This window comes from Streptomyces sp. NPDC006368, assembly GCF_040612535.1.
In the GTDB taxonomy this organism is placed as follows: Bacteria; Actinomycetota; Actinomycetes; order Streptomycetales; family Streptomycetaceae; genus Streptomyces.
In genome coordinates, this window is the sequence record NZ_JBEXQK010000002.1 from 281,772 (window position 1) to 337,277 (window position 55,506).

The following is a 55,506-nucleotide window of genomic DNA, read 5'->3' on the forward strand; positions in this document are numbered from 1 at the left end:
GCCACGATCGCGATCAGCGCGAAGGCGACGAACAGCCACAGCTTGCCGCGGCCGGCGCCGGCACCACCGCGCCCGCCGTCGTACGCGTACGCGCCGTCGTCCGGGTTCAGCGGCGGCAGGATCGGACCCTGCGACGTCTCACCGTGCACGGGGTGACCGAGCGCGGTCGTCGCGGCCATGCCGCCGACCGGGGTGTGGGCGCCCTCGTGCATCTCGACGGGCCCGGTGTTCCAGGTGCCGGTGTGGCTGCCCTGCTGCTGCAGCATCTGCAGCCCGTACTGCACCAGCCCGCGCATCTCCTCGGCGCTCTGGAACCGGTCGTCCGGGTCCTTGGCGAGCGCGCGCATGGCGAGCCCGTCGAGCTCGGGCGGGGCGACGTCGGCGACCTCCGACGGCGGGATCGGCATGTCCTGGACGTGCTGGTACACGACGGACAGCGGGGTCTCGCCGGTGAAGGGGGGCCGCAGGGCGAGCAGCTCGTAGAGCAGACAGCCCGTGGCGTACAGGTCGGAGCGGTGGTCGACGGCCTTGCCGAGCGCCTGCTCCGGCGAGAGGTACTGCGGCGTGCCCATGACCATGCCGGTCTGGGTCATCGTCGTGGACGCCCCGTGCAGGGCGCGGGCGATGCCGAAGTCCATCACCTTGACCGCGCCACCGTGGGTGATGATGACGTTCGCGGGCTTGATGTCGCGGTGCACGATGCCGTGCTGGTGCGAGTAGGCGAGCGCCTCCAGGACACCGGAGACGATGATCAGCGCCTGCTCGGGCGGCGGCGCCTCGGCGTTGAGCAGCAGGTCGCGGATGGTGCGGCCCTCGACCAGCTCCATCACGATGTACGGCACGGACTGGCCGTTCACGACGTCCTCGCCGGAGTCGTACACGGCGACGATGGCGTGGTGGTTCAGCCCGGCGACCGACTGGGCCTCGCGGGTGAAGCGGGCCTTGGAGACGGGGTCCTCGGCGAGGTCGGCGCGCAGCAGCTTGACGGCGACGGTGCGCCCGAGGCGTACGTCCTCGGCGGCGAACACCTCGGCCATGCCGCCGCGGCCGAGACGGTGGGTCAGCCGGTAGCGGCCGTCCCCGACGAGCCCGCCGACGCCCCAGTCGGCGGCTTCCGCGGCGTCCTGGGCGGCGCGGTCGCGAGATCCGGCGCCGTTGCGCGACTCGGCGCCGTTGCCCGGCTCGGCGTCGTCGCGCGACTCGGCGTTCCGGGCTCCGCCGCCGTCCGACACTCCTCCGCCGCCGCCTGCTTCGGATCCGGGTGCCATCAGTCCTCGCCGTCGTTTCTGTGCCACGTGCCGCGCTCCGCGTGCCGGTGTGTGCCTGCGGTGTGACGCCGTGTCTTAGCCGTGTCTCAAGGGGTACTACGCCCAGTCACGCTACAGCCTCCACGCGCCGGGCCGGTCAGGGATGGACCGGCCATCCAACAGGTTTCGCGTACACCTGTGCAAATTCCATCCCTGCCGCGTGCCGTCCTTGTAACGCTTCCGAGACGCTTCTTGTGCGTACGGTCACGGAACGGGCACCAGGCTTGACGTGTCAGTGGCCTCGGGCAGACTTGGGCCGTAAATCCGGATCATCGCGGCCACGCGCGCACGGGGGAGCAAGAAATGAGCCAGGACGGCGCACGGGGCCGCTATGCGGGGGGCTCGGTAGCCGGCGGGCGGTACCAGCTTCGTGACCTGCTCGGCGAGGGCGGCATGGCGTCCGTGTACCTGGCGTACGACAGCGCGCTGGACCGGCAGGTCGCCATCAAGACGCTCCACACCGAGCTGGGGCGCGAGCAGTCGTTCCGTGAGCGGTTCCGGCGCGAGGCCCAGGCCGTCGCCAAGCTCCAGCACACCAACATCGTGTCCGTGTTCGACACCGGCGAGGACGACCTCGGCGGGGCGCTCATGCCGTACATCGTCATGGAGTACGTGGAGGGCCGGCCCCTCGGGTCCGTCCTGCAGGCGGACATCCAGCAGTACGGCGCGATGCCGGCCGACAAGGCGCTCAAGGTGACCGCCGACGTGCTGGCCGCCCTGGAGACCAGCCACGAGATGGGCCTGGTCCACCGGGACATCAAGCCGGGCAACGTGATGATGACCAAGCGCGGGATCGTCAAGGTCATGGACTTCGGCATCGCGCGCGCCATGCAGTCGGGCGTCACGTCGATGACGCAGACCGGCATGGTGGTCGGCACGCCGCAGTACCTGTCGCCCGAGCAGGCGCTGGGGCGCGGCGTCGACGCGCGCTCCGACCTGTACTCGGTCGGCATCATGCTCTTCCAGCTGCTGACGGGCCGCATCCCGTTCGACGCGGACTCGCCGCTGGCCATCGCGTACGCCCATGTGCAGGAGGAGCCGGTCGCGCCGTCCTCCATCAACCGGTCGGTCACGCCCGCCATGGACGCGCTCGTCGCCCGGGCGCTCAAGAAGAACCCGAACGAGCGCTTCCCGAGCGCGGCGGCGATGCGGGACGAGTGCCTGCGGCTGCTGTCCGCCGGGCAGACGGGCGCGCCGGTGATCGTGGCGGGCGGCGCACCGGCGAACAGCGGGGCGGGCGTGGGCTCGGCGGTCTTCCCGCCGGTCGACCACACGACCCCGGCGCCGGGTCCGCACAGCGTCCAGACCCCGTACCACCCGGCTCCCGGCCCCTACGGCGCCCCGACCCCGCCCCCGGTGGCCACGCCGGCACCGGCTCCCGCGCCGAGCTACGGCTACCCGCACGGCCCGGCCCCGACCCCGGCGCCCGGGATGTACCAGCCGACCCCTCCCCCGTACACGATCTCCCCCCGGACCACCGCGCCCTCGGGCGGCGGCTCGCGGAACATGCCGGTGATCGTCGGCGCCATCGTCGTCGCGCTCCTCGCGATCGGCGGCGTCGTCACGGCGGTCGCGCTCAACAACGAGGACGACCCGAGCAACGTGCCGACCGCCGGAGACGGCACGAGCGCCTCCCCCCAGCAGGGCGAACACAGGCCGCCGGAGCGGAACCGGAAGATCGACCCGGAGAAGTGCTCCGACGCGACCGAGGACAGCGACGACCCGAAGAAGGTCCAGGCTCCCGACTTCACCTACAAGGACCTGATTTCGGTCAAGACGTGTCTGCAGGCAGCGGGCTGGCAGGTCAAGGAGACGCGGGTCGACCATCCTCAGTACGCCGAGGACCAGGTCATTGAGCAGTTTCCCACGTCGGGCACCGCAGTCGTCCCCGGCGACCAGACGTTCGAACTCAAGATCGCGACAGGCAACCCGGGTCAGTAGTGTCCGGTTCTCCCTCGTCACGGGCCGGGTTGCCACACCACCCGCCTGCAGCATGCGCACGTCAATTTGGTGCGTAGGAGGGGGAACCATGCGCACGCGTTCTCGTGTGTCCATAGCGATGACCGTCGCCGCTGCCGCCGTATTGCCGATCACAGTCGCCACTCCCGCCGCAGCTGCCTCTTCGGGATGCTCCGTCACAGGTGCGTCGGGCAGCGCGAGCTGGACCTGGAACGGCAGGTACCGGATGGATTCCCGTGGACCACGTCGCTCAATGACACGACCGGCGTAAAGCCGGCGCTCGTCGAGGTGGCCAACATGGAGGGGAGCAGCGTTCTCACGCTGTGCGGCTCCGCTTCCGTCAGCAACCCCAACTGGTAGGGGAACCACACACCCTTCACCTGGCCCGGTACGTGTGACGTACCGGGCCATTTGGCCGCTCCGGGTGCCGGGACAACCGCCGCGTGTGACGCTGAGTGCGTCATCACGGTTGTGACCGTGACGACGAGTACTCCAGCGGCTCGGCACGGGAGGGGGTCACACGGTGACTCCGAAACTCGGCTCGCGGTGGGCGATCGGCCTCACCCTGGCGGCACTGCTGCTCGCCACGCCACCTGTCGCGTACGCGGACGGGACCGCCGCGGCGCCCGAGCCGTCGTCGCCGAAGCCCAGCGGGAGCGCCGGCGGTGGGTCGGTGTCGGCCGTACCGACCGTGGTGCCCCTGCCCAGCGGGTCCGGTGGGGCCGAGGGGGCCCTCATCCCGTCGCGCGGGCCCAGCCCGGCGGACGCATCGGTCAAGCCGACGCGGGGGTCGGGCAAACCGGCGCCCCAGGCGAGCAAGCCGACGCGGGGGTCGGGCAAACCGGCGCCCCAGGCGAGCAAGCCGACGCGTGTGCCGGGCAAGCCGGCGGCGCCGTCGCTGGCCGGACGGCCGGCCGGGGAGGGACGCGAGCGGCCCGGGCGGCCCCGACCGCCGTCGCCCCCGCCGAGCCCGTCGCCCTCGGAACCCGACCCGGAGACGGCCGCGCCGGACGACTGGGACGACCCCTCAGGTACCAAAACCGCAACAGCGCCGGACGCCTCCGACGCGTCCGGCGAGGAGGAGTCGTCGCCGGAAGCGGTACCGGAGACGGACTCCCCCGCGGCGGTCGTGCCGTCCCGTACACCGCCGGCCGCCGCGTACGAGCCCGCCGCCCGGGCCGCCGACACCATCCCTGACCGGCAGATTCCCGTACTGACCCTGGGCGTGGGCCTCGCCATGATGGGCCTCGGGCTGGGCTTCCTCGGTCTGCGGATGCGGCGCCGCTGACCCTCCCGGATCGTCCGGGTCCCCCTTGAGTCGGATCTCCAGGGTCCCTCCGAGGTCGCTTGTCCGGGCGGACATACTCGGTATACATACTGAGTATGTCGATCCGCCACGGGCTTCTCGCCCTCCTTGAACGCGGCCCCCGTTACGGCTCCCAGCTCCGCACGGAGTTCGAGTCCCGTACGGGCTCCACCTGGCCGCTCAACGTCGGACAGGTCTACACGACCCTGAGCCGGCTCGAGCGCGACGGCATGGTCACGCAGGGCGGTGAGGACCAGGCCGGTCACGCGCTCTACGCGATCACGGATGCCGGTCGGGAGGAGCTCCGGAACTGGTTCGAGAAGCCCGTCGACCGCACCAGCCCGGCGCGCGACGAGCTGGCCATCAAGCTCGCCATGGCGGTCGGCGCACCCGGCGTCGACCTCCGTGCCGTCATCCAGTCGCAGCGCCGCCACACCATCAAGGCGATGCAGGACTACACCCGGCTCAAGGCCCAGGCGCTCACGGCCCTGGAGAGCGGGGCGGCGCACGAGCGGGACGACGTGGCCTGGCTGCTCGTGCTGGAACAGCTGATCTTCCAGACGGAGGCGGAGGCGCGCTGGCTCGACCACTGCGAGGCCCGGCTGATCCGGCTCTCCACCGCTGCCGCGGGTCCGTCCGCGCAAACGGCGACCGGAGCGGCGGCCGGAACGGCCGGAGTGGCCGGAGTGGCCGGAGGCTCTGACGCGGCTGCGGCGAGCGGTGCGACCGCCGACCGGACCGCAGCACCACCGCACGCTCCGGGACAGGCGCCCGACGTGTCGAGCCCAGGCCGCGCCTCACGGCGCTGACCGGCCCTTCGTCCCGCCATCCGCAACCCGTATCCCGGTATCCCGTTCACCTGATCCCGTACACCCACTCTCGTACGTCCGACCGATCCGCTCCGTACGCCCGCACTCGTACGCGTACGTCCAAGGGGGACCCTTCTCCATGTCATCACCGTCGTCATCACCGTCGTCATCCGCGGCTTCATCCGCGGCATCGCCCGCGTCCCGGCAGCAGCCGGTGCTCCGGCTGGAGCAGTTGACCCGCGTCCACGGCACCGGCGCCACCGAGGTCCACGCCCTGCGCGGCATCGACCTGGATGTCTTCCCCGGCGAGCTGGTCGCCGTCATGGGCCCGTCCGGCTCCGGAAAGTCGACGCTCCTGACCATCGCGGGCGGCCTCGACAGCCCCACCTCCGGCCGGGTGATCGTCGAGAACACCGACATCACCACCGCCGACCGCAAGACCCTCGCCGCGCTGCGCCGCCGCAGCATCGGCTACGTCTTCCAGGACTACAACCTCATCCCGGCCCTCACGGCGGCCGAGAACGTCGCCCTGCCCCGGGAGCTCGACGGCACCTCGGCCCGCAAGGCGCGCGGCGAGGCCCTGGCCGCGCTGGAGGAGATGGGCCTCGGCCACCTCGCCGACCGGTTCCCCGACGAGATGTCCGGTGGCCAGCAGCAGCGCGTGGCGATCGCCCGCGCCCTGGTCGGTGACCGGCGGCTCGTCCTCGCCGACGAGCCGACCGGCGCCCTGGACTCCGAGACCGGCGAGTCCGTGCTCGCGCTGCTGCGCTCCCGCTGCGACGCGGGGGCGGCCGGTGTCCTCGTGACGCACGAGCCGCGCTTCGCCGCCTGGGCGGACCGCGTGGTGTTCCTGCGCGACGGCGCGGTCGTCGACCAGACGCTGCGCAGCGAGGCCGACTCCCTGCTCACGGGTCCGGCGGCCGAGCGGTGAACAACTGGTTCCACTCGTGGCGCGCGGCGGTGCGCATCGCCCGCCGTGACGCCTGGCGCTTCAAGGGGCGCAGCTTCCTCGTCCTCGCGATGATCGCCCTGCCGATCCTCGGGGTGAGCGCCGCCGACCTGACCGTGCGCTCCTCCGAGCTCTCCGCCGAGGAGCAGATGGCCCGTACCCTGGGCGCCGCCGACGCGCGTATATCCGACGCCGGCTACGGCGGGGTGCCGATCCACCAGGATCCGGCGGGCGAGGTGACCACGCCGGCGGAGGAGTTCGACGACAAGCCCTTGCCGGAGGGCAAGGCGGACGCCACCAAGGTCGCCCCGGCGAACGCCAGGCTCCTGGAGGACTCCCTCGGCTTCGGCAAGCTGCGCACCACCCACGGGCTGCTCCAGGCGGAGATCCGTGAGTTCACGGCGTCCGACCCGATGGCCAGGGGCGTGATGACCCTGAAGGACGGGCGGTTCCCGAAGAAGGCCGACGAGGTCGCCGCGACCACGCGTTTCCTGGAGGCCAGCGGGCTGAAGGTCGGCTCGGCGCTCGCCGCGCGCGGTCTGGACCGCGAGTACCGCATCGTCGGCTCGTACGAACTCCCCGACTCCCTCGACAGCATCCAGGTGAACGCCCTGCCGGGCAGCTTCCTCGACCCGCTGGGCAAGGCGCTCACGGCGGCCGGGATGTCGGGCACGGACAAGTCGACCACGCATCTGCTGGCCCTGCCCGAGTCCGCATCCGCCGGTTTCACGTGGAACATGGTCAAGGAGGCCAACGCCAAGGGCGTACAGGTCGTGTCGAGGGCCGTCGCACTCGACCCGCCCGCGCGGTCCGAGGTACCCCTCTACCAGCAGGACGGCTGGGGTTCGTACGGCAACAGCCGGAGCGCCGAGGTCGCCGCGCTGGCCGCCGTCGGCACGGTCGTCGGCCTCGCGATGCTGGAGATCTGTCTGCTGGCCGGGCCCGCTTTCGCGGTGGGTGCCCGCCGTTCGCGTCGCCAGCTGGGTCTGGTCGGTGCCAACGGCGGCGACCGCCGCCACATCCGGGCGATCGTCCTCGCCGGTGGCCTGGTGATCGGCGCCGCCGCGGCCGTCGTCGGCACACTGCTCGGCATCGTCCTCACCTTCGCACTCCAGCCGGTGCTGGAGGACTACATCGGCCGCCGCTTCGGCAGCTTCGACGTCCGGCCGCTGGAACTGCTGGGCATCGCACTGCTCGCCGTACTCACCGGCCTGCTCGCCGCGATCGTCCCGGCCGTCACCGCGTCGCGCCAGACCGTGCTGGCCTCGCTCACGGGCCGGCGCGGGGTGCGCCGCAGCAGTCGCGTCCTGCCGCTGATCGGGCTGGTCGCCGTGGTGCTGGGGGCCGCCATCGCGCTGTACGGGTCGGTCTTCTCCGACCAGTTCGCCATCGTCGCCGGTGGCAGCGCCCTCGCCGAGCTCGGCGCGGTCGCGTTGACCCCGGCGCTGGTGGGCCTGTTCGGGCGCCTCGGCCGCTGGCTGCCGCTGTCGCCGCGGCTGGCGCTGCGCGACGCCGTGCGCAACCGGGGCCGTACGGCTCCGGCGGTCGCCGCGGTGCTGGCCGCGGTCGCCGGAACGGTCGCCGTCGCGACGTACACGGCGAGCAGCGACGCCCAGCAGCGGGCCGAGTACGAGGCACGTCTGCCGTACGGGGCGGTCTCGGCCATCGTCACGGAGGGCGGGGGCCGGGACGTGCCGGTGGTCCGCGAGGCGGTGCGGAAGAACCTCCCCGTCGATGTCCGGGCCGATGTGGACCGGATCGTCGTCGGCAGGGCCACCTGCGAGGTCTACGGCACCGCGGAGGGCTGTGGCCGCCACGAGGTCGTCATCCCCAAGGCGAACGAGTGCCCGCTGTGGGTGCACACTCCGGACGGCTCCGACCCCGCGGAGAAGTTCAGCAAGGCCGAGCGCCGCAAGCTGGCGGCGGACTGGCGCTGCAAGACCTCGACGGGCGGCACGTCCTACACCGAGAGCGGGCTGATCGTCGGCGACGCGAAGCTGCTGAAGGTGCTCGGCGTCAACGACGCCGCGGCCGAGAAGGCACTGGCCGACGGCAGGATCGTGTCGTTCTCCCGTGCGCTGGTCGACAAGAACGGCAGGATCGGCATCCGGCTGGTCACCGACGTCCAGGCGGCGGACCGCGCCTCCGAGCAGGGCAAGGAACCGCCGGGCGAAGTGAAGTCGTTCGTTGCCCATCAGATGGCGGAGGGCACCGAGTCGTACGGACTCTCGGGCATCGTGCCGCCGGCCGCGGCCAAGGCGGCGGGCCTGCGGACGGTGCCGCTCGGCTCGTACTTCTCGACCGACCGCATGCCGACCGGCGAGCAGCGCCAGAAGCTGGACGACGACCTCGCCAAGACGGGCGCCGGGGTGGATCTCCACCTGGAGGAGGGCTTCGTCAGCGAGACGAGCATCGTCCTGCTGACGCTGACCGTGTTCGCGGGGCTCATCACCATCGGGGCGGCCGGAATCGCGACCGGTCTCGCCCAGGCCGACGCCGAGGCGGACCTCAAGACGCTGGCCGCCGTCGGGGCGCCGCCGCGGGTCCGCAGGACCCTGAGCGGTTTCCAGTGCGGGGTGGTCGCCGTGATGGGTGTGGTGCTCGGCTCGGCGGCGGGCGTCCTGCCCGCGATGGGGCTGCGGCTGACCGAGCAGCGCCAGCAGGCACAGTGGTACCAGGAGTCCCTGGACCAGGGCTGGACCGTATCCGACCACGCCCCGCACGTGCCCATCATCATCCCCTGGGAGACGCTGGGCGCCCTCCTGGTCGCCGTCCCGCTGGGCGCCGCGCTCCTCGCGGCGCTGGTCACCCGCTCCCGCGGGGCGGTGGCCCGCCGCGCGGCGACCTGATGAAGTGAGAGCCGGCTGTGCCCCCGTACGAGGGTGGATCATCCTCGTACGGGGGCACACCGTATGGCAACGCAGCTGTGCGAGAGAATGGGCCGCATGGAGATGCCGAGGAATGAACGGTCGCAGGAGAGCAGCCCCCACATCCTCGTAGTGGGACAGGACGGGATGGCACTCGGCCGCGGTGACGGTGACGACGAGTCGCGTGAGGTCCCGGTGACGGAGATGGTCGAACAGCCCGCGAAGGTCATGCGCATCGGCAGCATGATCAAGCAGCTTCTGGAGGAAGTCCGCGCGGCACCTCTCGACGAGGCCAGCCGGGTACGCCTCAAGGACATCCACGCCAGCTCGGTCAAGGAGCTGGAGGACGGCCTGGCGCCGGAGCTCGTCGAGGAGCTCGAACGCCTCTCGCTGCCCTTCACGGACGAGGCCATCCCGTCCGAGGCGGAACTGCGCATCGCGCAGGCGCAGTTGGTGGGCTGGCTGGAGGGCCTGTTCCACGGCATCCAGACGGCGCTGTTCGCCCAGCAGATGGCGGCCCGCGCCCAGCTGGAACAGATGCGACGCGCCCTCCCGGCCGCCGCGTCCCACGATGACGACGACCACCCCCACGGCGCCATCCGTTCGGGCCCGTACCTCTGACCCCCCTACCGCCTCCGCCAACCCGGGCCCCTTCTCTCCGAGCGGGGCCCGCGGCGTGCGGCGGGGGCGGGGGCCGGGGCGGGGGAGAACACCCGCCCCGACCGGGAGCGCCTACGGCCTGACCAGCAGTACCTTGCCCACGTGCGCGCTGGACTCCAGCGTGCGGTGCGCCTCCGCCGCCTCCGGGAACGGGAACGTCCGGTCCACCACCGGCCGCACCGTGCCCGCCTCGACCAGCGGCCACACGTGGTCCCGTACCGCCGCCATGATCGCCGCCTTCTCCTCCAGCGGCCGCATCCGCAGTGACGTCGCCGTCACCGCCGCGCGCTTGGCCAGCAGCGCGCCCAGGTTCAACTCACCTTTGGCGCCGCCCTGCAGGCCGATCACGGCCAGCCGGCCGTTCACCGCGAGCGCCTTCACGTTCCGGTCGAGGTACTTCGCGCCCATGATGTCGAGGATGACGTCCGCGCCCGCCCCGTCCGTCGCCTTCTTCACCTCCTCGACGAAGTCCTGCTCCCGGTAGTCGATGAGGATGTCCGCGCCGAGCTCGGCGCAGCGCGCCAGCTTCTCGGGGCTGCCCGCCGTCACGGCGACCCGCGCGCCGACCGCCTTGGCGAGCTGGATCGCCATGGTGCCGATACCGCTGGACCCGCCGTGGACGAGCAGCGTCTCGCCCGGCCGCAGGTGCGCCACCATGAAGACGTTGGACCACACCGTCGCGGTCACCTCGGGCAGCGCCGCCGCCGTCACCAGGTCCACCCCGTCCGGTACGGGCAGCAGCTGCCCCGCCGGCACGGCGACCTTCTCCGCGTACCCGCCGCCGCCGAGGAGCGCGCACACCTCGTCACCGACGGACCAGCCGGCGACGCCGGGGCCCAGCGCCACGACACGGCCGGAGCATTCGAGTCCGGGGTACGGGGACGCCCCGGGCGGCGGGTCGTAGAAGCCCTGCCGCTGCAACAGGTCGGCACGGTTGACGGCGCTGGCCGCCACCTCGACGAGGACCTCGCCCTCGCCCGCCACGGGATCGGGTACCTCGGCCCAGACGAGCGCCTCGGGTCCACCTGGTTCCGGAATCGTGATCGCATGCATGGCGGCGAGGCTACTCCCGCTGGTCCGCCGGTGTGCTGAGCGGTGTCCTCGGCTTGGCGCGCACGATGGTGATCACCCGGTCCGTCAGCTGGAGCGGGCTGGCAACCGGATCGTCGTAGCTGAGCAGCCGGTGGCCTCGCAACACGCTCACCACCAGGTCGCCGGTCTCGCGCACGTTCTTGCCGACCTCACCCTTTATGACCGGCCGTTCCACCAGATCGAGCCCGCTGCCGGACTGGATCAGGTCCTCCATCACCCTGCCCGCGCTCGGGCTGAGCACGGACAGTCCGAGCAGCCTGCCCGCCGCGCTCGCGCTCGTGATCACCGCGTCGGCGCCCGACTGCCGCAGCAGCGGCGCGTTCTCCTCTTCCCGGACCGCCGCCACGATCTTCGCGCCGCGGTTGAGCTGCCTCGCGGTCAGGGTCACCAGCACGGCCGTGTCGTCGCGCTGTGTCGCCACGACGATCTGCCGGGCCCGCTGCAACTCGGCGCGCAACAGCACATCGCTGCGTGTCGCGTCACCGACGACGCCGACGAATCCATCGGCGTTCGCCGCCTCGATCACCTTGCTGCTCGGGTCGACGATGACGACCTGTTCTCTCTTCAGACCGGTCGCACACAGCGTCTGCACCGCAGACCTGCCCTTCGTACCGAATCCGACGACGACGGTGTGGTCGCGCAACGTGGACCTCCAGCGGTTCAGCCGCCACTCCTCCCGAGTGCGCTCGGTGAGCACCTCGAGAGTGGTACCGACAAGAATGATCAGGAACAGCACGCGCAGCGGCGTCACCAGCAGGACGTTGATGAGGCGCGCGCTGTCGCTGTGCGGCACGATGTCGCCGTATCCGGTCGTGGACAGGGTCACGGTGGCGTAGTAGACGGCGTCGAGCAGATCGACGCTGCCGTCGGCGTTGTCGTGGTAACCGCGCCTGTCGATCGCGACGATGAAAACGGTCAGCCCCAGCACGACCAGAGCCATCAGCAGCCGTTTCGCCACCTGCCGCAGCGGGCGTTCGACGACCGGGCGGGGAAGCCGAACCCGGGAGATGACCAGCTGCTCCTCGGCTTGGCGAGCCATCGCGTCATGGCCGGGAAGTTTCACGTGAAACACCCTTCGGTGGGCGACGGCCAGGGCAGATCGAGGATGTCGAGGAGGTCACCGGGCCCGGCGCCACCGGGCGGGACGACCGCCAGCCCGTCGGCGGCGGCGATGCCGCGCAGCATCGCGGGCCCGTTGTAGTGCAGCGGCACGGCGTGCCCGGCCCGGCGCACGAACGGCACGAGCCGGGTGTCATACGGGTGCCCGTGCACCTCGTCGCGTACGGGCAGCCGGTACGGCTCCGGCGCCGGCCGGCCGGACAGCCCGCGCAGCAGCGGCTCGGCGAGGGTGAGGAGACCGGATACAGCGGCCAGCGGATTGCCGGGCAGCCCCACCAGATGCCTGTCCGGGGCGAGGCGGGCGAGCAGCATCGGGTGGCCGGGGCGCACCTTGACCCCGTCCACCAGGAGCTCGGCACCCGCTTTGCGCAACACGGGGTGGACGTGGTCGACGGGGCCGGCCGCGGTGCCGCCGGTCGTGATCACCACGTCCGCCTGGGAGCCCGTGACCGCGGCATACAGTGCGTCCGCGTCGTCCCCGATGCGCCGGGTGGTGACGACATGCCCGCCGAGCGCTCCCAGCCAGGGCCCGAGCATGGGGCCGAGGGCGTCCCGGATGAGCCCCTCGTGGGGGAGCCCGGCAGTCAGCAGCTCGTCACCGAGGACGAGCACCTCCACCAGCGGGCGCTGCACGACCGGCAGCTCGTCGTAACCGGCGGCTGCGGCGAGGCCGAGCAGGGCGGGCGTCACGGGGACGCCGGCGGGCAGCAACTCGTCGCCCGCGCGGCACTCCTGGCCGCGCGGCCGGATGTCCTGCCCGGGCAGTACGTCACGGTCGGCGTGCAACCGGGCGCCGTCCGCTCCCGTACGGGAGTGCTCGGAGCGGATCACGGCGGTGGCGCCCGGCGGAACAGGGGCTCCCGTGGCGATCCGTACCGCCGTGCCGTCGGGCAGTTCGCTCCCCGCCGCATGACCGGCCAGCACGGAACCGCCCTCGGCGACCGCCCAGGGGCCCGGCCCGGCGACGGCCCAGCCGTCCATCGCGGAGGTGTCGAACGACGGCAGGTCGGTGAGCGCGACGAGCGGCTCGGCGAGCACGCTGCCCAGGGCGTCCGGCAGGGCCGGTCGCCGCGAGCGCACGGGCCCCGACCGCCCCACCCGCGCGGCGATGGCGCGTGCCTCGCCCCAGGCCGTGGCCCGGTGTCTTTCCTCGCCTTGCGGACCGGTCATTCCTGGCCGGCCTCGTTCGCCCAGCGGTCGGCGAGGGCGGCGGCCTTGCGCGCCGCCTCGGCGACGGCTTGGGGGCCGTCGCCGCCGGCCCGGGCGGCGGCGTAACCGACCAGGAAGGTGGTGAGCGGCGCGGCGGGGCGGGCGACGCCGTGCGCGGCATCGCGGGCCAGGTCGAGCAGGACGCCGGTGTCGACGTCCAGTTCGATGCCGAGTTCGGCCTTGACTGCGGTGATCCATTCGTCCAGCACGGTCCCATGCTCCCTGATCCGCGCCCGGGCCGTGGCGATGTCTTCCCAGGTGTCGCAGTCGAAGGCCGCGAGGGGCTCCGCGGGACGCCGCACAAGGTCCAGTTCCTGGGTGAGCAGCCGGAGCGGCAGACCGGACAGGGTGCCGTATTCCGCTGCCAGCAGGCCGAGTTCACGCATCAGCGGCTCGGTGCGGTATGCCGCGACGAGCGGTTGGTCACGGCCCTCGGGGTCGACGGACAGCACGCCTTCGGCGCTTCCGTCGCCCAGCGCGTCGACCAGCTTCCTCACGTCGCGCACCTCGAGGAACGGCAGGTCTCCACTGAGTACGAGGACGGTGTCGGCCTCGACGTGCCGCATCCCGGCCGCGAGCGCGGCCAGCGGCCCGCCACCGGGCGGCTCCTCCCGCGCCCACACCACGGGACGCACGGTGGCCCGACGTCCGCCGACGACCACGGTACGCCCGGCCTCCCGGCAGGCGCCCAGCACCCGGTCGAGCAGGCTGCGCCCCCCTACGCTCACCCCGGGCTTGTCCGCCCCACCGAGCCGCTTGGCGGCCCCTCCGGCAAGAACGACGACGTCGAATCGGGTCACCGCACCAGTATCGCCACGTCCTCGGCAGCGGGGTCCCCCGGGTCGGTTCCGGGGGGCTCGGGTCGGCTCCGGGGGTTCGGGTCGGCTCCGGGGGTTCGGGCCGGGGGGCGGCCCGGGGCCGGAGCCCGGGCCGTCCGGGGGCAGGGCGTCCTACAGCGTGCGCAGCAGAACCGCCGGTTGCTCCACGCAGTCCGCCACGTACCGCAGGAAGCCCCCCGCCGTGCCGCCGTCGCACACCCGGTGATCGAAGGTCAGCGACAGCTGAACGACCTGGCGGACGGCCAGCTCACCCCGGTGCACCCATGGCTTGGGCACGATCCGTCCGACACCGAGCATCGCCGCCTCGGGGTGGTTGATGATCGGAGTGGAGCCGTCGACCCCGAACACCCCGTAGTTGTTCAGGGTGAACGTCCCGCCCGTCAGGTCCGCCGGGGTCAGCTTTCCCTGCCGTGCCGCCTCCGTCAGCCGGGCGAACTCCGCGGACAGCGACTCCGCCGTGCGGGTGTGCGCCTCGCGTACGACGGGGACGACCAGGCCCCGGTCGGTCTGGGCGGCGAAACCCAGATGCACCTCGGGCAGGCGGACGATCTCCCGTGCCTGCGTGTCCACCGTCGCGTTCAGCTCCGGGTAGCGGGCGAGTGCGGCCGTGCAGACACGGGCCAGCAGCGCGAGCAGGGAGATCTTGGGCCCGCCGGCCGCGTTCATGGCGGTGCGCGCGGCCATCAGCTCGGTGGCGTCCGCGTCGACCCAGCAGGTCGCGTCGGGGATCTCGTGGCGGCTGCGGACCATCTTGTCGGCGACCGCGCCGCGTACCCCGCGCAGTGGCACCCGCTCCCCTGCCACGGTCACGGGGGCCGGGACGGCGGTCGGCTCCGCCGCTGTCAGCTCGGTGGTCGCCGGCTTGGCCGTCGCCCGTTCCACATCCGCGCGCAGGATGAGCCCGTCCGGTCCGGAGCCGCGCAACTGCCGCAGGTCGATGCCGCGTTCGCGGGCCAGTCTCCGTACGAGCGGCGAGATCACCGGCACCGGTCCATCCGGAGGGGCCGCCACGGCGACCGGCGCCGGCGGTACGGCAGCATCGACGACGGACGCCGAACCGTTCACCGCGAGCGCGGCCTGCGCCGCCCGGACCCGACGGCGGCGGGCCACGGGCGCGCCCGTCCCATACCCGACGAGGACGTTCCCCGACCCCTCGTCGGAGGAGCCCGCCGCACCCGAACCCGCACCCGGAGCCGCTTCGGGGCCCGCACCCGGGCCCGCCGCGGCGTGCCCGTCCGCAGCCGCCCGCGCGCTCGGCGCCGCCTCCCCGGGGGCGCCCGGAGAGGCCACCGTCTCCGCCGCGCCGACCGCCACCGTCAACAGCGGCGCGCCGACGGGCAGTTCCGTGCCCTCCTCACCGAACCGCGCGGTCACCACGCCCCCGTACGGGCACGGCACCTCCACCATCGCCTTCGCGGTCTCGACCTCGACGACCGGCTGGTCGACGGCGACGACGTCCCCGACGTCGACCAGCCACCGTACGATCTCCGCCTCGGTGAGTCCTTCGCCGAGGTCCGGCAGCTTGAACTCCAGAACCCGGGCCATCAGCTCCCCGCCTCCCACTGCAGTCGCGCCACCGCGTCCAGCACCCGGTCCACACCGGGCAGATGGTGCCGCTCCAGCATCGGCGGCGGATACGGGATGTCGAACCCGGCCACCCGCAGCACCGGCGCCTCCAGATGGTGGAAGCAGCGCTCCGTGACGCGAGCGGCGATCTCGCCGCCGGGCCCGCCGAAGCCGGACGACTCGTGGACGACGACCGCGCGCCCCGTGCGCCGGACGGACGCGCACACCGTCTCGTCGTCGAACGGCACCAGCGACCGCAGGTCGACGACCTCCAGGTCCCAGCCCTCCGCCCGTGCCGCCTCCGCGGCCTCCAGGCAGACCGGCACGGACGGCCCGTACGTGATGAGTGTGGCGCTGCGCCCCGTGCGCCGCACCATCGCGCGCCCGATGGGCTCCACCGCCGTCGGCGCGTCCGGCGACCACTCGGCCTTCGACCAGTAGAGCCGCTTCGGCTCCAGGAAGACCACCGGGTCGTCGGAGGCGATCGCCGCCCGCAGCAGCCCGTACGCGTCGTCGACGGTCGCGGGCGTGACGACATGGAGCCCCGGAGTCGCCATGTAGTACGCCTCGGACGAGTCGCTGTGGTGCTCGACGCCGCCGATCCCACCGCCGTACGGCACGCGCACCACCAGCGGCATCGGCATCGCGCCGCGCGTACGGTTGCGCATCCGCGCGACGTGGCTGATCAGCTGCTCGAACGCCGGGTAGGCGAAGGCGTCGAACTGCATCTCGACGACCGGGCGCAGCCCGTACATCGCCATGCCGACGGCCGTCCCCAGGATCCCGGCCTCGGCGAGCGGGGTGTCCGTGCAGCGGTCCTCGCCGAACTCCTTGGCGAGCCCGTCCGTGACCCGGAAGACCCCACCGAGGGTGCCGACGTCCTCGCCCAGGACGTGGACGGTCGGGTCCTCGGCCATCGCGTCGCGCATGGCGCGCTGCAGGGCCTGGGCCATGGTGGCGGGCTTGGCCGGTTTCCTGGTCGTGGACGTGGGTGCCACGGTCGTCATCACGCCTCGCTCTCGGCGTCGAGCTCGGCACGCAACTGCGCCGCCTGCTCCCGCAGTTGTGCCGTCTGCTCGGCGAAGACATGCGCGAACAGGTCCATCGGTTCGAGCGGCGCGTCCGCGTTCATCCGCTCGCGCAGCCGCACCGCCATGGTCTCGGCCTGCTCCGCCGCCTGCCGTATGCCGTCCTCGTCGAGCAGACCCCGCTCGGTCAACTCGCCCTCCAGCAGGCGGATCGGGTCGTGGGCGCGCCACGTCTCCACCTCGCCGTCGCCCCGGTACCTCGTCGCGTCGTCGGCGTTGGTGTGGGCGTCGATGCGGTACGTCACGGCCTCCACGAGCGTCGGTCCGCCGCCGCGCCGGGCGCGGGCCACCGCCTCGGACAGGACCTGGTGCACCGCGGCCGCGTCGTTGCCGTCGACGAGCCGGCCCGGCATGCCGTACCCGACGGCCTTGTGGGCCAGGGACGGCGCCGCGGTCTGCTTGGCGAGCGGCACGGAGATGGCGAAGCCGTTGTTCTGCACGAGGAAGACGACCGGTGCCTGCCAGACAGCCGCGAAGTTGAGCGCCTCATGGAAGTCGCCCTCGCTGGTGCCGCCGTCGCCGACCATGGCGAGCGCGACCACGTCGTCGCCCTTGAGGCGGGCGGCGTGGGCCAGGCCCACCGCGTGCGGCAGCTGGGTGGCGAGTGGGGTGCACAGCGGGGCGATGCGGTGCTCGCGCGGGTCGTACCCGGTGTGCCAGTCGCCCCGCAGCAGGGTCAGGGCCTGTACGGGGTCGAGCCCACGCGCCACGGCGGCGAGGGTGTCGCGGTACGAGGGGAAGAGCCAGTCCCGGTCCTCCAGGACGAGCGCGGCGGCGACCTCGCAGGCCTCCTGGCCGGTGCTGGACGGGTACACCGCGAGCCTGCCCTGCTTGGTGAGGGCCGTCGCCTGAGTGTTGTACCGGCGGCCGCGCACCAGCTCGGCGTACAGCCGGCGCAGCAGCTCGGGGGAGAACCCGGCCACGGCGTCCGTGCCGAGGACCCGGTACGGCTCGGGGTCCGGGAGCAGCGGTGCGGGGTCGGTGCGCGGCTTCCACGCCGGGGGCGGGGTGGGCCGGTAAGGGGCCGCACCGGGCAGCTCTTGGACCGTCATGACAGCACCTCCTCGTGGGAGCGGGCATGGAACCCGAAGGGGGGCGCGACTGTGACGCGCCTCACCTACCGATTGTTCGGTCGTGGATCCATTTTGGCTACAGGCGCCTTCACCCTGTGGACAAACGGTTCTCCACAGCCTGGGATGGAGGCAGGTCGTCCATGCGAGAGAGGCGGGGGGACATGGCAGCTGAACAAATGGCCGAGGGCCGGGAGCAGAGACCGGCGGGCGGTGAGCCGGACGAGGCGCCACGCCCGCTGGACGCGATCGACCGAGACATCCTGCGGATCCTCCAAACGGATGGTCGCGCTTCGATACGCTCCGTGGCCGACCGGGTCCATGTGTCGCGTGCCAACGCCTACGCGCGGATCAACCGGCTCATCGACGACGGCGTGATACGCGGATTCAGCGCGCGGGTCAACCACGAGCGGGCGGGCCAGGGGGCCTCCGCGTACATCACTCTCAAGATCGTGCAGAACTCCTGGCGCACGGTGCGCGAGCAGTTGCAGGCGCTGCCGGGGGCGGCGCACATCGCCCTGGTGAGCGGCGACTTCGACGTGCTGCTGCTGGTGCACACGCCGGACAACCGCACCCTGCGCGAGCTGGTCCTGACCAGGCTCCAGGCGATTCCGGAGGTGCTCTCCACGCGGACGCTGCTGGTCTTCGAGGAGACGGATGTGCAGCGACGGGCCCTGACCGACGAGATCTGACGGACGAGAGATCCGGCAGCTCGGGGAGACACCCGTCCGCTGTCAGTGCCCGGTGCGCAGCCCGTCGAAGGCGAGCCGTACGACGGTGTCGACGAGCTGCTGCCGGTCGGTGTCGCCGCCCGGTTGGGGCCGGTACCACTCCACCAGCGAGTTGATCATGCCGAACAGCAGCCGGGTGGCGAGCCGTATGTCCACGTCGTCGCGGAGGTCCCCGTCGGCTGCGGCGGCTTTGAGCAGGTCGGCGACGCGGTGGTCGAACTCGCGGCGCCGCTCCAGGGCCCACCGCTCGGTCGTCGTGTTGCCCCGTACGCGCAGCAGCAGAGTGACGTAGGGCAGTTCGTCCATGAGCACCTCGACGGTGCGCCGCGTCACGTACTCGACGCGTTCTACGGCCCGTCCGCGCGCGGCGCCCGGCTCGTCGAGGACCGCGAAGAGACCGTCGAGCGCGCGGCTGACGGCGCGCCGCAGCAGTTCCTCCTTGCCCGCGACGTGGTGGTAGATCGAGGACTTGGAGATGCCGGCCGCCTTGGAGAGGTGCTCCATGGACGTGCCGTCATAACCGCGGTCGTTGAAGACGCGGACGGCGACGGAGAGCAGCGTCTCGGGGGTGTACGTGTCGCGCTTGGCGGTGGTCATCGGATGTCCTGGTCCTTCATCGCGGCCCTCTCCTCGTGCTCCATGCGCCGGAGGCCGAGGCAGGGGGCGTAACGGCCGGTCGGGTACCGCTCGTGCAGCGCGCCGAGCAGTTCGGACACGTACGCGTAGCCGAGCCGGGCGGCCCATTCGGACGGCCCGGCCGGGTAGTTGACGCCCAGGCGCATGGCCGTGTCGATGTCCTCGGCGGAGGCGACGCCGCGGTCGACGGCGTCCACGGCGAGGTCGATCAGCATCGCGACCGTACGGGCGACGATCATGCCGGGGACGTCGCCGATCACCGTGACGTCCTTGCCGAGCGCCTGGAAGAGGCCGACGGCCTCCCGGAGGGTCTCGGAAGACGTGGTCGGGGCGGTGGAGAGGGCGATCCTGGTGGCCGTGGTGTAGTCGTGGGCGACGTCGAAGTAGATGATCTCGTCGCCCTCGTACTCGAAGACGGTCTCGCCGTCCGGGAGGCCCAGCTGTCCGCCGCCGGGGAGGGTGAGGTGCCTGCCGTGCTTGCGGCGGCGCACCTTGATCCCGGCTTCTTGGATCAGGCGGACGAGGGGCTCGGCGTGGCCGAGGTGGCCATGGACGGTGACCGACGCCGGCGCCGGCGCGGGGGCTTCGGTTCGCGGCTGCGGGCGCTCGGCGCCGTCGGCGTGCGCGTACCAGCCCTGGCCCGTCTTGCGGCCCAGGCGCCCCGACTCGACCAGGCGCCGCTGGGCGAGGGACGGGGTGAACTTGGGGTCCTGGTAAAAGGACTCCCACACGGACCGCGTCACGGCTTCGTTGACGTCCTGCCCGATGAGGTCGGTGAGCTCGAAGGGGCCCATCCTGAAGCCGCCGCACTCGCGCAATACGGCGTCGATGGTGGCCGGGTCGGCGACCCGCTCCTCGTGGAGCCGCAGCGCCTCGGCGTAGAAGGGGCGGGCGATGCGGTTGACGATGAAGCCCGGGGTGTCGGTGCAGCGGACCGGTGTCTTTCCCCACTCCTTGGCCGTGGCGTACGCGCGCGTGGCGGCGGTGGCGTCGGTGGCGAAGCCGCTGACGATCTCGACCAGGGGGAGCAGCGGGGCGGGATTGAAGAAGTGCATGCCGACGAAGCGGCCCGGCAGACGCAGCGCTCCGGCGATGGCGGTGACGGAGAGCGATGAGGTGTTGGTGGCGAGGAGACAGTCGTCGGCGACGATCTTCTCCAGCGCGGCGAAGAGTTCCTGCTTGACCGGCAGCTGTTCGACGACCGCCTCGATGACGAGGGCCGCGTCGGCGAGGTCATCGAGGGTGTCCGCCGGGTACAGGCGTGCCGTGGCGGCGTCCCGCGCGTCCGGGGCGAGGCGGCCCTTCTCGACCAGCCGGTCGAGCCGTCCGGTGATGGCGGCTGCGGCCTGCCGCGCGCGCCCGGGCACGGTGTCGTGGAGGCGTACGGGGTGGCCGGCGACGAGGGCGACCTGGGCGATGCCCTGACCCATGGTGCCGGTGCCGACGACGGCGACGGTGCGGCTGCGCTCGACGGGCTTGTTGTCGGTCATGACAGTGATCCTCCCCGATGAGTTGTCCACAGGTTCGGGAGGCCCCCTTGTCCCGACCGATCGTTCGGTTACTCTAGCTCTGTCCGCCTGTCCCTGCCCAGCTCGACGAGGAGTTGGTCCGTCATGGCCGCCGCTCAGCTCACCACCGACCACCTGTCCGAGAGGCACCGGCCCACCCTGGACCAGGCCCTCGAGGCGATCCGCACCCGGGCCTACTGGTCCCCGCACCCGGAGCACCCCAAGGCGTACGGAGAGAACGGCTCGCTGAGCGCCGCCGACGGCCTGGAGGCGCACAAGGCGACCCTGCACAGCCGCTTCGAGCTGGACCAGCCCGGCACGGACGGCTGGACGGGCGGCGAAGTGTCTCCGTACGGCCCTGAGTTGGGCGTGGAGTATCCGCACGCCGACGTGGACGTCCTGCTTCCCGCGATGCGCGCCGGCATGGCCGCCTGGCGGGACGCGGGTCCGCAGACCCGTGCCCTGGTGTGTCTGGAGATCCTGGCCCGGATCAGCGCCCGCACGCACGAGTTCGCGCACGCGGTGATGCACACCAGCGGGCAGGCGTTCATGATGGCGTTCCAGGCGGGCGGGCCGCACGCGCAGGACCGCGGCCTGGAGGCCGTGGCGTACGCGTACGCCGAGCAGACGCGCACGCCCCTGACGGCCGACTGGTCCAAGCCGCAGGGCAAGCGAGACCCGCTGGAGCTGCGCAAGACGTTCACGCCGGCCGGGCGCGGCATCTCGCTGCTGATCGGCTGCAACACCTTCCCGACGTGGAACGGCTACCCCGGCCTGTTCGCCTCCCTCGCCACCGGCAACCCGGTCCTGGTCAAGCCGCACCCGCGCGCGGTCCTGCCGCTGGCGCTGACCGTGCGGGTGGCCCGCGAGGTGCTGGCCGAGGCGGGGTACGACCCGAACCTCGTGGCGCTGGCCGTGGAGCGGCCGGGCGAGGGCATCGCCAAGGAGCTGGCGGTCCGCCCCGAGATCCGGATCATCGACTACACCGGCTCCACCTCCTTCGGCGACTGGCTGGAGGCCAACGCGCGGCAGGCGCAGGTCTACACGGAGAAGGCCGGTGTCAACACCGTCGTGGTCGACTCCACCGACGATTACAAGGGCATGCTGTCCAACCTGGCCTTCTCCCTCTCCCTGTACAGCGGCCAGATGTGCACCACCCCACAGAACCTGCTCATTCCGCGCGACGGCATCTCCACGGACGCCGGACCGAAGTCGTACGACGAGGTGGTCACCGACGTGGCGGGCGCGGTGGAGGGGCTGCTGGGCGACGACGCCCGGGCGAACGCCCTGCTGGGCGCCCTGGTCAACCCGGAGGTCAAGGCCCGCCTGGAAGCGGCGTCCGGGCTCGGCGAGGTCGCCCTGGCCTCCCGCGAGGTCGCGAACCCCGACTTCCCGGACGCGGTTGTCCGCACGCCCGTGATCGTCAAGCTGGACGGCGCCAAGCCCGACGCGGAGGCGGCGTACATGTCGGAGTGCTTCGGACCGGTGGCCTTCGCGGTCTTGGTCGACTCGACCGCCGACGCGCTGGAGCTGCTGCGGCGCACGGTGCGCGAGAAGGGCGCGATGACCGTCGGCGCCTACACCACCTCGGCGGAGGTCGAGCGGGCGGTCGAGGAGGTCTGCCTGGAGGAGTCGGCGCAGCTGTCGCTGAACCTGACGGGCGGGGTGTACGTCAACCAGACGGCGGCCTTCTCCGACTTCCACGGCTCCGGCGGCAACCCGGCGGCGAACGCCGCCCTGTGCGACGCGGCCTTCGTGGCGAACCGCTTCCGCGTGGTCGAGGTGCGGCGCCCGGCGTAACGGCTCCAGGGGCGGCCCCGGACCGGCGTAGCCGGCGCCCGGGGCTACGCCTCCGGCGCGGCGATCTCCGCGTACCGCTGCACCCAGGCGTGCATGGCGATCGCCGCGGCGGCGCCCGCGTTGATCGACCGGGTGGAGCCGAACTGGGCGATCGAGCAGACCATGGCCGCGTGCTCACGGGCCTCCTCCGTGAGGCCCGGCCCTTCCTGCCCGAACAGCAGCACGCAGCGGCGCGGCAGCTCGGTGCGCTCCAGGGGGACCGCCCCCGGGAGGTTGTCGATGCCGATGATGGGCAGCCCCTCGGCGGCGGCCCACGCGGTCAGCGACTCGGTGCCCGGGTGGTGGCGCACATGCTGGTACCGGTCGGTGACCATCGCACCGCGCCGGTTCCAGCGCCTGCGGCCCACGATGTGGATCTCCTTCGCCAGGAAGGCGTTGGCGGTGCGCACGACCGAGCCGATGTTGAAGTCGTGGCCCCAGTTCTCCACGGCGACATGGAAGTCGTGGCGCCGGGTGTCCAGGTCGGCGACGATCGCCTCGCGTGTCCAGTACCGGTACCGGTCGACGACGTTGCGCCGGTCGCCTCCGGCGAGCAGCTCGGGGTCGTACCGCTCGCCCTCCGGCCAGGGCCGGGGGTGCGGTCCGACGCCGACCTCGGGGCCGTAGCCGTCGTCGTACTGGAGGGGCTCGACGCCCGTGGGGGCGTCCGTCCGGGTCTCGCTGCTCACCCGACGAGAGTACGCGGAGCGTGCTCCTCGGCCGTACGCCGCTGCCCGGGCACCGGCCGGCGCGCAACCGGCCGCAGCCGCTCACGGCCGCGCCGGACCCGGCCGCCGAGCCACAGCAGGAAGACCGTCGGCAGGAAAACGGCATCGGCGGCGATCATGGCGAGCGAGAAGAACGGCAGCCCGAGCAGCAGCGCGATACCCGCGTGCTCCAGCATCATCGCGACGAGCAGGACGTTCTTGACCCGCCGGTTGAACAGGGTGAAGGGGAAGGCGACCTGGACGATGACCGTGCCGTAGGTCAGCAGCATCACGATGACACCACTGCCGGCGAGGAGGTCGGAGAGGAACGGCCAGGGTGTGAAGTAGTCCAGCCGGAGCGGGTAGTACAGCGCGGTGCCGTCCTGCCAGCGCGAGCCCTGGATCTTGTACCAGCCGGCCGTGGCGTAGATCAGACAGACCTCGGCCATGATCACGGCGAGGGCGGCGTTGTGGGTCAGGTTGGCCAGGACGTCGAGCAGTACGCGCGGCTCGCCCGGCGCGTACCGGCACGCCACCCACCACAGCCCCTGCGCCACCCACAGCAGCCACAGGAGCACCAGCATCCAGGTCTCACCGGTGCGGTCACCGAGCAGGGTGGCCGCCACCAGACCGCATCCCAGCACGATCCAGAGGGTGGGGCCGACAAGGTCCCGGGACCGGCCGGAGGCCGCCTGCGCGGTGCGCCGGGCCCGGCGGGCGTCCAGGGACCAGACCTGTCCGCAGCGGGTGAGGACGAGGTAGATCGCCACGAGGTGGATGACGTTGTCGCCGCCGTCGCCCATGAAGATGGAGCGGTTCTGGAGCGACAGCACCCCGACCATGAACAGCACGGACACGGTCCGGGTGCGCCAGCCGATAAGCAGCAGCACGCTGGAGAGCATGGCCACCGCGTACACGATCTCGAACCAGATCGCGCTGTCCGACCACATCAGGACGGTGAACGACCGGTTGTTCGCGATCAGCTGCCGGCCCATCTCCCACGACCAGGGGCCATCGGGGCCGTACAGCTCACGGCGGTGGGGGAGTTCGCGCAGCAGGAAGAACAGCCAGGCGGCGGCGAAGCCGATGCGGACGACGGCGGTCTGGTACGGGCCGAGGGCCGTGGCGGTGACGCGCTGGATGGCTCGGGCGAGCCGGCGGTCGGGCGTCCCCGGGCCGGACGCCCGGCCGGGCACGGGAGCCCCGTCGGAGGCAGGAACGTCGCCCGCGGAGGCAGGAGCGCCCGCGGAGGCAGGAGCACCGGGTGCCGGAGCGCCGGGTGCCGGAGCGCCGGATGCGGCGCCGGATGTCGTCGGGTTCACCGGTCCGCCTCCGTACGGCCGCCGTTCGCGGCTTCCGGCAGGTCGGCGGCGGTCACCGTCCACCAGGGGAGCGTGCGGTAGTAGGCCCGGGTGTCGGTCCTCTCCTTGCTCCACGCGGGCGCGTCGATGCCCCGTGTGGAGGAGCGCAGCTGGATCCGCTCGATCCGGCCGCCGAGGTCGTGGGCCTCCAGGCGGAGCATCGCGATACGGCGGATGTAGCGCTCGGAGAGCTCGCCGCGCAGGCCGTTGGGGCGGTTGTCGCCGGTGTGCGTGTTCACGAAGAAGTCCCAGCCGCGGCGCAGCTCGTTCTGGTTGACATGGCTCGGGAGGAGGTTGCCCCGGATGGCCTCGCCGTCGTCGGCCGAGAGGTTGATCCACGGGGTGGTCCGGCGCTTGCCCTCGGGGCCGGTGACCTCTGCGCGGACGTGAACGGCGATGTTCTGCTGGAGCGGGTTGGGCGCGAAGAGCTTCCAGTTCTGCTCGAACTCGGGGAAGACCCATTGGTCCACCGCTTTGCCGTGCTGCTTCGTGAGCGTGTTCGACGGCGCGACGTGCAGAAAGACCATGGCCAGGTGGAAGCAGGCGAAGACGGCGATACCGGCCAGAGCGACGGAGGCGACCACTTGATACGGCAGAGAAAGCCCGGCTATCCCGCCGGGGACCGCGTGCCCGGAGTGGGGCGGCCGGCCGGCCTCACCGGGGAGGCCGGCGGATATCCCGGGGGGCCGCGGCGCCTCGGGGGCGGTGGCCGCCGGGCGGCCGGTCATCCGGTCCGGGGTGTCTCCGGCCTGGGCCCGGTCACCGTCCCGGGAGTTCGGCGGTGGCCCGATGCGCCCGCTCCCGTTGTCGTACGCGTCCATCCCGCCCCGATCCGCATCCATCCGCATCGATCCACCGCAGTTATCCACAGGGTTGACACCATACGGGCCGCCGACCCACCATTGAAGTCATTCAACCGAACGATCGGTCGGTAGGGGGCCTGATGACGGCAGTGTCCACGGCAGTTACTACGGACGCGGAGCAGGCGTACGAGGCGATGTTCGACGCCGCCGTGGCCGCCGACGAGCGGATCGAGCCACGCGACTGGATGCCTGACGCGTACCGCGCCTCACTCGTCCGGCAGATCGCCCAGCACGCGCACTCCGAGATCATCGGCATGCAGCCCGAGGCGAACTGGATCACCCGCGCGCCCTCCCTGCGGCGCAAGGCGATCCTGATCGCCAAGGTCCAGGACGAGGCCGGTCACGGCCTGTACCTCTACAGCGCCGCCGAGACGCTCGGAGTGGGTCGCGACGAGCTGCTCGACAAGCTCCACTCCGGCCGCCAGAAGTACTCCTCGATCTTCAACTACCCCACGCTGACCTGGGCGGACGTCGGTGCCATCGGCTGGCTCGTGGACGGTGCGGCGATCACCAACCAAGTCCCGCTGTGCCGCTGCTCGTACGGCCCTTACGCCCGCGCGATGGTCCGCGTCTGCAAGGAGGAGTCCTTCCACCAGCGCCAGGGGTACGAAGCGCTGCTCGCCCTCTCGCGCGGCACACCCGAGCAGCACGCGATGGCGCAGGACGCGGTGGACCGCTGGTGGTGGCCGTCGCTCATGATGTTCGGGCCGCCGGACGACGAGTCGGCGCACTCGGCGCAGTCGATGGCCTGGAAGATCAAGCGGCACTCCAACGACGAGCTGCGCCAGCGTTTCGTCGACATCTGCGTCCCGCAGGCGGAGGCGCTCGGGCTCACCCTCCCCGACCCGGATCTGCGGTGGAACGAGGAGCGCGGGCACTACGACTTCGGTCCCATCGACTGGGCGGAGTTCTGGGACGTCCTCAAGGGCAACGGGCCCTGCAACGAACAGCGGATCACCCAGCGGCGCCGGGCGCACGAAGAGGGCGCCTGGGTCAGGGAAGCGGCGGCGGCGTACGCCGCGAAGCACGGGGAGGCGACTTCATGACGACCAGCGACTGGCCGCTGTGGGAGGTGTTCGTGCGCTCCAGGCGCGGGCTGTCCCACACCCATGCGGGAAGCCTGCACGCCCCGGACGCGGAGATGGCCCTGCGCAACGCCCGCGACCTGTACACCCGGCGCAGCGAGGGCGTCTCCCTGTGGGTGGTGCCGTCCGCCGCCATCACCGCGTCCTCTCCCGACGAGAAGGACCCGTTCTTCGAACCGGCCGCGGACAAGCCGTACCGGCACCCGACCTTCTACGACATCCCCGAGGGGGTGCAGCACCTGTGACGACGACGGTGAACGCCGCGGCGGTGCTCGCCCTCGGCGACGACGCGCTGGTGCTGTCGCACCGGCTGGGTGAGTGGGCCGGCCACGCCCCCGCGCTGGAGGAGGAGGTCGCGCTCGCCAACATCGCGCTCGACCTGCTCGGTCAGGCCCGGGTGCTGCTCTCCCTGGTGGGCGACGAGGACGAGCTGGCGTATCTGCGCGAGGAGCGCGCCTTCCGCAACGTCCAGTTGGTCGAGCAGCCGAACGGCGACTTCGCCCACACCATCGCCCGCCAGCTGTACTTCTCCACCTATCAACGGCTGCTCTACGGGCGCCTGGCATCCACGGGTCAGGGCGATCTCGCCGGGCTCGCGGCGAAGGCGGTCAAGGAGGTCGCCTACCACCAGGACCACGCCGAGCAGTGGACGCTGCGACTCGGTGACGGCACCGCCGAGAGCCACCAACGGATGCGGCGGGCCTGCGAGGCGCTGTGGCGCTTCACCGGTGAGCCGTTCCAGCCGGTGGAAGGCCTGGACATCGACTGGCGGGAGCTGGAGGCCGACTGGCTGACCTCGGTCACGGCGGTCCTGGAGCGGGCCACGCTCACCGTGCCGGAGGGTCCGCGCAGCGGCGCCTGGAGCGCGGGCGCCGGGCGGCAGGGCCTGCACACGGAGTCGTTCGGCCGGATGCTCGCCGAGATGCAGCACCTGCACCGCAGCCACCCGGGCGCGACATGGTGACCGGCACGGCGCGCGCGTCGGAGCCGACGACACCGACCGGGACCGCGCCCGCCGCGACCGGGGCCGGGTGCGGGACCGGAGCCGGGGCCGGGGCCGCGACGGCTCCCGGGGAGACCTCCCTCACGGCGCTCGAGGAGGAGCTGAGCCGACTGGCCGGTGCGGTGCCCGATCCGGAGCTGCCCGTGCTGTCGCTGGAGGAGCTCGGGGTGCTGCGCGGCGTGCACGTCCGCGGGCCCGGCAGCGTCGAGGTGCGGCTGACCCCGACGTACACCGGGTGCCCGGCGATCGAGGCGATGTCTTCCGACATCGAACGGGTGCTGCACGACCACGGCGTACCGGACGTGACGGTGATGACCGTCCTCTCCCCTGCCTGGTCGACCGACGACATCAGCGCGGAGGGCCGGCGCAAGCTGTTGGAGTTCGGCATAGCCCCGCCCCGCCCGCAGGGCCCGGCGGACCGCACGGCCGGCGGACCGGTGCCGCTCACGCTCGCCATCCGCTGCCCGCACTGCGGCTCGACCGACACCGAGCTGCTGAGCCGGTTCTCCTCCACCGCCTGCAAGGCGCTGCGCCGCTGCACCGCCTGCCGTGAACCGTTCGACCACTTCAAGGAGTTGTAGATGTTCCACCCGCTCCGGGTGAGCGAGGTCGAGCGGCTCACGGACGACTCGGTGGCCGTCACCTTCGCCGTGCCGCCCGAGCTGCGCGAGGCCTTCCGCCACACCCCCGGTCAGCACGTGACGCTGCGCCGCGCCACGCCGGGCGGCGAGGAGATCCGCCGTACGTACTCCATCTGCTCCCCCGCCGCCCCGCCCGGAGTGGACCCGGTGGTGCGGGTGGCCATCCGGCTGGTGGACGGCGGTGAGTTCTCGACGTACGCGCTGAAGGACCTGGCCGCCGGTGACACGGTGGAGGTCATGGAGCCGATGGGCCGGTTCCTGCTGGCGCCGCGCCCCGGTCACTTCGCGGCGATCGTCGGCGGCAGCGGCATCACCCCGGTTCTGTCCATGGCAACGACGGTGCTGGAGCGGGAGCCGGAGGCACGGTTCTGCCTGATACGCAGTGACCGCACCGCCGCCTCGGCGATGTTCCTCGATGAGGTCGCCGACCTGAAGGACCGCTTCCCCGACCGCTTCCAGCTGGTCACCGTGTTGTCCCGGGAGGAGCAGCAGGCGGGGCTGCCCTCCGGTCGGCTGGACCGGGAGCGGCTGACCGGGCTGCTGCCGCGGCTGCTGACGGTCGACGAGGTCGACGGCTGGTACCTGTGCGGGCCCTTCGGGCTCGTCCAGGGCGCCGAGCGGGCGCTACGGTGGCTCGGTGTGGATCGCGGCCGCATCCACCAGGAGATCTTCCATGTGGACGACGGCTCGACACCCGCCGCCGTCCGGGCCGGCGCGGTGGCCGCGCACGCCACGCTCACCGCGACGCTGGACGGCAGGTCCGGTACCTGGCCGGTGCGGGAGACGGAGACCCTGCTGGAGACGGTGCTGCGGGTGCGTGCGGACGCGCCGTACGCCTGCAAGGGCGGCGTTTGCGGGACCTGCCGGGCATTCCTGGTCAGCGGCGAGGTGCGGATGGACCGCAACTACGCGCTGGAGCCCGAGGAGACGGAAGCGGGTTACGTCCTGGCCTGTCAGTCCCACCCGGTCACGTCGGAGGTGGAGCTCGACTTCGACCGCTGAGCTCATGTGCCGGGTCGGCCCAGAAGCCCGGCCGACCCGGAAGCCCGGGCCGCCCCAGCGGCGGGTCCGCGGGGCGGCACGGCGGCCGGGTGACCCCCGGGCGGGCAGCCGACCGGGCCGGTTGCCGCCGGGCGCCTACAGGACGAAGGGCGGGGTGCCGTTGTCGGTGACCATGGGGCGGCCGGCACCGTCCCAGGCGAGCATGCCGCCGTCGACGTTCACGGCGTCGATGCCCTGCTGCACCAGGTACTGGGTGACCTGCGCGGACCTGCCGCCGACGCGGCACATGACGTAGGCGCGCCGTCCGTCGGCCACCGCCTCCGTCACCTCGCCGAAGCGGGCCACGAAGTCGCTCATCGGCACGTGCAGCGCACCCTCGACATGCCCGGCCTCCCACTCGTCGGCCTCGCGGACGTCCAGCACCAGCCCGTCGGCCGGCACCGACGCGGCATCCACCGTGGGCAGCGGTGCGAAGTTCATGGGGTCACGCCTTCTCTCGTCGTACCGACGTCCCGTACCGACGTCCTACCGAACAGCTCGAACCTCTCGAACCTACTGCACCTACCGCACCAGCGCGGCGAGCTCCGCCTCACGCTCCGCGACCTGCGCCAGCAGCTGCTCGGCGATCTCGTCCAGGAGCCGGTCCGGGTCGTCGGGCGCCATCCGCAGCATCGCGCCGATCGCACTGTCCTCCAGGTCCCGCGCCACGATGGTCAGCAGCTCCTTGCGCCGGGCCAGCCAGTCGAGCCGGGCATAGAGCTCCTCGGCCTCACTCAGCTCGTCCGCCGCCTCCACCGGGCCCCTCGCCCACTCGTCGGACAGCTCACGCAGCAGTGCCTCGTCCCCGCGGGAGTAGGCGGCGTTCACACGGGTGATGAACTCCTCGCGCCGCTGTCGTTCCGCTTCCTCCCGTGCCAGGTCCGGGTGAGCCTTGCGGGCGAGCTCGCGGTAGAGCTTGCGCACCTCGTCGCTGACCCGCACCCGCTTCGGCGGCTGCACGGGCCGGTCGGTGAGCATGGCGGCGGCCTCGGCGGACAGGCCGTCGGAGTCGATCCAGCTGTGGAACAGTTCCTCCACCCCCGGCATCGGCTGCACCATCGCCCGGGCTTCCCGCGCCTTGCGCAGGTCCTCGGGATCGCCGGTGCGGGCGGCCCGCGCCTCCGCGATGAGCGCGTCGAGCTCGTCCAGGCGCGAGTACATCGGACCGAGCTTCTGGTGGTGCAGCCGGGAGAAGTTCTCCACCTCGACCCGGAAGGTCTCCACCGCGATCTCGAACTCGATCAGCGCCTGCTCGGCCGCGCGCACCGCCCGCTCCAGCCGTGCCTCTGGACGCTCGCTGCCGCTCTGCGCGGGGGCCTCCGTGGAGTCCTGCTCCGAGGGGTGCTCCGAGGGCTGCTCGGAGGTCCGCGGGCAGGCCTGCTCGGAGGTCTGCGCGGTGCTCTGCTCGCCGGTCACGTCGTCGCTCGGGGTCGTCACCCGACCAGCGTACGGGCGGATGGACCCCGAGCCGCTACACCCCCGGCTCGGCGGCCATCCGCCCGTTCCTGACGGCCGTCACGAGCTCCGCGTGATCCGCCTCCGTCCGGTCCGCGTACGCCACGGCGAACCCCGCCACCGCTTCGTCGAACTCGTCGTTCTTCCCGCAGTACCCGGCGATCAGGCGCGGGTCGGCGCTGTGCGCGTGCGCCCGGGCGAGCAGGGCGCCGGTCATGCGCCCGTAGTCGTCGAGCTGGTCGGCCGAGAGCGCCGCCGGGTCCACGCTGCCCTTGCGGTTGCGGAACTGCCGCACCTGGTACGGCCTGCCGTCGACCGTCGTCCAGCCCAGCAGGTTGTCACTGACCACCTGCATCCGCTTCTGCCCGAGGACCACGCGCCGGCCCTCGTGCTCCACCTCCGGCGCCGCGAACCCCACCCCGGTCACGTGCGGCAACAGCGCCGAGGGCCGGGCCTCCTTCACCTGCAGCACCAGTGCCTCGCCCCGGTGGTCGAGCAGCAGCACCACGTAGGACCGGGTGCCCACGCTCCCGGTGCCCACCACGCGGAACGCCACGTCGTGGATCGCGTACCGCGCCAGCAGCGGCAGCCGGTCCTCCGGCAGCGTCCGCACATAGTCCCCGAGCGACGCGGCGACCGCCGCCGCCTCCGCGTCCGGCACCCGGCGCAGCACGGGCAGCGCGTCCACGAACCGCCGCCCGCCGTCCTCGCACGCCTCCGTCGACTTGGCGGCGAAGCGCGCACTGGTGTTGTTGCGCGCCTTCTCCGAGACCCGCTCCAGCGTGCCGAGCAGGTCCCGCGCGTCCGTGTGCGAGACGAGCTCCTCGTCGGCGATGGCGTTCCACGCGTCCAGTACCGGCAGCCTGGCCAGTAGCCGCATGGTCCGCCGGTAGGCGCCCACGGCGTCGAACGCAGCCGCCCGGCACACGTCCTCGTCCGCGCCCGCCACGCGGCCGGCGAGCACCAGGGACGTCGCGAGCCGCTTGACGTCCCACTCCCAGGGACCGAACACCGTCTCGTCGAAGTCGTTCAGGTCGATGACGAGCCCGCCGCGGGCATCGCCGTACAGCCCGAAGTTCGCCGCGTGCGCGTCGCCGCATATCTGGGCGCCCACCCCGGTGACCGGCGTCCCCGCCAGGTCATGCGCCATCAATCCGGCGGCGCCGCGCAGAAACGCGAAGGGCGTGGCGGTCATCCTGCCCACCCGTATCGGCGTCAGCGCCGGTACCCGCCCCTGGTTGGACTCCTCGACCGCGCGCACCGCGTCCGGGCGGCCCTCGGCGAGCACCAGCGAGGCGTGCGAAGCCCTGGGCACCCGGTCACGGAGGGCTTTGCCTCGCGTCTTGGGTGATTCCCCCGCCGCCCCCGCCGCCCCGACGGCCCGTGGCGCGAACCCGGGCACATCCGGGATGCGATCCGCACCGCCGCCGGCACCGGCGTCCGCCCGCCGCGCCGGCACCGCCGCCGCCTCGCCCTCGTACATGAAGCCCCCGTCCCGACCGATCACGTGGCTGACAACCGCCCTCGACTGCCCCAGACCGTACCGCCGCCGCCGCGCACACGTCCTCCCCTGTGGACAACCGCCACTGTGGATAACCTGCCGTCCCCGCGGTACCCGCCACTTCGTACCCGCTGCCCGCACCGGCAAGCAGCACGAGCAGGTCCGAGCAGTAGGCGAGCAGTACGAGCAGGCACGACCCGCACGAGAAAGGCCGGACCGATGCCCGGGGCGCGCGACGAGACCGTCCACGACCAGGCCCTCCGGGGCCGGCCCGTCCACGACCAGACCCTCCGAGGCGAGACCGCCCAGAACCGGGCCCTCCCTGACGCGGACGTCCGCGAGCACGCCGTCGACACCATCCTGCGTGAGCTGACGGCGTTCGCCCGCCGCGCCCGGGCCGCCGCCGCCCGGGTCCACCCGGAGCTGCCTCTCGTGTCGTACACGCTCCTCGCGCACATCGACCACCGCCACGGCTGCCGCGCCACGGACCTCGCCGCCCACTACATGCTCGACAAGTCGACCGTCAGCCGTCAGGTCGCCGTGCTCGAGAAGCTGGGTCTGGTCGAGCGCCGCCCCGACCACAACGACCACCGCGTCCACGTCCTGCACCCCACCGAGGCCGGTCGCCGGCTGCTGTCGCACACCCACGCCAGCCGCCGCGCCGCGTACCAGGCCCGTCTCACCGACTGGTCCACCGACGACCTCGACCGCTTCGCCGCCTACCTACGGCGCTACAACGCCGCGACCTGAGGTGCCGGCTCAAGCCCCGCGTCCCGGGTCAGCAGCGCCGCCTGCACCCGGTTCTCAGACCCGAGTCTCGCCAGGATCCGGCTCGCATACGTCTTCGCCGTGGCCTCGCTCATGTGCAGCCGCTTCCCGTCGTCCGCGTTCGACGGCCCCTCGCCTCAGCGGCGCCGACACCTCGCGTTCGCGCCCGCTCGGCGCCGCCACGCCAGCCCGGCCTCCTCACAGCGCGCCGCCGCGCGCCCCGCGGTCCGCTTTCGTCGCACCCCCGCACCACGAAAGTCGTCGACCGGTCGCCGGGCCGAACCCCACCCTGCCGGCGCCCGCCCCACCTCCACCGGCACAACGAGAAACGGGCCCCCATCAGAACTTCCGTCCTGATGGAGACCCGTCTCCATGGTGCGCGAGGGGGGAGTTGAACCCCCACGCCCTTGCGGGCACTGGAACCTGAATCCAGCGCGTCTGCCTATTCCGCCACCCGCGCATTGGGTGTTGCCGCTGTCCGCCCCCGCTTTTTCGGCCGGAGCGCCTGGCGACATCAGAAGATTAGCACGTGGCGAAGGGTGGATTCACATCCCTTGTTTCGGCTCCCCCGGCGGCGAACAGAGAGCAGGGGGAGAAGGAGGAGAAGAGGGGAGAACACGGCGAACCGGATCCCGCCGTACCCACTCCTCCAGGGTGGACCCCGGGTGCGGGACACTGTGAGGAGGCCACCTCTACGATCCGTGTGAGAGGTGACACTCGTCCACAGGGCAGAGAAGGGGAACCAGCCGATTTCCCGACGCGTGGATACGATCAGTAAGCAGTACCAGGACGGCAACGACGGAGGAGGTGCCCCATGGGAGTCCTGAAGCGGTTCGAGCAGCGTCTCGAAGGCCTGGTCAACGGCACCTTCGCCAAGGTCTTCAAGTCCGAGGTCCAGCCCGTCGAGATCGCGGGCGCCCTCCAGCGTGAGTGCGACAACAACGCGACGATCTGGAACCGCGAGCGGACCGTCGTCCCGAACGACTTCATCGTCGAGCTGAGCGCGCCGGACTACGAGCGCCTCAGCCCGTACTCGGGCCAGCTCGGCGACGAGCTGTCCGGTCTGGTCCGCGACTACGCCAAGCAGCAGCGGTACACCTTCATGGGGCCGATCAAGGTCCACCTGGAGAAGGCGGACGACCTCGACACCGGCCTGTACCGGGTGCGCAGCCGCACCCTGGCGTCGAGTACGTCACAGTCCCCGCAGTCGGCCCCGTCGGTCGAGCCGCCGCCGAGCGGCCGCCCCGGCGGGTACGGCTACCCCCCGGCCGGCGCCCCTCCGATGCCCTCGGCACCGCCGCCCGGGATGTCCCGTCCCCCCGCCGCGAGCCGCCCGCCGGCCACCGCGGGCCCCATGCCCGGCGCCCAGGTGCGCCGCTGGATCGAGATCAACGGCACCCGCCACCAGATCTCCCGCCCGACGCTCGTGCTGGGCCGCAGCACCGAAGCCGACGTGCGGATCGACGACCCCGGCGTATCGCGCCGCCACTGCGAGATCCGGACCGGAACGCCCCCGACGATCCAGGATCTCGGGTCCACCAACGGCATCGTGGTGGACGGACAGCACACCACCCGCGCTACGCTCCGCGACGGCTCGCGGATCGTCGTGGGCAGTACCACCATCGTTTACCGGCAAGCCGAAGGGTGAAGCGGGGGCAATGTCAGAGCTGACCCTCACGGTCATGCGGTTGGGTTTCCTCGCCGTACTGTGGCTGTTCGTCATCGTGGCCGTTCAGGTCATCCGCAGCGACCTCTTCGGTACGCGCGTCACGCAGCGCGGTTCGCGCCGCGAAGCCGCACGTCCGCAGCAGGCCGCCCGTCAGCAGGCCGCGGCCCCGCCGCAGCAGCGCCAGCAGTCCGGCCGTCAGCGCCGTGGCGCGCCGACCAAGCTGGTCGTGTCCGAGGGGAGCCTGACCGGCACCACGGTCGCCCTCCAGGGCCAGACGATCACTTTGGGCCGCGCGCACGACTCCACGATCGTGCTGGACGACGACTACGCGTCCAGCAGGCATGCCAGGATCTACCCGGACCGTGACGGCCAGTGGATCGTCGAGGATCTCGGGTCCACCAACGGCACGTATCTCGACCGGACCCGACTCACCACCCCGACCCCGATTCCGCTGGGCGCGCCGATCCGCATCGGCAAGACCGTCATCGAGCTGCGGAAGTAGTACGACAATGAGCGAGCGGAGCGAGCGAGCCGCAGCGGTGCCCACGGATGACACGGGCGACACAGGCGACCGGCACAGGCTCCCGACCGGAGGGTGGGCAGTGTGGCTCGAGACCGGCTGTACCCCGAGGCAGCGTCGACAGGGCAGGTGCGCATGAGTCTGTCCCTGCGCTTCGCCGCCGGATCGCACAAGGGCATGATCCGCGAGGGCAACGAGGACTCGGGTTACGCCGGTCCCCGCCTGCTCGCGATCGCCGACGGCATGGGGGGACAGGCCGCCGGTGAGGTGGCCTCGTCCGAGGTGATCTCCACGCTCGTCACCCTCGACGACGACGTGCCCGGCTCCGACATCCTCACCTCGCTGGGCACGGCGGTCCAGCGCGCCAACGACCAGCTGCGCATGATGGTCGAGGAGGACCCCCAGCTGGAGGGCATGGGGACCACCCTGACCGCTCTCCTGTGGACCGGCCAGCGCCTCGGCCTGGTCCACGTCGGCGACTCCCGCGCGTATCTGCTCCGCGACGGCGTACTGACGCAGATCACCCAGGACCACACGTGGGTGCAGCGGCTGGTCGACGAAGGCCGCATCACCGAGGAAGAGGCCACCACCCACCCGCAGCGTTCGCTGCTGATGCGCGCGCTGGGCAGCGGCGACCATGTCGAGCCGGACCTGTCCATCCGTGAGGTGCGTGCCGGCGACCGGTACCTGATCTGCTCCGACGGCCTGTCCGGCGTCGTCTCCCACCAGACGATGGAGGAGACGCTCGCCAGCTACCAGGGCCCCCAGGAGACCGTCCAGGACCTGATCCAGCTCGCGCTGCGCGGCGGCGGTCCCGACAACATCACGGTGATCGTCGCGGACGTCCTCGACGTCGACGGCGGCGACACCCTCGCCGGGCAGCTCAGCGACACCCCCGTCATCGTCGGCGCGGTCGCCGAGAACCAGACCCAGCTGAACGACGGCGGCGCCATGGAGACCCCCGCGGGCCGCGCCTCGGGCCTCGGCCGCCACGCCGCCCCCCAGCAGCCGCCCGCGGGCGGCTTCGGCCCGCCCGGCAGCGGCGACGGCGTCGGGTACGGCGGCATGCCGCCGGAGGGCTCCTTCGGCGCCTACAGCGACGACGACTTCACCAAGCCGCGCAAGGGCAGCAGCTGGCTCAAGCGGTCCTTCTACATCGTGCTCGCGCTGGCCGTGGTGGGCGGCGGGCTGTACGGCGGCTACCGGTGGACGCAGACGCAGTACTACGTCGGTGCCAACGACGAGCATGTCGCGCTCTACCGCGGCATCAGCCAGGACCTCGCCTGGGTCTCGCTCTCGGCGGTCGAGAAGGACCACCCCGAGATCGAACTCAAGTACCTCCCCGACTACCAGCGCAAGCAGGTCGAGGACACGATCACCGGCGGGAGCCTCTCCAAGGCGCAGCGCAAGATCCAGGAGCTCGCCGCCCAGGCGTCCGCCTGCGAGAAGCAGGAGCAACGCCGGGAGGCGGCGGACCGCGCGAGCACCGCACCGCCCGGTGAGGGCCAGGCCGACGGCACGAACACGAACACCACCAAGCCCACCACCGCAGCCACTGCCACTCCTTCCCCGGGCCCCAGCCTCTCGGAGGAGGAGCAGAAGCTGGCCTCGAACTGCGGCAAGCAGTAAGGACCCGTAGGGGGGCCTTTCACCACCATGAGCGTTGTCACCAACACGACCACCATCGGCGCGATCGACCTGCCGAGCCGCCGCAACACCGAACTGGCGCTGCTCGGCTTCGCCGTCGCCATCCCGGTGTTCGCGTACCTCAATGTGGGCCTCGCCCTGGACGGCAAGGTCCCGGCGGGCATGCTGGGGTACGGCCTCGGGCTCGCGCTCCTCGCGGGTGTCGCGCACCTGCTGGTGCGGAAGTTCGCGAAGTACGCCGACCCGATCCTGCTGCCGCTGGCGACACTGCTCAACGGCCTGGGCCTGGTCCTGATCTGGCGTCTGGACCAGTCACCGCGCATCATCTCCCGGTACGCCACCTTCAGCCCGGACGCTCCGAAGCAGCTGATGTACTCGGCGATCGGCGTCGCGCTGTTCCTGGCCGTGCTGGTGTTCCTGAAGGACCACCGCGTCCTTCAGCGCTACACGTACATCTCCATGGTGGCGGCGATCATCCTGCTGCTGCTCCCTCTGGTCCCCGGCCTCGGCTCGGACGTCTTCGGCGCCAAGATCTGGATCAGGGTCGGCCCGTTCTCCATCCAGCCGGGTGAGTTCGCGAAGATCGTCATCGCGGTCTTCTTCTCCGGCTATCTGATGGTGAAGCGCGACGCGCTCGCCCTGGCCAGCCGCCGCTTCATGGGGCTCTACCTGCCCCGTGGCCGTGACCTCGGCCCGATCCTCACGATCTGGGCCGTCAGCCTGCTCATCCTGGTCTTCGAGAACGACCTGGGTACGTCGCTGCTGTTCTTCGGCATGTTCGTGATCATGCTGTACGTGGCGACCGAGCGGACCAGCTGGATCATCATGGGTCTGTTGATGGCCGTGGGCGGCGCGGTCGTCGTCGGTTCGTTCGCCAGCCACGTCCAGTCCCGTGTCGCCGCGTGGCTCGACCCGTTCGGGTGCCTGAAGACGGCCCCCGAGGGCTCGAACATGGCCGCCGCCTGTGACCAGATGTCCCAGGTGCTGATGTCCTTCGGCTCCGGCGGGACCCTCGGCACCGGTCTCGGCCAGGGCAACTCCGACCTCATCGGCTTCGCTGCCAACTCCGACTTCATCTTCGCCACCGTCGGCGAGGAGCTGGGTCTGGCCGGTGTCATGGCCTTCCTGCTGCTGTACGCGCTGATCGTCGAGCGGGGCATCCGCACCGCGCTCGCCGCCCGTGACCCGTTCGGCAAGCTGCTCGCCACCGGCCTGTCCGGGGCCTTCGCCCTCCAGGTCTTCGTCGTCGCCGGCGGTGTCATGGGCCTCGTCCCGCTGACCGGTATGACCATGCCGTTCCTCGCGTACGGCGGTTCCTCCGTGATCGCGAACTGGGCGCTGATCGCCATCCTGCTGCGGATCAGCGACACCGCGCGCCGCCCGGCGCCGTCCCCCGCCCCGTCCCCCGACGCCGAGATGACCCAGGTGGTCCGACCGTGAACAAGCCCCTGCGCCATATCGCGATCTTCTGCGGGCTGCTGGTGCTCGCCCTCCTCCTGCGGGACAACTGGATCCAGTACGTCCGCGCCAACGAGCTGAGCACCCACGAGCGGAACAAGCGCGTCACCATCGAGCGGTACGCCAACCCGCGCGGCAACATCATCGTCGACGGCAGGCCGATCACCGGCTCCGTCGACTCGAAGGACCCGTTCTACAAGTACAAGCGCACCTACATCAACGGCCCCATGTGGGCGCCGGTGACGGGGTACGCGTCCCAGGCCTTCGACGCCAACCAGATCGAGAAGCTCGAGGACGGCATCCTCACCGGCAACGACGACCGGCTCTTCTTCGACCGCACGATGTCGATGTTCACGGGCGACACCAAGAAGGGTGGCAACGTCATCACCACCCTCAAGGGCGCCGCCCAGAAGGCCGCCTTCGAGGGCCTGGGGAAGAAGAAGGGCGCCGTCGCCGCCATCGACCCGCGCACGGGCAGGATCCTGGCGCTGGCCTCGACCCCGTCGTACGACCCCTCGACCTTCGCCGGCTACCACGACAAGGACGCCAAGGCCTGGCAGAAGCTGGAGAAGGACAAGGACAAGCCGAAGCTGAACCGCGCGCTGCGCGAGGTCTACCCGCCCGGGTCGACCTTCAAGGTGCTCACCGCGGCGGCGGCCATCGAGAACGGCAAGGTCGGCGACATCAACGCGCCGACCGACACCCCCGACCCGTACATCCTGCCGAACACGCGCACCCCCATGGTCAACCACGCGGAGGGCTGCGAGAACGCCAGCCTGAACCGGGCCATGGAGGTCTCCTGCAACTCGGTCTTCGCCAAGCTGGGTGACGAGGTCGGCCGGGACAACATGGCGAAGATGGCGGAGAAGTTCGGCTTCAACAACGGCGAGATCGACACCCCGGTCCGCGCCGCCAAGTCGGTCTACGACACGCAGATGGACCGCCCGGGCAACGCGCTCTCCTCCATCGGCCAGTTCAACACCGCGGCCACCCCGCTCCAGATGGCCATGGTCGCCGCGGCCATCGCCAACGACGGCAAGCTGATGAAGCCGTACATGGTCGACCACGTCACCGCCCCCAACCTCGACGTTCTGGAGAAGAACGAGCCCGAGGAGATGAGCCGGCCCATGTCGGCGAAGACGGCGCAGCTGGTCCAGCAGATGATGGAGAACGTCGTCGAGAACGGCACCGGCGGCAAGGCGAAGATCGAAGGCGTCACGGTCGGTGGCAAGACCGGTACCGCCCAGCACGGCGAGAAGAACAAGGCCCGTCCCTACGCGTGGTTCATCTCATACGCGAAGACCGACAGCGGCTCCCCGGTCGCCGTGGCGGTTATCGTCGAGGACTCCGACGCGACCCGCGACGACATCAGCGGTGGCGGCCTCGCCGGCCCGATCGCCCGCGATGTGATGGAGGCGGTGCTCGACGCCGAGAAGTGACGACTGTGGCTGTGTACCGGTCGGGTATCAGGTGGCGGTCGCGGTCTGATCAGCTCCTCGTGGCCGGTAGCGTATGCGCGAACAGCACACCGCCGGACCACACAGAGGGGTGCGGTCGGGACTGACGGAGAGGGCTGGAACAGTTATGGAAGAGCCGCGTCGCCTCGGCGGCCGGTACGAGCTGGGCTCGGTGCTCGGCCGCGGTGGCATGGCGGAGGTCTACCTCGCCCACGACACCCGGCTCGGCCGCACCGTCGCCGTGAAGACGCTGCGGGCCGACCTCGCCCGTGACCCGTCCTTCCAGGCCCGGTTCCGCCGTGAGGCCCAGTCGGCCGCCTCGCTCAACCACCCGGCGATCGTCGCGGTCTACGACACCGGCGAGGACTACGTCGACAACATCTCCATCCCGTACATCGTGATGGAGTACGTCGACGGGTCCACCCTGCGTGAGCTGCTGCACTCGGGGCGCAAGCTGCTGCCCGAGCGCACGCTGGAGATGACCGTCGGCATCCTCCAGGCTCTGGAGTACTCGCACCGCGCCGGCATCGTCCACCGTGACATCAAGCCGGCCAACGTCATGCTGACCCGCACCGGTCAGGTCAAGGTCATGGACTTCGGCATCGCCCGCGCCATGGGCGATTCCGGCATGACCATGACGCAGACCGCGGCCGTGATCGGCACCGCCCAGTACCTCTCCCCGGAGCAGGCCAAGGGCGAGCAGGTCGACGCCCGGTCCGACCTGTACTCCACCGGCTGCCTGCTGTACGAGCTGCTGACCGTCCGCCCGCCGTTCGTGGGCGACTCCCCGGTCGCGGTGGCCTACCAGCACGTCCGCGAGGAACCGCAGCCGCCCAGCAACTTCGACCCCGAGATCACGCCCGAGATGGACGCGATCGTCCTGAAGGCGCTGGTCAAGGACCCCGACTACCGCTACCAGTCGGCCGACGAGATGCGCGCCGACATCGAGGCGTGCCTCGACGGCCAGCCGGTCGCCGCGACCGCCGCGATGGGCGCCGTCGGGTACGGCGGGTACGGCGGGTACGGCGGCCCGGACGACCAGCCGACGACCGCGCTGCGCCAGAGCGACCCGGCGGGGCAGACGTCGATGCTGCCGCCCGTGAACCCGGACGACGGCGGATACGGCTACGACGACCGCCCCGATCGACGCCGCCAGAAGAAGTCGAACACCTCGACGATCCTCCTGGTGCTGGCGGGCATCCTGGTGCTGGTCGGCGCGATCCTCATCGGCCGGTCGGTCTTCGGCGACACCGGCGGCACGAGCCAGGTCCCCGTCCCGAACTTCGTCGGCAAGACCCTGTCGGAGGCCCAGGGACTGGCGACCAACGCGAGCGTGCGGGTGGCGCAGTCGGGCACGGACCGCTGCGACCAGCCCAAGGGCGCCATCTGCAGCCAGATTCCCGAGGCCGTCGAGGGCGCCACGATGAGCGAGGGCGAGACCATCCGGGTCGTCGTCTCCGAGGGCGCGCCCAAGGTCCAGGTCCCGAACGTGATGGAGCAGTCCGAGGCGACCGCCACCCGGAACCTGAAGGACCAGGGCTTCAAGGTCGACGTGAAGTACGAGGAGTCCGACCAGCAGCCGGGCGAGGTCATCCGCCAGGACCCCGAGGGCGGCACCCAGGCCGAGAAGAACTCCGAGGTCACCATCACGGTCTCCAAGCAGGCCCAGGTGAACGTGCCGCCGGTCACCGGCTCGCAGTTCGACGCGGCCAAGGACCAGCTGGAGAAGCTGGGCTTCACCGTCGAGCGGCAGGACGTCGACTCGGACCAGCCGGCCAACACGGTCATCGCGCAGGACCCGGGGGCCAACTCCAAGGCGGCGCAGGGCAGCAAGGTCACCCTGAAGGTCTCCAAGGGGCCTCAGCAGCAGCCGCAGACGCCGGCTCCCCAGCTGGTCGGCGGGAACCTCGGCCAGGCCAAGCAGGCCCTGCAGCAAGCCGGGCTCCAGTTGGGCAACGTCGACGGCTCCCGGGACGACAACGCCGTGGTCATCCAGCAGGACCCGGCCCCCGGCACCCCGCTCCAGCCCAACCAGCCGGTCAACGTGAAGACCATCGGCGGCAACGGGAACAACGGCGGCAACGGCAACAACGACGGGGACAACGACGACGGCGGCTTCTTCGGCGGCCCCTCCGGCGTCGTCCTCCGCCAGGACTGACCCGGCCCCGGCATCGGCGTGACGAGAGCCCCGGCACCCTCCACAGGGTGCCGGGGCTCTGTCGTGCCCACGGGCGTGGGCGGTAACGGCGTGGGCGGGTACGGGCGCGTGCGGGTACCGGCGCGTGCGCGTACCGGCTAGCGCAGTTCCGCGGGCTTCGTACGGGCCGCGTCGACCTTCTCCGTGCGCTCCAGCTCGCCCCACACGATGTAGCGGTAGTCCGAGGTGTAGACGGGCGTGCAGGTCGTCAGGGTGATGTAGCGGCCGGGCTTGGTCCTGCCCGACTCCTTGGGGACCGGGTCGAGCACGCGGACGTTGTACTTGGACGTCTCCGGGAGGGTCTTGTAGACCTTGTAGACGTACCAGGTGTCCTTCGTCTCGAAGACGACGGCGTCGCCGTTCTTCAGCTTGTGGATGTTGTGGAACTTCGCGCCGTGCCCGTCACGGTGGGCGGCCAGCGTGAAGTTGCCGCGCTTGTCCGCGGGGAGCGCGGACTTGATCGGGTCCGTGTAGTAGCCGGCGACGCCGTGGTTGAGGACCTCCGGGCCGGTGCCCCGTTTGACCAGCACCTCGCCGTTCTTCATCGCCGGTACGTGGAGGAAGCCGATGCCGTCCTTGGTGTCGAGGGCGCCCGGGCCGGACGCCCAGGTGTCGCGCACCTCGTCGCCCTGCTTGTCGGCCTCGCGGTCGGCCAGCACGTTCGTCCACCACAGCGAGTAGACGACGAAGAGGCCCATCAGCACGCCCGCGGTGATCAGCAGCTCACCGAAGACACTGATGGCGCCGGCGATCCGGTTGCGCGCACGTGCCACTGCATCTGTCCCGTCTTGAAGCCTGGAAGTCGTCAGCCTACGAGCGCGTCCGGTTTCCCCTTGCTGCGCGGGCGTTCGTCGACCATCTTGCCCCACACGATCATCCGGTACGTACTGGTGAACTCGGGGGTGCAGGTCGTGAGCGTGATGTAGCGGCCGGGCCTGGTGAAACCGGATCCCTCGGGCACGGGCTGGATCACCGAGACGTTCGAGGGCGGGGTCTGCGGCAGGATGCCGGTCATCTCGTACGTGTAGTACGCGTCCTGCGTCTCGACGACGATCGGGTCGCCCTGGGTGAGCCTGTTGACGTAGCGGAACGGCTCGCCGTGGGTGTTGCGGTGGCCGGCGACCGCGAAGTTGCCCTGCTTGTCGGAGGGCATGGCGGTCTTGAGGGCGCCCTCGGCGTAGTGGCCGACCATGCCGCGGTCGAGGACCTTCTCCTTGTCGATGCCCTCGGCGATCGGCACGACGACGTCCAGCTTGGGGATGTACATGATCGCGAAGCCCTGGCCGGGCTCGAACGCGTCCGGCTTGCGGCCCTCGGCCCAGGCGTCCTCGATGCCCTTCTTCGCCTCGTCCGCCTCCAGGCCGGCCCGGATGTTGGTCCACCACAGCTGGTACGTGACAAACAGCAGCATCACGAGGCCGAAGGTGATGAACAGCTCGCCGACGACGCGGCTGGCGACGACCCCGACGCTCTCCTTGCGCGCGCGGGCGGCCCGCCGGGCCTCGACGCGCGTGAGGGGACGGTCGGACGCGGCCGGCGCGGGGGCGGCGGGCTTGTGCTTGCCCGTGCCCGCGCGGCGGCGGCCTCGTGCCTTTGCGGCCTTGCGGCGCTCGGCGCGGCCTCCGGTGGGCGGCGGCGTGGGCTCCCGTGAGGGCTCGGGGCCGGGCTCCGGCCGCCCGGACTCGGGCAGCGCGCTCCTCGTGTCCTCCGCGCGCAGGGGCATGGTCTCGTCCGGCGCCTGCCGCCCGTACGGGGAGTGCGCGGTCGCCGGCCGCGGCGGAGCCGGATACGCGTTCACCGGCTGTGGCGCTCCCGATTGCGGAGCCCCCGGTTCCGTATCCGGCGGGTTCGTCGCCCGGAACCATGGCGAACCGTGTCCCCCCGCCTCGTGCTCCGGGCGCACCGCGGTCACACGCCTGCCTTGCCCACCACCGGCGCGAGCCCTGCCGACCGGCTCACCGCTCCGGTGTCGCCGCACTGCTCCAGCCAGTTGGCGAGCATCAGGTGCCCGTACTCGGTGAGCACCGACTCGGGGTGGAACTGCACGCCCTCGACGGCCAGCTCACGGTGGCGCAGCCCCATGATGATGCCGTCCTCGGTCCACGCGGTGACCTCCAGCGCGTCGGGCAGATCGCCCGGCTCGGCGGCCAGCGAGTGGTACCGGGTCGCGGTGAACGGCGACGGCAGCCCGGCGAAGACGCCGCGCCCCTCGTGGGTGACCGGTGAGGTCTTGCCGTGCAGCAGTTCGGGGGCGCGGTCGACGACACCGCCGTACGCCACCGCCATCGACTGCATGCCGAGGCACACCCCGAAGACGGGGACGCCGGTGTCGGCGCAGTGCCGGACCATGTCGACGCAGACGCCGGCCTCCTCGGGGGTGCCGGGACCGGGCGAGAGCAGCACGCCGTCGAAGCCGTCCTGGGCGTGGGCGAGCTCGACCTGGTCGTTGCGCCGGACCTCGCACTCGGCGCCGAGCTGGTACAGGTACTGGACCAGGTTGAAGACGAAGCTGTCGTAGTTGTCGACGACGAGGATGCGCGCGCTCACTGACCGTCCACCGTCACATCGTTGAACGGAAGCAGAGGCTCCGCCCAGGGGAACACGTACTGGAAGAGCACATAGACCACCGCCAGGGTCAGCACGAGCGAAAGGAGTGCCCGCACCCACACGTTGCCCGGCAGATGCCGCCAGATCCAGCCGTACATGACGTCCGCTGGTCCTTCCCGTCCGATGTCCCGATGTGCCTTCGCTACCGCACCCAGACTACGGGGCGTGGGGGCCCTGGTGGGGCAGCTGTCCAAAGCGGATCGTCAGGTGACGGGCTTCGCGTGGTGGAGGTCCACGGTGCCGGAGTAGCCGGGCAGCGTCACCCTGTCGTGCTCGTCGACCTTCCAGCCGAGGCCGTACGCCTTCACGTACAGCAGGTAGTTCTGGATGGCCGTGGAGTCGTCGAGCGCCCGCCGGAGCTTCCCGGTGTCCCCCACGGCCGTGACCTTGTACGGCGGGGAGTAGACGCGGCCCTGGAGGATCAGGGTGTTGCCGACGCAGCGCACGGCGCTGGTGGAGATCAGCCGCTGGTCCATGACGCGGATGCCCTTGGCGCCGCCCTGCCACAGGGCGTTGACGACGGCCTGGAGGTCCTGCTGGTGGATGACCAGGTCGTTGGCCTGCGGCTCGGGGTAGCCGGGGGCGGCCCGGGCGTCGGGCGGGGCGTCGTTGAGGGTGACGGTGAGGGCCTCGCCGGCGACCGGTGTGGTCCCGGCGGCCTTCTCCAGGGCGCCCAGCTTCTCGTCCTCGGCCTTGGTGGAGCCGTCGTCGCGCCGGGCGAGGGCGTCGACCTCGTCGCGGACGGCCGCGGTGGACTCGTCGAGCTCGGCGTTCTTGTGGCTGCGTTCCCGGATCAGGTCGGAGAGCTTCAACAGCGAGGCGTCGGTACGGATGTTCGTACCCTTGGCGGTGTTGAAGCTGGTGACGAAGATCAGGCCGGCGAGTGCGAAGACGCCGGCGGTGAGGATCCGGACCGGTCGCCGGTTGCGGCTCCGGACCGGCTCTGCGGGAGAGTCGGCGGAATTGCTCAACGTACCCTTATCTCCTTCAGCGCCGCGGAAGCACTACGCTAACGGACGCCCGGGCGAGGCAGTGGTCCCCCTCGTTCTCAGCCCCGGCGCTCCAGCCACAGTTCCCTGCGCGGTCACGCAGCGCATCGACAGGAGAGTCCCTCGTGCCGAAGTCACGTATCCGCAAGAAGGCCGACTTCACGCCGCCGCCGGCCACGAAGCAGGCGACCAGCATCAAGCTCACGAACCGCAGCTGGGTGGCGCCGGTGATGTTGGCGCTGTTCGCCATCGGGCTCGTCTGGATCGTCGTCTTCTACGTCACCGACGGCTCACTGCCCATCGAATCGCTCGCGAACTGGAACATCGTGGTCGGGTTCGGGTTCATCGCCGGTGGCTTCGGCGTCTCGACCCAGTGGAAGTGAAGCGGCGGCCGGAGTGAACCGGTAGCCGTCAAGCCATGCCCTGAGGTTATCCACAGCGTTGTACACAAGGCCGTGGAAAAAGTTCAGACGATCTGTGGATAACCCCCATGATGTTGACGCCGATGTGACTGCGATCGCACCGGCGCCCGCCCCTCGCCCTCCCTGGAAAACCCCAGGTCAGCGGCGAGGGGCACAGGTGTTCCCCACCCGGGGCGCAGGATCCGCCACCCGTTGTGGACAACGTTGGGGAAAGCTCATGCTCAGCTGAGCGCGACGGTCCTCAGAACCACAGTCAGCAGGGTCAACAGGACCACCGCCCCACAGGCCGCCCACTGGGCCATCTGCCGCCGCTCGCGCGCCCCGCCGACCATGCCGTACGCGATGATCGCACCGGCGATCAGTCCGCCGATGTGCGCCTGCCAGGCGATGTTCGCCCAGAAGAAGGTGAGCACCAGGTTCAGGACGAGCAGGGCCATGACCGGCCGCATGTCGTACTTGAGCCGGCGCACGAGCACCACCGTCGCCCCCAGCAGGCCGAAGACCGCGCCGGACGCGCCCAGCGACGGCTGGTTCTCCGCGGCGATCAGATAGGTGAACGCGCTGCCCGCGAGCGCCGAGAGCAGGTACAGCGCCAGGTAGCGCACCCGGCCGAGCGCCGCCTCCAGCGGACCGCCCAGCCACCACACACCCAGCATGTTGAAACCGATGTGCCAGATCTCCCAGTGCAGGAACGCCGCCGTCAGCAGCCGGTACCACTCCCCGTCCGCGACGCCGACCACCTCACCGAGCCGGGGACTGAAGGCGTGCCCGATCAGGTCGAGCCGGTCCGTGAGCTCCGGCTTGGCCCGGGTGGCCAGGAAGACGGCGAGGTTGATCGCGATGAGGATCTTGGTGATCAGCTGCGGGTCCCCGGCCGTGATCCGGCCGCCCGCGACGGTCCGCGGCTGGTTGGCGGTCGGCGCGTGTCCGGTACCGGACCCGTTCCGTACGCACTCGGGGCACTGGAAGCCGACCGACGCCCCGATCATGCAGTCGGGGCAGATCGGCCGCTCACAGCGGGTGCACCGGATGCCGGTCTCCACACCGGGGTGGCGGTAGCAGCTCGGCGCCTGCTCCATGGGGTTCCCCTCGTCGTCCACTGGCGTGCCCAACGCGACGCCCCGTCCATCCTTACGGACGGGCGGGGCGGAAAGGTTCCCTGCCGGGACCGGGTCCCGATCGGGCGGACGTCCCGGGTCAGGACTTGCGGGTCTCGATCTCGACGGACTCGATGACGACATCGTCGATCGGGCGGTGCGTACGCGGGTTGGTCGGGATGGCGGCGATCGCGTCCACCACCCGCGTGCTCGCCTGCGTGGCCACCTCGCCGAAGATGGTGTGCTTGCCCGTCAGCCAGGTGGCCGCCCCGACCGTGATGAAGAACTGCGAGCCGTTGGTGCCCGGGCCGGCGTTCGCCATGGCCAGCAGGTACGGCCTGGTGAAGGCGAGCTCCGGGTGGTACTCGTCGCCGAACTCGTACCCCGGCCCGCCCGTGCCGTTGCCCAGCGGGTCGCCGCCCTGGATCATGAAGCCGCTCATGACGCGGTGGAAGACGGTGCCGTTGTACAACGGGTCCGTGGTCTTCACGCCGGTCGCGGGATGGACCCACTCGCGCTCGCCCTTGGCGAGTTCCACGAAGTTCCTGACCGTCTTCGGTGCGTGGTTGGGCAGGAGCCGGAGCTCGATGTCTCCCATGCTGGTCTTCAGGGTGGCGTAAAGCTGCTCGGCCACGGTGTGCCTTCCGTAAGTCCGCTGTGACGTAGGGGTGATCCTCCCACGCACGGCCCGACGGGGGACGAAAGCGAGCCGTTGATGCCCCCGGATGCCCGTATCGCATGCCGACCCCGACAGTGACAGGCATGATTTCAAAAAGGACGGAAAGGCGAATAGCGACCCCGCCACCGAGGAGGAGGATCTCGTGACCCGCAAGGACAGCGTGCGCGCCGCGACCAGTTCGGCGAAGGACAGCGTGCGACACGCCGCGGAAGTGGTGGCGCCCTACGCCGGCACGGCGAAGGACACGGCCGTGCACTACGCGCATGAAGCGCGTGTGAGGGTCGCGCCGAAGATTTCGAACGCCGCGCAGCAGGCCCGCGTCCAGTACGACACGATGCTCGCCCCGCACGTCCCGCCCAAGCTCGACAAGGCCGCGCAGCGTGCCATGGTCCAGACCCGCAAGGCCGCGCGCCAGGCGGCGGAGTACACCGGTCCGCGGGTGGAGAAGGCGGTCGCCGCCGCTCAGCCCGTACGGGAGGAAGCGATGAACCGCTCGGTTGCCGCTGTGGCGGCGCTGCGCGGGCAGGTGTCCGCGCAGGACATCCAGCGGATCGTCAGGAAGCACCGTCGCCGGGCCAGGACCGGGCGTTTCGTCAAGCGCCTCGCGGTCGTCGGCGTACTGGGCGGTGCGGCCTTCGCCGCGTGGAAGTGGTGGGACAAGCAGGCCAACCCGGACTGGCTGGTCGAGCCCCCGGCTCCCACGGAGGTCTCCGAGCGGACCCCGCTGACCTCGGTCGACGGCAGTGGGTCGACGCTCGATCCGGAGGTGGAGGCCAAGCAGGCCGAGGCCGAGGCCGAGTCGACGGACCGCGACGACCGTCCGTAAGACCGCGGGTCGGACCGCTAGGCGGCGAGCGCGAGGTCGGTGAGAGCCGGCCCGGCGGGAGCGTCCGGGGCGGCGACGGCGGGCAGACGGCGCACGGAGGGCGACGATCCGTGCGCCTCTGCGTGGATGCGCTGCTTGATCGTGGGCGGCAGGGACCGCCGGTCACGTACGGGCGCCGGGGCCGTCGCGGTCGCCGTCTCCGTCGCGGTCACCGCGGTTCCCTCCGGGGTGGATACCGGTGCCGGCGCGGCGGCGGCCGCGGTCCCGGTGCCGCACCGGAGGCCCAGGGCGGCGAGAAGCGCGGTCAGAAGGCAGACGAAGGCGGTCCAGACGCTGCGGACGTGCGTGACCTTGACGGCGGCCATGGCTGCTCGCTTTCGGGTTGAGCGATCTACATACCTTTCTCATGATGTGTACGCATCTCGGGAGGGCGAGGACCGACGCAGCCGCCCGACAGATCTTCCGATGAACACCACCCGGTCGGCCCAGTAAAAGTGGCGCCCCGCTCCGGAACGACCCCCCGTACCGGCCACGGCGGCCTGCCTCGCCCCGTCGCGGTCCCGTGGGACCCGGCTCGGGGCGAGCGGGAGGGCCGGCAGTGAGCGAAGCGCGTCAACTCCGCGCCGCGTTGAACGAATGCACCCGTACGTCCAGGTGTGTCCCCTCGGTATGGTCCAGGGTCAGTGGCGCCGGTTCCGGCGGTCGACCCGCCTCCTCGCCCGTCGAGGGGCTCTCCACCCGAGGTGATGATCACGTGACGTCCACGACATCGACCACTCCCGCGACCTTGGTCGTCCTCCCCGCCGACGTCCAGGACCTCCTCTTCAAAGAGGCCCACACCGCGCACACGTACACCGACGAGCCGGTGACCGACGCGCAGATCGCCGCCGTCCACGAGCTCGTCAAAAACGGCCCCACCTCCCTGAACAGCCAGCCGCTGCGCGGGGTGCTGGTCCGCAGCGACGAGGCACGCGCCCGGCTGGTCGCCCACATGGCGCCCGGCAACCAGGCCAAGACGCTCAAGGCCCCGCTCGTCGTCGTCCTCGCCGCCGACCTGCACTTCCACGAGACGCTGCACCGGGTCGCCCCGCATGTGCCCGACGCACGGAACCTCTTCACCGACGAGCAGGTGCGGCACGACGCGGCCGTCCTGAACGCCGCCCTCCAGATCGCCTACTTCATCGTCGGTGTACGGGCCGCGGGCCTGGCCGTGGGACCCATGTCGGGCTTCGACGCCCGCGCCGTCACCGACGAGTTCTTCCCCGGCGGCCGGCACCGCGCCCTGGTCGTGGCGAACATCGGCCGCCCGGGCCCGGACGCCTTCCGGCCGCGCGCGCCGCGCCTGGCGTTCGACGAGGTCTTCACGAGCGTCTGACGGAGCCGGCCGGGCGGGGGCGGCGCCGGGCGGGGGCGGCGCCGGGCGGGCGGGGGCGGATCCGTCTTTTTCGGCCATCCGGGGCGCTGAGGTGGCTGCTATCGTCCCCACCATGCCCGAGCTGCTCCCGCCCACCGTCCGGCTGCGCGACTCCTGGCTCGCCGCGTACGCCGAGTGGGAGCCCGGGGCGCACATGGAGGGGGCCGGTCTCGGCGCCGACGACGACGTGGACAGCCCCGAGGGCTTCGCCGCCTGGGTGGAGCGCCTGCGCCGGTGCGAGGACCACACGATCCCGCCCGAGGAGGGCCGGGTCCACACGACGTACTGGTGGATCGCGGAGGGCGACACGTATCTCGGTGCCATCGATCTGCGGCACTGGCTGAACGCCTTCCTCCTGGACGCGGGCGGCCACATCGGCTACAGCGTCCGGCCCTCGGCCCGCCGGCGCGGCCTGGCGACCTGGGCGCTCGGTGCCGCCCTGCACGAGGCGAGGACGCGCGGGATGGACCGGGTGCTGGTGACCTGCTCCCCGGGCAACCCCGCCTCCGCGCGCACGATCGAGCGCAACGGCGGGGTGCTGGAGGACGTGCGAAAGACCTTGATCGGTCGCAAACGGCGCTACTGGATCGACCTCTGATCGACCCGCCGCCGCGTCGGCGGCTGTGCGCGGCGACCGCGCCCCCTACCCCAAAACACCCCCTCCCGCCTGCGTTTCCGCAGCGGGAGGGGGTGCGAGGTGTGGAGCCCGGGGGAGCCGAATCCCGAAACCGTCACGCGGGAAGGTTGCCTGCACCCCGGCATCTGGCCGCGTACGACCATGATCGCGATACTGCTCATGCGAACTCCATCCGGCGGGAGGGAGTAGCCGCGTCGCGGCCTCGGTGGCGGTGCTTCAGATGGTGGCCGTGGGCTGTGCCGGGCTGATGTAGGACACGGTGATCCGCTCCACGTGCGCGACCAACAGGTTGTGCAACTCGTTCGCGGCGGTCCTGAGGATGTGGCCGTCACGGGTGGCCTGGAGGGTCTCGAGGACGAAGGCGACGTGGGTGGAGTCTTCGGTGACGCGGGTGCGGTGGGCGTCGCGGTGGTTCCAGTGGCGGGTGAGGACCCCGGTGGTGTCGGCGTAGACGATCTCGCCGGGCTTGGGCTTCTCGACGGTGTCGGGCTCGCCGAGCGGGGTGAAGGACTCGGAGCCGTCCGCGTGGCGGATGTCGACGCGGCCGGTGACGTGGTCGAGGTCGAAGGCTCCGGCGGGCAGGCCATGGCGGACGGAGACGGCGTTGTAGGAGTCGACGGCCGGGTTGATCCGCGGCAGTGTGCCCTTCTTGGCGAGGCGGCGGCCGAGGGCGTCGACGCTGGGGCGGACGCGGCGGGGGTTGGTGCCGAAGGATCGGTAGGCGGTGTGCCACGCCTCGATACGGGGGTCGGCCTCGTCGGCGGGCTGCCAGGCGCCCGCGGCCAACTGCTGCTCCAGCGCCTCCAGGGCAGCGGATGTGTCGGGCCAGGCCTCGTGTCCGTCGAGGCCGGTCGCGGTGACCACGGCGATGAGGGTGTCGGGGAAGGCGTCCGCTACGGCGGGGGCGATGCGGAAGGCGGTCATGGGAGGGGGTTTTCCATTCCTGCGAGCCTGCGGTGACGGGTGGTCAGGCCTGCCAAGGACCGATGCGTCCCAGGCGGCGGCGCTGCTGGGCCGCGGTGGAGAGGTCGAGGCCCTGGGCACGTTCGGTGAGGTGGTCGGTAACGGCGGTGCGGTGTTCGACGGCCTTGTGGTCGTCGTACTTGAACTTGGCCCGTACGTCGGCGACTTCCAGGCGCAGGCCGCGGATGCCGGGCAGCATCCGGCCGTAGGGGGGCTGGTCGACGGTGATGGGGGCGTGGTCGCCGGCGGGCTGGAAGTGGGCCATCTGGCGGCGCAGCAGCTCGGCTTTGGCCTCGGGGTCGTCGACGATCGTGGCGCGGCAGGTGAACTGGACGGCGGTGTAGTAGCTGGTGGGGACGCCGTCGGTGGGCGGGGTGCCGGGCTTGGCGCGCCAGGGGCCGGGGATGAAGGCGTAGTCACCGAAGACGGTGAACAGGACGTTCGGGTCGTGCTCGATCGCCTTCCAGGCGGGGTTGGGGCGGGCGAGGTGGATCAGGAGGTGGCCGGGGTCGCTGGTGAAGTGGGTGGGGACGGTAACGGGCGGCTGGCCGGGCAGGCCGTTGACGCTGAGGATGCCGAAGTCGTGGCCGTCGGCGATCCAGGTCTGCCATTCGGCTTCGTCCAGGCCGGCGTCCCAGGGCTGAATGAACATGCCAGGGCTCCTTGCGGTGCAGCAGGTGGCGAGGGGGTCAGGTGAGGGCGAGGAGGCTGACGGCGACGGCGGCAGCGCCCAGGCCGACAAGCTGGCCGCGGTGGATGCGTTCGGCAAGCACGCTGCGGGCGAGCAGCACTGTGCCGGCCGGGTAGAGAGCGGTGATCACGGCGACGACGGCGAGGTCCCCGCTGCGGGCGGCGAGCAGGAACAGCAGGTTCGCCACCGAGTCCAGCACGCCCGCGGCGGCCGACATCGCGTACGCGGGGCGTTCGGATCCCAGCTTGCGGTACATCAGCCCGGCCGCGACCAGGGTGACGGCAGAGGACACCGTCCGGCCGATGATCAGCGGGGCGACCCCGCTGTCGGACGGCGCCTGGTGCAGGAAGATCAACTGGAGGGCGATCGCGGCGCCCGCGCCGAAGGCCAGCAGCACCGCGGTACGCGACGGGCGGGCCGATCCGGTGCCGTGTCCAGCGCTGACCAGCACCACGGCGACCAACGCGAGCGGCAGGCCCAGAAGGCCGGCGAGGCCGAGGTGCTCGCCCTGCAGCAGACCGACGCCGGCCGGCAGCACGGCGGACACCAGCGCGGTGATCGGCGAGAGCACGGTCATCGGGCCGATCGCCAGCGTCCGGTACAGCAGGGCGAAAGCGGCAGCCGACGCGACGCCGGACGCGGCGCCCCATCCGATCGCGCCGGCGCTGAACGTGGCGCCGAGCACGGGCCACAGCAGCAGCTCGACCGCGAGCGAGGCCGGAGCCGCGATCATCACGGTCCGTAGGACGTGGGCCTTGCGGGCGCCGAGGCCGCCGAGGAAGTCGGCGCACCCGTAGGCGAGGGAGCTGCCCAGGGCCAGCAGCAGAGCGATCACGGCACGTACATCCCTTACTCTTGCAATGGAACGACTAAACCGTACAACGAACTGACCGAGGCGTGTCAACAAAACGACCGTACGGTGCATTGAAGTGGTCCACTCGTGAGGATGGTGATCGGATGGCCGAGACAGAGGCAGCCCTGCGGACGCTCGCCCACAACGTCAGAGCGGCTCGCACCCGCGCGGGCCTGACCCTGGACGAACTCGGACGGCGAGCCAAAGTCAGCAAGGGAGCCCTGGTCGCACTGGAGAAAGCCCAGGGCAACCCCAACTTCTCCACCCTTGTCCGGCTGGCCGACACCCTCGGCGTCTCCGTCTCCGCCCTGATGGAAGGACCGGCCGAGGGGCGCGTCCGCGTCGTGACCGCCGACGCCGTGATGCCGCTGTGGGCCGGGGCGGAGGGCAGTGAGGCCCGGCTCATGCTGACGACCTCAGGCCCCGCCCCGGTCGAGGTCTGGCGCTGGAAACTCCAGCCCGGTGAGGAATACCCCAGCCACCCCCACCAGGCCGGAGTCGTCGAGACCGTCAGCGTCACCGCCGGCCGGATGACCCTCGTCGTCGACGGCACCGAGCACCCCGTCGAAGCCGGACAGACCGCCGCCTTCGACGGCGACGCCCCCCACACCTATCGCGGCGCCGGCACGGAAACCTGCCACCTGATCATGACCGTCCACCTGCCGCCCGGCCCCGGCTCCACCACCTGACCCGCGCAGCGCACGCCAAAGCCGCAGTGGTGCCATCGCACCCCAGGGCACGAACTCCAGGGGGCCGGCGGCGGTGTCTCTTGGAACTGCTTGCCGGTCCGCTCCCGGCCGGGGCAGTGGCTCCGTCCGGGTGCGCGTCCTCCTCAGACCGCGACGAGCCGGGCCCGATCGCCGCAGAGCTTGCTCATGGCGTCGATGTCAGAGGTCAGCATGACGACGGGACGGGGGATCAGCCGGGGGAGCACAAGACGCGCTGAGGGCCAAGAACGCGGGCCTCCGAGCGCTCGTGTCAGCACACCGTGCTGAGACGCCAGCACGGGGAATCAGGACAAAAAACACCCCCCTGACTGCATTTCCGCAGGTCAGAGGGGTGCAAGGGGTGGAGCCTAGGGGAGTCGAACCCCTGACATCTGCCATGCAAAGACAGCGCTCTACCAACTGAGCTAAGGCCCCGCGACGGCCGCTGGGCGGCCTGTGCCGCAGACCAGAGTACCGGGTCCCCGGGGGTATCCCGCAAAAGGATTGGGACTCCCCGGCGACGACCACTCTCCGTAAGATGCTACGAGGTTCGCAGGAGCGAACCGCAGCGATGGGGAGACGCACATGGATGCAGCACAGCAGGAAGCGACCGCGAGAGCCAGAGAGCTCCAGCGCAGTTGGTACGGGGAGCCGTTGGGGGCGCTCTTCCGCCGGCTCATCGACGACCTGGGCCTCAACCAGGCCCGTCTCGCGGCGGTGCTCGGTCTGTCCGCGCCGATGCTTTCCCAGCTGATGAGCGGTCAGCGCGCCAAGATCGGCAACCCGGCCGTGGTGCAGCGCGTCCAGGCACTCCAGGAACTGGCGAGCCAGGTCGCCGACGGCAGCGTGAGCGCGGCGGAGGCCACCGACCGGATGGACGAGATCAAGAAGTCGCAGGGCGGTTCGGTGCTCACCGGCTCCAGCCAGTCGACCGTCGGCTCGGGCGCGCCGACCGTGAAGCGCGTGGTGCGGGAGATCCAGTCGCTGCTGCGCTCGGTGTCGGCGGCCGGCGACATCATCGACGCGGCCGACTCGCTCGCCCCCACGCACCCGGAGCTGGCAGAGTTCCTCCGGGTGTACGGGGCCGGGCGCACCGCGGACGCGGTCGCGCACTACGAGTCGCACCAGAGCTGACCGGTATCGAGGACGGGGCGGGCGCACGCGATGGGTGAGGTCTTCGCGGGTCGGTACGAGCTGATCGACCCGATCGGGCGAGGTGGTGTGGGTGCCGTATGGCGGGCCTGGGACCACCGCCGCCGGCGCTACGTCGCGGCCAAGGTGCTCCAGCAGAGCGACGCGCACACCCTGCTGCGCTTCGTACGGGAGCAGGCGCTGCGCATCGACCACCCGCACGTCCTCGCCCCGGCCAGCTGGGCCGCGGACGACGACAAGGTGCTGTTCACCATGGACCTGGTGAGCGGGGGGTCGCTGGCCCATGTCATAGGGGACTACGGGCCGTTGCCGCCGCGCTTCGTGTGCACCCTGCTCGATCAGCTGCTGTCCGGACTGGCCGCGGTGCACGCGGAAGGGGTCGTGCACCGCGACATCAAGCCGGCCAACATCCTGCTGGAGGCGACCGGGACCGGGCGACCGCACCTGCGCCTGTCCGACTTCGGCATCTCCATGCGCAAGGGCGAACCCCGGCTGACCGAGACCAACTACGTGGTGGGGACGCCCGGTTACTTCGCGCCCGA

General features: G+C 71.5%; 55 protein-coding genes, 2 tRNA genes and 2 pseudogenes (2 of these 59 running past the window's edge). 28 read left to right on the plus strand and 31 right to left on the minus strand.

The genetic code is table 11. From position 1 onward, the window contains the following. On the minus strand, positions 1-1,268 hold the 5' portion of the coding sequence (locus ABZZ38_RS03130; protein WP_356735103.1) for a protein kinase. 511 nt of this gene lie to the left of the window's left edge; 1,268 of the gene's 1,779 nt are visible here — the first part of the coding sequence; it begins with the start codon at positions 1,266-1,268; its stop codon lies beyond the left edge, outside the window. A gap of 342 nt (positions 1,269-1,610) precedes the next feature. Here ABZZ38_RS03130 and ABZZ38_RS03135 point away from each other — a divergent pair, with 342 nt between their 5' ends. The 7 genes from ABZZ38_RS03135 to ABZZ38_RS03165 all read left to right on the plus strand — a co-directional run bounded on the left by ABZZ38_RS03135 (position 1,611) and on the right by ABZZ38_RS03165 (position 9,818). Then, positions 1,611-3,248, plus strand: coding sequence for a protein kinase (locus ABZZ38_RS03135; RefSeq protein WP_356735105.1), 1,638 nt, complete (start codon positions 1,611-1,613; stop codon positions 3,246-3,248). Positions 3,249-3,434: 186 nt separating this feature from the next. Next, entirely contained in the window at positions 3,435-3,626 is a 192-nt protein-coding gene (locus tag ABZZ38_RS03140) for a hypothetical protein (protein WP_356735107.1), read from the plus strand. Between the two features lie 163 nt (positions 3,627-3,789). Then, complete coding sequence (locus ABZZ38_RS03145; RefSeq protein WP_356735109.1) at positions 3,790-4,554, plus strand: hypothetical protein; 765 nt, start codon at positions 3,790-3,792, stop codon at positions 4,552-4,554. Positions 4,555-4,649: 95 nt separating this feature from the next. Further along, the gene (locus ABZZ38_RS03150; RefSeq protein WP_356735111.1) at positions 4,650-5,381 is read left to right on the plus strand and encodes a PadR family transcriptional regulator; all 732 of its coding nucleotides are present in this window, start codon (positions 4,650-4,652) and stop codon (positions 5,379-5,381) included. A gap of 214 nt (positions 5,382-5,595) precedes the next feature. Continuing rightward, positions 5,596-6,312 (plus strand): ABC transporter ATP-binding protein, encoded by a 717-nt coding sequence (locus tag ABZZ38_RS03155; protein ID WP_356735113.1) that lies wholly within the window; start codon positions 5,596-5,598, stop codon positions 6,310-6,312. After that, on the plus strand, positions 6,309-9,179 hold the full coding sequence (locus ABZZ38_RS03160) for an FtsX-like permease family protein (RefSeq protein ID WP_356735115.1): 2,871 nt from the start codon (positions 6,309-6,311) through the stop codon (positions 9,177-9,179). The genes ABZZ38_RS03155 and ABZZ38_RS03160 overlap by 4 nt, the downstream gene beginning before the upstream one ends. 96 nt (positions 9,180-9,275) lie before the next feature. Next, complete coding sequence (locus tag ABZZ38_RS03165; RefSeq protein WP_356735117.1) at positions 9,276-9,818, plus strand: bacterial proteasome activator family protein; 543 nt, start codon at positions 9,276-9,278, stop codon at positions 9,816-9,818. A 111-nt stretch (positions 9,819-9,929) separates the two neighbouring features. Here ABZZ38_RS03165 and ABZZ38_RS03170 read toward each other — a convergent pair whose 3' ends face one another. The 7 genes from ABZZ38_RS03170 to pdhA form a co-directional block, all read right to left on the minus strand. Continuing rightward, entirely contained in the window at positions 9,930-10,910 is a 981-nt protein-coding gene (locus ABZZ38_RS03170) for an NAD(P)H-quinone oxidoreductase (RefSeq protein ID WP_356735119.1), read from the minus strand. Positions 10,911-10,920: 10 nt separating this feature from the next. Next, on the minus strand, positions 10,921-11,988 hold the full coding sequence (locus ABZZ38_RS03175; RefSeq protein ID WP_356735121.1) for a potassium channel family protein: 1,068 nt from the start codon (positions 11,986-11,988) through the stop codon (positions 10,921-10,923). A gap of 20 nt (positions 11,989-12,008) precedes the next feature. Further along, complete coding sequence (locus tag ABZZ38_RS03180) at positions 12,009-13,238, minus strand: molybdopterin molybdotransferase MoeA (RefSeq protein ID WP_356735122.1); 1,230 nt, start codon at positions 13,236-13,238, stop codon at positions 12,009-12,011. Then, the gene (locus ABZZ38_RS03185) at positions 13,235-14,077 is read right to left on the minus strand and encodes an NTP transferase domain-containing protein (RefSeq protein WP_356735124.1); all 843 of its coding nucleotides are present in this window, start codon (positions 14,075-14,077) and stop codon (positions 13,235-13,237) included. The genes ABZZ38_RS03180 and ABZZ38_RS03185 overlap by 4 nt, the downstream gene beginning before the upstream one ends. Positions 14,078-14,227: 150 nt before the next feature. Then, the gene (locus ABZZ38_RS03190; RefSeq protein WP_356735126.1) at positions 14,228-15,661 is read right to left on the minus strand and encodes a dihydrolipoamide acetyltransferase family protein; all 1,434 of its coding nucleotides are present in this window, start codon (positions 15,659-15,661) and stop codon (positions 14,228-14,230) included. Next, complete coding sequence (locus ABZZ38_RS03195; protein ID WP_356735128.1) at positions 15,661-16,689, minus strand: alpha-ketoacid dehydrogenase subunit beta; 1,029 nt, start codon at positions 16,687-16,689, stop codon at positions 15,661-15,663. Before ABZZ38_RS03195 ends, ABZZ38_RS03190 begins: the two co-directional genes overlap by 1 nt. Next, positions 16,689-17,822, minus strand: a complete 1,134-nt coding sequence (gene pdhA / locus ABZZ38_RS03200; protein WP_356735130.1) for a pyruvate dehydrogenase (acetyl-transferring) E1 component subunit alpha — start codon at positions 17,820-17,822, stop codon at positions 16,689-16,691. Before pdhA ends, ABZZ38_RS03195 begins: the two co-directional genes overlap by 1 nt. Before the next feature lie 197 nt (positions 17,823-18,019). Here pdhA and ABZZ38_RS03205 point away from each other — a divergent pair, with 197 nt between their 5' ends. Continuing rightward, positions 18,020-18,532, plus strand: coding sequence for an Lrp/AsnC family transcriptional regulator (locus tag ABZZ38_RS03205; protein ID WP_356735291.1), 513 nt, complete (start codon positions 18,020-18,022; stop codon positions 18,530-18,532). A gap of 42 nt (positions 18,533-18,574) precedes the next feature. Here the strand turns inward: ABZZ38_RS03205 and ABZZ38_RS03210 are convergent, their stop codons facing one another. Continuing rightward, entirely contained in the window at positions 18,575-19,168 is a 594-nt protein-coding gene (locus ABZZ38_RS03210; protein WP_356735131.1) for a TetR/AcrR family transcriptional regulator, read from the minus strand. Further along, on the minus strand, positions 19,165-20,697 hold the full coding sequence (locus tag ABZZ38_RS03215; protein ID WP_356735133.1) for a 3-hydroxyacyl-CoA dehydrogenase: 1,533 nt from the start codon (positions 20,695-20,697) through the stop codon (positions 19,165-19,167). Before ABZZ38_RS03215 ends, ABZZ38_RS03210 begins: the two co-directional genes overlap by 4 nt. Before the next feature lie 123 nt (positions 20,698-20,820). On the opposite strand from ABZZ38_RS03215, the gene paaN reads away from it, so the two are divergent. Further along, entirely contained in the window at positions 20,821-22,515 is a 1,695-nt protein-coding gene (gene paaN, locus ABZZ38_RS03220; RefSeq protein ID WP_356735135.1) for a phenylacetic acid degradation protein PaaN, read from the plus strand. Between the two features lie 44 nt (positions 22,516-22,559). Here the strand turns inward: paaN and ABZZ38_RS03225 are convergent, their stop codons facing one another. From ABZZ38_RS03225 to ABZZ38_RS03235, 3 genes are all read right to left on the minus strand, one after another. Continuing rightward, positions 22,560-23,243, minus strand: coding sequence for a TrmH family RNA methyltransferase (locus tag ABZZ38_RS03225; RefSeq protein WP_356735137.1), 684 nt, complete (start codon positions 23,241-23,243; stop codon positions 22,560-22,562). Continuing rightward, a complete protein-coding gene (locus ABZZ38_RS03230; RefSeq protein ID WP_356735139.1) occupies positions 23,240-24,457 on the minus strand; it encodes an HTTM domain-containing protein in 1,218 nt (405 codons plus the stop codon). Before ABZZ38_RS03230 ends, ABZZ38_RS03225 begins: the two co-directional genes overlap by 4 nt. Before the next feature lie 122 nt (positions 24,458-24,579). Continuing rightward, a complete protein-coding gene (locus ABZZ38_RS03235) occupies positions 24,580-25,470 on the minus strand; it encodes a DUF5819 family protein (protein WP_356735141.1) in 891 nt (296 codons plus the stop codon). Between the two features lie 95 nt (positions 25,471-25,565). On the opposite strand from ABZZ38_RS03235, the gene paaA reads away from it, so the two are divergent. From paaA to ABZZ38_RS03260, 5 genes are read left to right on the plus strand one after another with little or no spacing between them, the layout of a single operon-like run. Beyond that, positions 25,566-26,531 (plus strand): 1,2-phenylacetyl-CoA epoxidase subunit PaaA, encoded by a 966-nt coding sequence (gene paaA, locus ABZZ38_RS03240; protein WP_356735143.1) that lies wholly within the window; start codon positions 25,566-25,568, stop codon positions 26,529-26,531. Continuing rightward, a complete protein-coding gene (gene paaB / locus ABZZ38_RS03245; protein WP_356735145.1) occupies positions 26,528-26,815 on the plus strand; it encodes a 1,2-phenylacetyl-CoA epoxidase subunit PaaB in 288 nt (95 codons plus the stop codon). Before paaA ends, paaB begins: the two co-directional genes overlap by 4 nt. Next, on the plus strand, positions 26,812-27,534 hold the full coding sequence (paaC, locus tag ABZZ38_RS03250) for a 1,2-phenylacetyl-CoA epoxidase subunit PaaC (protein ID WP_356735147.1): 723 nt from the start codon (positions 26,812-26,814) through the stop codon (positions 27,532-27,534). Before paaB ends, paaC begins: the two co-directional genes overlap by 4 nt. Beyond that, complete coding sequence (paaD, locus tag ABZZ38_RS03255) at positions 27,528-28,154, plus strand: 1,2-phenylacetyl-CoA epoxidase subunit PaaD (protein WP_356735149.1); 627 nt, start codon at positions 27,528-27,530, stop codon at positions 28,152-28,154. The genes paaC and paaD overlap by 7 nt, the downstream gene beginning before the upstream one ends. After that, on the plus strand, positions 28,155-29,216 hold the full coding sequence (locus tag ABZZ38_RS03260; protein WP_356735151.1) for a 2Fe-2S iron-sulfur cluster-binding protein: 1,062 nt from the start codon (positions 28,155-28,157) through the stop codon (positions 29,214-29,216). It abuts the gene before it with no gap. A 135-nt stretch (positions 29,217-29,351) separates the two neighbouring features. On the opposite strand, the gene ABZZ38_RS03265 is transcribed toward ABZZ38_RS03260, so the two are convergent. The 3 genes from ABZZ38_RS03265 to ABZZ38_RS03275 all read right to left on the minus strand — a co-directional run bounded on the left by ABZZ38_RS03265 (position 29,352) and on the right by ABZZ38_RS03275 (position 32,193). Continuing rightward, complete coding sequence (locus tag ABZZ38_RS03265; RefSeq protein WP_356735153.1) at positions 29,352-29,696, minus strand: rhodanese-like domain-containing protein; 345 nt, start codon at positions 29,694-29,696, stop codon at positions 29,352-29,354. Between the two features lie 81 nt (positions 29,697-29,777). Further along, positions 29,778-30,533, minus strand: a complete 756-nt coding sequence (locus ABZZ38_RS03270) for a hypothetical protein (RefSeq protein ID WP_356735293.1) — start codon at positions 30,531-30,533, stop codon at positions 29,778-29,780. A gap of 193 nt (positions 30,534-30,726) precedes the next feature. Further along, positions 30,727-32,193 carry a DUF2252 domain-containing protein gene (locus ABZZ38_RS03275; RefSeq protein ID WP_356735295.1) on the minus strand — a complete coding sequence of 489 codons (1,467 nt, stop codon included), beginning with the start codon at positions 32,191-32,193 and terminating at the stop codon, positions 30,727-30,729. A gap of 237 nt (positions 32,194-32,430) precedes the next feature. Between ABZZ38_RS03275 and ABZZ38_RS03280 the strand changes: the two genes are divergently transcribed. Further along, positions 32,431-32,961 carry a MarR family transcriptional regulator gene (locus ABZZ38_RS03280; RefSeq protein ID WP_356735155.1) on the plus strand — a complete coding sequence of 177 codons (531 nt, stop codon included), beginning with the start codon at positions 32,431-32,433 and terminating at the stop codon, positions 32,959-32,961. Here ABZZ38_RS03280 and ABZZ38_RS03285 read toward each other — a convergent pair. Continuing rightward, a pseudogene (locus ABZZ38_RS03285) lies at positions 32,943-33,116 on the minus strand (LuxR C-terminal-related transcriptional regulator); the annotation flags it as partial. The gene ABZZ38_RS03280 and the pseudogene ABZZ38_RS03285 overlap by 19 nt on opposite strands. 236 nt (positions 33,117-33,352) lie before the next feature. After that, positions 33,353-33,439: transfer RNA gene (locus ABZZ38_RS03290), tRNA-Leu, on the minus strand. Between the two features lie 354 nt (positions 33,440-33,793). Between ABZZ38_RS03290 and ABZZ38_RS03295 the strand changes: the two genes are divergently transcribed. From ABZZ38_RS03295 to pknB, 6 genes are all read left to right on the plus strand, one after another. Then, positions 33,794-34,627 carry a DUF3662 and FHA domain-containing protein gene (locus ABZZ38_RS03295; RefSeq protein WP_356735157.1) on the plus strand — a complete coding sequence of 278 codons (834 nt, stop codon included), beginning with the start codon at positions 33,794-33,796 and terminating at the stop codon, positions 34,625-34,627. Positions 34,628-34,637: 10 nt separating this feature from the next. Next, positions 34,638-35,150 carry an FHA domain-containing protein gene (locus tag ABZZ38_RS03300; RefSeq protein WP_356735159.1) on the plus strand — a complete coding sequence of 171 codons (513 nt, stop codon included), beginning with the start codon at positions 34,638-34,640 and terminating at the stop codon, positions 35,148-35,150. Positions 35,151-35,303: 153 nt separating this feature from the next. Continuing rightward, on the plus strand, positions 35,304-36,797 hold the full coding sequence (locus ABZZ38_RS03305; RefSeq protein WP_356735160.1) for a Stp1/IreP family PP2C-type Ser/Thr phosphatase: 1,494 nt from the start codon (positions 35,304-35,306) through the stop codon (positions 36,795-36,797). A gap of 27 nt (positions 36,798-36,824) precedes the next feature. Further along, positions 36,825-38,255, plus strand: coding sequence for an FtsW/RodA/SpoVE family cell cycle protein (locus ABZZ38_RS03310; RefSeq protein ID WP_356735162.1), 1,431 nt, complete (start codon positions 36,825-36,827; stop codon positions 38,253-38,255). After that, positions 38,252-39,712: a penicillin-binding protein 2 gene (locus ABZZ38_RS03315; RefSeq protein WP_356735164.1), complete on the plus strand. Its 1,461-nt coding sequence runs from the start codon at positions 38,252-38,254 to the stop codon at positions 39,710-39,712. The genes ABZZ38_RS03310 and ABZZ38_RS03315 overlap by 4 nt, the downstream gene beginning before the upstream one ends. Positions 39,713-39,857: 145 nt before the next feature. After that, the gene (gene pknB, locus ABZZ38_RS03320) at positions 39,858-41,888 is read left to right on the plus strand and encodes a Stk1 family PASTA domain-containing Ser/Thr kinase (protein ID WP_356735166.1); all 2,031 of its coding nucleotides are present in this window, start codon (positions 39,858-39,860) and stop codon (positions 41,886-41,888) included. 137 nt (positions 41,889-42,025) lie between these two features. Here the strand turns inward: pknB and ABZZ38_RS03325 are convergent, their stop codons facing one another. The 5 genes from ABZZ38_RS03325 to ABZZ38_RS03345 form a co-directional block, all read right to left on the minus strand. Next, positions 42,026-42,700, minus strand: a complete 675-nt coding sequence (locus ABZZ38_RS03325) for a class E sortase (RefSeq protein ID WP_356735168.1) — start codon at positions 42,698-42,700, stop codon at positions 42,026-42,028. Positions 42,701-42,732: 32 nt separating this feature from the next. Continuing rightward, positions 42,733-43,839 (minus strand): class E sortase, encoded by a 1,107-nt coding sequence (locus ABZZ38_RS03330; protein WP_356735170.1) that lies wholly within the window; start codon positions 43,837-43,839, stop codon positions 42,733-42,735. Further along, entirely contained in the window at positions 43,836-44,474 is a 639-nt protein-coding gene (locus ABZZ38_RS03335) for an aminodeoxychorismate/anthranilate synthase component II (RefSeq protein WP_356735172.1), read from the minus strand. The genes ABZZ38_RS03330 and ABZZ38_RS03335 overlap by 4 nt, the downstream gene beginning before the upstream one ends. Continuing rightward, entirely contained in the window at positions 44,471-44,632 is a 162-nt protein-coding gene (locus tag ABZZ38_RS03340; RefSeq protein WP_356735174.1) for a hypothetical protein, read from the minus strand. The genes ABZZ38_RS03335 and ABZZ38_RS03340 overlap by 4 nt, the downstream gene beginning before the upstream one ends. Before the next feature lie 105 nt (positions 44,633-44,737). Next, entirely contained in the window at positions 44,738-45,505 is a 768-nt protein-coding gene (locus tag ABZZ38_RS03345) for a DUF881 domain-containing protein (protein WP_356735176.1), read from the minus strand. 143 nt (positions 45,506-45,648) lie between these two features. Here ABZZ38_RS03345 and crgA point away from each other — a divergent pair, with 143 nt between their 5' ends. Continuing rightward, positions 45,649-45,906 carry a cell division protein CrgA gene (crgA, locus tag ABZZ38_RS03350; protein ID WP_356735178.1) on the plus strand — a complete coding sequence of 86 codons (258 nt, stop codon included), beginning with the start codon at positions 45,649-45,651 and terminating at the stop codon, positions 45,904-45,906. Between the two features lie 260 nt (positions 45,907-46,166). On the opposite strand, the gene ABZZ38_RS03355 is transcribed toward crgA, so the two are convergent. Continuing rightward, a complete protein-coding gene (locus ABZZ38_RS03355; protein WP_356735180.1) occupies positions 46,167-47,024 on the minus strand; it encodes a rhomboid family intramembrane serine protease in 858 nt (285 codons plus the stop codon). A 118-nt stretch (positions 47,025-47,142) separates the two neighbouring features. Continuing rightward, complete coding sequence (locus ABZZ38_RS03360; protein WP_356735182.1) at positions 47,143-47,676, minus strand: peptidylprolyl isomerase; 534 nt, start codon at positions 47,674-47,676, stop codon at positions 47,143-47,145. A 187-nt stretch (positions 47,677-47,863) separates the two neighbouring features. Between ABZZ38_RS03360 and ABZZ38_RS03365 the strand changes: the two genes are divergently transcribed. After that, positions 47,864-48,547 carry a DUF5324 family protein gene (locus ABZZ38_RS03365; protein ID WP_356735184.1) on the plus strand — a complete coding sequence of 228 codons (684 nt, stop codon included), beginning with the start codon at positions 47,864-47,866 and terminating at the stop codon, positions 48,545-48,547. A 17-nt stretch (positions 48,548-48,564) separates the two neighbouring features. Here the strand turns inward: ABZZ38_RS03365 and ABZZ38_RS03370 are convergent, their stop codons facing one another. Next, positions 48,565-48,912, minus strand: coding sequence for a DUF6344 domain-containing protein (locus ABZZ38_RS03370; RefSeq protein WP_356735186.1), 348 nt, complete (start codon positions 48,910-48,912; stop codon positions 48,565-48,567). A gap of 389 nt (positions 48,913-49,301) precedes the next feature. Here ABZZ38_RS03370 and ABZZ38_RS03375 point away from each other — a divergent pair, with 389 nt between their 5' ends. Beyond that, entirely contained in the window at positions 49,302-49,922 is a 621-nt protein-coding gene (locus ABZZ38_RS03375; protein ID WP_356735187.1) for a malonic semialdehyde reductase, read from the plus strand. A gap of 112 nt (positions 49,923-50,034) precedes the next feature. Continuing rightward, positions 50,035-50,559, plus strand: coding sequence for a GNAT family N-acetyltransferase (locus ABZZ38_RS03380; protein WP_356735189.1), 525 nt, complete (start codon positions 50,035-50,037; stop codon positions 50,557-50,559). 255 nt (positions 50,560-50,814) lie between these two features. Here ABZZ38_RS03380 and ABZZ38_RS03385 read toward each other — a convergent pair whose 3' ends face one another. Genes ABZZ38_RS03385 through ABZZ38_RS03395 form a run of 3 tightly spaced genes read right to left on the minus strand, consistent with a single transcriptional unit; the run spans position 50,815 to position 53,087 of the window. After that, complete coding sequence (locus ABZZ38_RS03385; RefSeq protein WP_356735191.1) at positions 50,815-51,522, minus strand: phenylalanine--tRNA ligase beta subunit-related protein; 708 nt, start codon at positions 51,520-51,522, stop codon at positions 50,815-50,817. Positions 51,523-51,565: 43 nt separating this feature from the next. Further along, positions 51,566-52,213 (minus strand): FMN-binding negative transcriptional regulator, encoded by a 648-nt coding sequence (locus tag ABZZ38_RS03390; protein ID WP_356735193.1) that lies wholly within the window; start codon positions 52,211-52,213, stop codon positions 51,566-51,568. Between the two features lie 37 nt (positions 52,214-52,250). Beyond that, positions 52,251-53,087 carry an EamA family transporter gene (locus ABZZ38_RS03395; RefSeq protein ID WP_356735195.1) on the minus strand — a complete coding sequence of 279 codons (837 nt, stop codon included), beginning with the start codon at positions 53,085-53,087 and terminating at the stop codon, positions 52,251-52,253. 122 nt (positions 53,088-53,209) lie between these two features. On the opposite strand from ABZZ38_RS03395, the gene ABZZ38_RS03400 reads away from it, so the two are divergent. Continuing rightward, on the plus strand, positions 53,210-53,794 hold the full coding sequence (locus ABZZ38_RS03400; RefSeq protein WP_356735197.1) for an XRE family transcriptional regulator: 585 nt from the start codon (positions 53,210-53,212) through the stop codon (positions 53,792-53,794). A gap of 143 nt (positions 53,795-53,937) precedes the next feature. Here ABZZ38_RS03400 and ABZZ38_RS03405 read toward each other — a convergent pair. Then, positions 53,938-54,018 (minus strand): annotated as a pseudogene (locus ABZZ38_RS03405) (DNA-binding protein); the annotation flags it as partial. 156 nt (positions 54,019-54,174) lie between these two features. After that, positions 54,175-54,247 (minus strand) — tRNA-Ala (locus tag ABZZ38_RS03410). A gap of 150 nt (positions 54,248-54,397) precedes the next feature. On the opposite strand from ABZZ38_RS03410, the gene ABZZ38_RS03415 reads away from it, so the two are divergent. Beyond that, positions 54,398-54,946, plus strand: a complete 549-nt coding sequence (locus tag ABZZ38_RS03415; RefSeq protein ID WP_356735199.1) for a DNA-binding protein — start codon at positions 54,398-54,400, stop codon at positions 54,944-54,946. A 30-nt stretch (positions 54,947-54,976) separates the two neighbouring features. Beyond that, positions 54,977-55,506, plus strand: the start of a protein-coding gene (locus ABZZ38_RS03420; protein ID WP_356735201.1) for a serine/threonine-protein kinase. The gene runs 817 nt beyond the window's last position; only the first 530 of its 1,347 coding nucleotides appear in the window; it begins with the start codon at positions 54,977-54,979; its stop codon lies off the right edge, out of view.

Bases quoted from the DNA above. Each gene is read 5' to 3' on its own strand.
- ABZZ38_RS03135 (WP_356735105.1), top strand. From the start codon at position 1,611: ATGAGCCAGGACGGCGCACGGGGCCGCTATGCGGGGGGCTCGGTAGCC.
- ABZZ38_RS03140 (WP_356735107.1), top strand. From the start codon at position 3,435: ATGCTCCGTCACAGGTGCGTCGGGCAGCGCGAGCTGGACCTGGAACGG.
- ABZZ38_RS03150 (WP_356735111.1), top strand. From the start codon at position 4,650: ATGTCGATCCGCCACGGGCTTCTCGCCCTCCTTGAACGCGGCCCCCGT.
- ABZZ38_RS03165 (WP_356735117.1), top strand. From the start codon at position 9,276: ATGGAGATGCCGAGGAATGAACGGTCGCAGGAGAGCAGCCCCCACATC.
- ABZZ38_RS03170 (WP_356735119.1), bottom strand. From the start codon at position 10,910: ATGCATGCGATCACGATTCCGGAACCAGGTGGACCCGAGGCGCTCGTC.
- ABZZ38_RS03175 (WP_356735121.1), bottom strand. From the start codon at position 11,988: ATGGCTCGCCAAGCCGAGGAGCAGCTGGTCATCTCCCGGGTTCGGCTT.
- ABZZ38_RS03180 (WP_356735122.1), bottom strand. From the start codon at position 13,238: ATGACCGGTCCGCAAGGCGAGGAAAGACACCGGGCCACGGCCTGGGGC.
- ABZZ38_RS03190 (WP_356735126.1), bottom strand. From the start codon at position 15,661: ATGGCCCGGGTTCTGGAGTTCAAGCTGCCGGACCTCGGCGAAGGACTC.
- ABZZ38_RS03195 (WP_356735128.1), bottom strand. From the start codon at position 16,689: ATGACGACCGTGGCACCCACGTCCACGACCAGGAAACCGGCCAAGCCC.
- pdhA (WP_356735130.1), bottom strand. From the start codon at position 17,822: ATGACGGTCCAAGAGCTGCCCGGTGCGGCCCCTTACCGGCCCACCCCG.
- ABZZ38_RS03205 (WP_356735291.1), top strand. From the start codon at position 18,020: ATGGCCGAGGGCCGGGAGCAGAGACCGGCGGGCGGTGAGCCGGACGAG.
- ABZZ38_RS03210 (WP_356735131.1), bottom strand. From the start codon at position 19,168: ATGACCACCGCCAAGCGCGACACGTACACCCCCGAGACGCTGCTCTCC.
- ABZZ38_RS03215 (WP_356735133.1), bottom strand. From the start codon at position 20,697: ATGACCGACAACAAGCCCGTCGAGCGCAGCCGCACCGTCGCCGTCGTC.
- paaN (WP_356735135.1), top strand. From the start codon at position 20,821: ATGGCCGCCGCTCAGCTCACCACCGACCACCTGTCCGAGAGGCACCGG.
- ABZZ38_RS03235 (WP_356735141.1), bottom strand. From the start codon at position 25,470: ATGCGGATGGATGCGGATCGGGGCGGGATGGACGCGTACGACAACGGG.
- paaA (WP_356735143.1), top strand. From the start codon at position 25,566: ATGACGGCAGTGTCCACGGCAGTTACTACGGACGCGGAGCAGGCGTAC.
- paaB (WP_356735145.1), top strand. From the start codon at position 26,528: ATGACGACCAGCGACTGGCCGCTGTGGGAGGTGTTCGTGCGCTCCAGG.
- paaD (WP_356735149.1), top strand. From the start codon at position 27,528: ATGGTGACCGGCACGGCGCGCGCGTCGGAGCCGACGACACCGACCGGG.
- ABZZ38_RS03260 (WP_356735151.1), top strand. From the start codon at position 28,155: ATGTTCCACCCGCTCCGGGTGAGCGAGGTCGAGCGGCTCACGGACGAC.
- ABZZ38_RS03265 (WP_356735153.1), bottom strand. From the start codon at position 29,696: ATGAACTTCGCACCGCTGCCCACGGTGGATGCCGCGTCGGTGCCGGCC.
- ABZZ38_RS03275 (WP_356735295.1), bottom strand. From the start codon at position 32,193: ATGTACGAGGGCGAGGCGGCGGCGGTGCCGGCGCGGCGGGCGGACGCC.
- ABZZ38_RS03280 (WP_356735155.1), top strand. From the start codon at position 32,431: ATGCCCGGGGCGCGCGACGAGACCGTCCACGACCAGGCCCTCCGGGGC.
- ABZZ38_RS03295 (WP_356735157.1), top strand. From the start codon at position 33,794: ATGGGAGTCCTGAAGCGGTTCGAGCAGCGTCTCGAAGGCCTGGTCAAC.
- ABZZ38_RS03300 (WP_356735159.1), top strand. From the start codon at position 34,638: ATGTCAGAGCTGACCCTCACGGTCATGCGGTTGGGTTTCCTCGCCGTA.
- ABZZ38_RS03305 (WP_356735160.1), top strand. From the start codon at position 35,304: ATGAGTCTGTCCCTGCGCTTCGCCGCCGGATCGCACAAGGGCATGATC.
- ABZZ38_RS03310 (WP_356735162.1), top strand. From the start codon at position 36,825: ATGAGCGTTGTCACCAACACGACCACCATCGGCGCGATCGACCTGCCG.
- pknB (WP_356735166.1), top strand. From the start codon at position 39,858: ATGGAAGAGCCGCGTCGCCTCGGCGGCCGGTACGAGCTGGGCTCGGTG.
- ABZZ38_RS03340 (WP_356735174.1), bottom strand. From the start codon at position 44,632: ATGTACGGCTGGATCTGGCGGCATCTGCCGGGCAACGTGTGGGTGCGG.
- ABZZ38_RS03355 (WP_356735180.1), bottom strand. From the start codon at position 47,024: ATGGAGCAGGCGCCGAGCTGCTACCGCCACCCCGGTGTGGAGACCGGC.
- ABZZ38_RS03370 (WP_356735186.1), bottom strand. From the start codon at position 48,912: ATGGCCGCCGTCAAGGTCACGCACGTCCGCAGCGTCTGGACCGCCTTC.
- ABZZ38_RS03380 (WP_356735189.1), top strand. From the start codon at position 50,035: ATGCCCGAGCTGCTCCCGCCCACCGTCCGGCTGCGCGACTCCTGGCTC.
- ABZZ38_RS03385 (WP_356735191.1), bottom strand. From the start codon at position 51,522: ATGACCGCCTTCCGCATCGCCCCCGCCGTAGCGGACGCCTTCCCCGAC.
- ABZZ38_RS03390 (WP_356735193.1), bottom strand. From the start codon at position 52,213: ATGTTCATTCAGCCCTGGGACGCCGGCCTGGACGAAGCCGAATGGCAG.
- ABZZ38_RS03400 (WP_356735197.1), top strand. From the start codon at position 53,210: ATGGCCGAGACAGAGGCAGCCCTGCGGACGCTCGCCCACAACGTCAGA.
- ABZZ38_RS03415 (WP_356735199.1), top strand. From the start codon at position 54,398: ATGGATGCAGCACAGCAGGAAGCGACCGCGAGAGCCAGAGAGCTCCAG.